The sequence below is a fragment of the Aquihabitans sp. G128 genome, assembly GCF_019048865.1.
In the GTDB taxonomy this organism is placed as follows: domain Bacteria; phylum Actinomycetota; class Acidimicrobiia; order Acidimicrobiales; family Iamiaceae; genus Aquihabitans.
Map to the genome: position 1 here is coordinate 286311 of NZ_CP077604.1, position 57671 is coordinate 343981.

The following is a 57671-nucleotide window of genomic DNA, read 5'->3' on the forward strand; positions in this document are numbered from 1 at the left end:
AGTTCACGAGCTTGCCGGGGACGGCGACGACCTTGCGGACCGTGGCGCCGTCGAGCAGGGCGGCGACCTTCCCATCGGCGCGGGCTGCGGCCTCGATGGCGTCGCGGTCGGCGTCGGCGGGCACGGTGATGCGGCTGCGCACCTTGCCGTTGACCTGGACCGGCAGCTCGACGGTGTCGTCGACCAGCCAGGCCGCTTCGGCCACGGGGAAGTCCTCGTAGGCCAGCGACGCCGGGTGGCCCAGGCGGGACCAGAGCTCCTCGGCGACGTGCGGGGCCAGCGGGGCCAGCAGCAGGGCCAGGGGCTCGGCGACCGCCCGAGGCACGCCGCCGTCGGGGTAGGCGGCGGTCAGGTGGTTGGCCAGCTCGGTGATCCGAGCGATGGAGGTGTTGAAGCGCAGCGTCTCCATGCCGTCGCGCACCGCCGCGGTGGCGCGGTGCAGGCGGCGCCGGTCGTCGTCGGTTGGCTCGCCGGCGCCGACGCGCAGCTCGCCGCTCTGCTCGTCGACGAACAGGCGCCAGATGCGCTGCAGCTGGCGGTACATGCCGACCACCGCGGTGGTGTCCCACGGACGGCTCTGGTCCAGCGGGCCGGTGAACATCTCGTAGAGGCGCAGGGTGTCGGCGCCGTAGCGCTCGCACATCTCGTCCGGCGTCACCGCGTTCTGCAGCGACTTGCCCATCTTCCCGTACTCGCGCGTGACCTCGGCGCCCTGGAAGCGGTAGGTGCCGTCCTGCTCGACGACCTCGCTGGCCTCGACGTAGAAGCCCCGGTCGTCCTTGTAGGCGAAGGCCTGCACCATGCCCTGGTTGAACAGCCGGCGGAACGGCTCCGACGACGACACGTGGCCCAGGTCGAACAGCACCTTGTGCCAGAAGCGGGCGTAGAGCAGGTGCAGCACGGCGTGCTCGACGCCGCCGACGTACAGGTCGACGCCGCCGCAGTCGTCGGCGGAGGTGGGCCCCATCCAGTAGGCCTCGTTGGCGGGGTCGACGAACGCCTCGCGGTTGGTGGGGTCGAGGTAGCGCAGCTCGTACCAACAGGACCCCGCCCAGTTGGGCATGGTGTTGACCTCGCGCCGGTACGGCTGGGGTCCGTCGCCGCGGCCGAGGTCCAGCGTGGCGGTGGTCCACTCGGTCACCCGGCCCAGCGGCGGCTCCGGCTCGGAGTCCTCGCGGTCGGAGGTCTTGGGCGAGAAGTCCTCCATGGGCGGCAGCTCGAGGGGCAGCAGGTCGTCGGGCAGGGCCTGTGGTTCGCCGTCCGCGCCGAACACGATCGGGAACGGCTCGCCCCAGTAGCGCTGGCGGCTGAACAGCCAGTCGCGCAGCTTGTACTGGACCTTGCCCTCGCCGGCGCCCTGCTGCTCCAGCCAGGCGGTGATGGTGGCCTTGGCCTCGGCCAGGGCCAGGCCGTCGAGGCTGACCTCGGCGTTGGCCGACGCAGTGGCCGCGCCGCTGCCGCCGAACGCCTCGGGCCAGGTGCCGGCGGGCGCGTCGGCGGCCAGGTCGTGCTCGGCCAGCCACGCCGGGTCCGGCGCCACCACCGCGGTGACGGGAAGGTCGAAGGCCCGGGCGAACTCGAAGTCGCGCTGGTCGTGGGCGGGCACGGCCATGATCGCCCCGGTGCCGTAGCCCATCAGCACGTAGTCGGCCACGAAGACCGGCACCGACGATCCGTCGACCGGGTTGGTGGCGTGGCTGCCGGTGAACACGCCGGTCTTGTCCTTGCCCTCGGTCTGGCGGTCCAGCTCCGAGCGGCGGCTGGCGGCCTGCGCGTAGGCGGCGACGGCCTCGCCCGGGGTGCGGGCGCCACCGGTCCACGATGCCGGGGTGCCCTCGGGCCAGGCGTCCGCGGTCAGCGCGCCCACCAGGGGGTGCTCGGGGGCGACCACCACGTAGGTGGCGCCGAACAGGGTGTCGGGCCGGGTGGTGAAGACCTCGATCGGCCCGGCCGGCGAGCCGAAGCGGACCTGGGCGCCGGTGGAGCGGCCGATCCAGTTCCGCTGCTGGGACTTGATGGCGTCGGACCAGTCGAGCCCGTCCAGGTCCTGGATCAGCCGGTCGGCGTAGGCGGTGATGCGCAGCATCCACTGCTTCATGGGCCGGCGGTAGACCGGGAAGTTGCCCCGCTCGGAGCGCCCGTCGGCGGTGACCTCCTCGTTGGCCAGCACGGTGCCCAGGCCCGGGCACCAGTTGACCGGCACCTCGGCCAGGTAGGCCAGGCGGTGGCCGTTCAGCACGGCCCGGCGGCCGCTGGCGTCCAGGTCGGCCCACGGCGTGCCGTTGGGGTTGGTGCCCGCTGCGGGCTGGCGGGTGCCGGCGTCGAGCTCGGCCTCCAGCTCGGCGATGGGGCGGGCCCGGTCGGCGTCGACGTCGTACCAGGACCCGAAGATCTGCAGGAAGATCCACTGCGTCCACCGGTAGAAGTCGACGTCGGTGGTGGAAACCGAGCGGCGGGGGTCGTGGCCCAGGCCCAGCCGCCGCAGCTGCCGGCGCATGTTGGCGACGTTGGCCTCGGTGGTGACCCGGGGGTGGGTGTTCGTCTTCAGGGCGAACTGCTCCGCCGGCAGGCCGAACGCGTCGTAGCCCATGGTGTGCACGACGTTGTGGCCGGTCATGCGGAGGTAGCGGGCGTAGACGTCGGTGCCGATGAAGCCCAGGGGGTGGCCCACGTGCAGGCCCACGCCGGACGGGTACGGGAACATGTCGAGCACGTAGTGCTTGGGCCGGTCGGCCATGGCTTCGAAGCCCGTCGACAGCTCGCCCACCGGGTTGGGGGCGTGGAAGGTGCCCTCGGCGTCCCACCGGTCCTGCCAGCGGGCCTCCACCACCTGGGCGAGCGCGGCGTCGTAGCGGTGCACGGGCAGGTCGGACGCCGCGTCGTTGGAGGTCGGATCGGCCATGGCTGGCACGGTACTGCGCCGTCCGGATGGCCCTGAAGGCGAAACGGAGCGCCGTCGGGCGGCGGTCAGGTGACGAAGACGTAACGACCCGCAGGTCACCGGGGTCGAAGCCTCGGTGACCCTCGCCACCCCCGTGCTGCCGCTGACCATCCCCGAGCGCCTCGCCCTCGCCGATCGCCGGGACGGCCTGGTCACCTTCATCGACGGCGACGACGCGCAGCCGGTGCGCTGGTCCGAGCTGCTGCAGGACGCCCGGGGCACCGCCGCCGACCTGGCGGCGCGAGGCGTCGGCCCCGGGTCCCACGTCGCCCTCCTCGGCCCGACCACCCGGGACCTGGTCACCACCATCGCCGCCAGCTGGCTGGCGGGCGCCACGGTCGTGGTGCTGCCGCTCCCCATGCGCATGTCGTCGATCGAGGAGTTCGTCGAGCAGACCCGGCGCCGCATCCTCGGCGCCGACACCGCCCTCCTGGTGGTCGACCCCGAGCTGGCCCCGTTCCTCGAGGCGCAGCCCGGTGACCCGCTGACGCTCGGCTACGACGACCTCCGCGGCGACCCGGCGGCCTACGTGGCCCCGGCCCCGGACCCGGAGGCGCTGGCCATCCTGCAGTTCACCAGCGGGTCCACGTCCGACCCCAAGGGCGTCATGCTCCCGCACCGCACGGTGCTGGCCAACGTCGACGCCATCGCCGAGGCCCTCGTCCTGGACCCCGAGGTCGACGTGGCCGTGTCGTGGCTGCCGCTCTACCACGACATGGGCCTGGTGGGGATCCTCACCTCGGCCATGGTGCGCGGCGTCGACCTGGTGCTCGCCGGTCCGCAGACGTTCATGGCCAGCCCGGCCCGCTGGGTCGGCTGGCTGTCCACCTACGGCGGCACCATCACCGCCGGGCCGAACTTCTCGTGGGTCCTGGCCGCCCGGGCCCTCAAGCGGCTCGACGGCCTCGACCTCTCGCCCCTGCGGGTGGCGCTCAACGGCGCCGAGCCCGTCGACCCGGCCACCGTCGCCAACCTGGTCGAGGCCGGCGCCCGCCACGGGCTGCGCGCCGGTGCGGTGTTCCCGGCCTTCGGCATGGCCGAGGTGGCCATCGCCGGGACCTTCCCGGCGCCCATGTCCGGCCTGCGGGTCGACGCGGTCGACCAGCGGGTGCTGGAGACCGAGCGCTACGCCGCACCGGTCGACCAGGGCGCCGACGGGTCGAAGGCGTTCGCCCGCTTGGGCACCGCGGTGCCCGGGCTGGAGATCCGGGTGGTCGACCCCGACTCCGGCGCCGTGCGCCAGGACCGCGAGGTCGGCGAGCTGCAGATCCGGGGCACCTCGGTGATGACCGGCTACTACCGCCGCCCCGACGCCACCGCGGCGGCCTTCGACGGCGACTGGTTCCGCACCGGTGACCTCGCGTACCTCATCGACGGCGAGCTGGTCCTCTGCGGGCGCATCAAGGACGTGATCATCGTGGCCGGGCGCAACGTCTTCCCCGAGGACGTCGAGCGCAGCGTCGCCGAGGTCGAAGGGGTCCGGGCCGGCAACGTCATCGCCTTCGGCGTCGAGGGTCGGCGCCGCGAGGGCGTGGTGGTGGTGGCCGAGGCCCGCTCCGACGACCTGGCCGCCGTGCGGGGCTTCGTCCACGCCTGCGTGCGCGACGTCACCGGCCTCGCCGCCGACGACGTCGTCCTCGTGCTCCCGGGCACCCTGCCCAAGACCAGCAGCGGCAAGGTGCAGCGCTCGCTGTGCCGGGACCGCTACCTGGGCGAGGAGCTCCAGCCCGCCTGAGCCGCCGGCACGGGGTCCCGTAGCCCGGCACCGTTCTGGCGCCACCGGGGTGGGGGAAGGGGGTGGACCCGCAGGTCGGGGGACGTGGCTAGCGTCCTCCGCCGAGCGAGCTGCTCCCCAGCCGACCACCCGAGGACCACGATGCCCACCCACGCCGAGCTCCGGATCCCCACCGATCCCCGCCTCCTGCGCGTCGCCCGGGTCACCGCGGCCGCGGTGGCGGCCGAGCTGCCCTACACCGTGCAGGACATCGAGGACCTCCGCGTGGCGGTCGACGAGCTGGCCGCTGCGGCCATCGACGGCTGCGGGCCCGACGGCTCCCTCGAGCTGCGCTTCGAGGTCAGCGACGACGAGCTGGTCGTCTCGGGGCGGGTGCCCGGCGCCGGTGCCCCCACCGAGCTGCACCCGGTCGCCGTCGACCTGCTCGGCCTCGTGGCCAACGGCCACTCGCTCGGCGTCGACGGCGACGACCGGGTGTTCTCGTTCACCAAGCGCTCGGGCGCGACCGCCCCGTGACCGGAGAGTCCTCCGAGCTGCTCGACCTGTTCCGCCGCTACCGCGAGACGGGCGACCGCCGGGTCCGCAACGACATCGTGGAGCGCCACCGGCACCTCGCCGACCGCTACGCCCGCCGCTACCGCGCCCGCGGCATCCCGGTCGAGGACCTGCGCCAGACCGCTCTGCTGGCCATGGTGCGCGCCGTCGACCGCTTCGACCCCGACCAGGGCGTCACGTTCGCCACGTTCGCCAGCCGCACCATGGACGGCGAGCTCAAGCGGGCCCTGCGCGACAAGGCGTGGGCCGTCCGCCCGCCGCGCGCCGCCCAGGAGCGCCACCTCGCCCTGCGCAAGCGCGAAGAGGAGCTCACCCACTCGCTGGGCCGGGCGCCCACCGTGACGGAGCTGGCCAAGGCGCTCGACGTCACCATCGACGAGGTCCTCGAGGCCATCGAGGCGGGTGGCGCCCGCACGGCCGGCGGCATCACCCGCACCAACGACGACGGCGCCGTGGTGGAGGCCGACGACCTGCTCTCGGTGGGCGAGACCGGCTACGGCCGCGTCGACGACCGCATGCTCGTGGCCGAGCTGCTGGAGCAGCTCGGCGAGCGCGAGCGCGAGGTGATCCGCCTGCGGTTCTTCGAGCGCCTCGGCCAGGAGGAGATCGCCCAGCGGGTGGGCGTCAGCCAGAGCTACCTGTCTCGCTTGCTGCGGCGGATCCTGCTCGACCTGCGCGAGAAGGTGGGCGAGCTGCCCGAGGGCTTCCTCGACCCCACCCTCAGCGACGACTGAACCTCGGCTCGACCGTCCCGTCCGCTCAGTGGGCGGGGGAGAGGTCCTTGGGCTTCACCGTGCCGTTGCCGACCGGGTAGTACGGGTCGCCGTCGCTCAAGGTGTCGAGGGTGCTGCTCGACACCGACTCCGACGCCTCGAGACCCCGCAGGATCCGCTTCTCGGACACGCTGAGCAGGCCGTCCTCCAGGAAGTGGGCCTTGATGAGCTTGATCTTGCCGGCGGTGATCCCGTCAACGGCGGCGAGGGCCACCTCCTGGGTGCAGTTGCCGCTGTCGGCGTTCACGCCGCAGGCGTCGATCACGTCGACCGCGGTGCCCACGAGCACCACGCCGCCGGCCACCCGCACGATGGTCCCGGGGATCTGGCCACCGGGGACCAACATGGCGCCGGTGCCCACCCAGACGGCGACGTCGGCGGCGTCGTCGACGGCACCCTTGAACTTGTCCCAGCCGGTCATCTGGTAGATCGGCGTGGGCCCGTGGAGCCCGGAGTGGGTGAGCGCCAGCAGCATCGCCTCGTCGAACCGGCTGGAGCTGCCGTCCTCGTAGTCGTCGAGCAGGCGGTCGTAGTAGTCGGCGCTGAAGAAGCCACGCTCGCCCTTCTGGTCGAGCTGGTCCATCAGCGTCTCCGCGGAGTACTCCCGGTACTGGCGCTGGCGGGCGAGCGTCTTCTGCGCCCACTCGTCGGGGTCCATGCCGTCGGGGGCGGGCGGGACCACGCCGAGCACCACGTCCTGGTCGAGCCAGTTCCCGAGCACCTCGGCGGCGTCGTCGTCGAGGGCGTGCTGGATGCCGGCAAGCATCGCCGGGTCCCAGTCGGTCATGCCGAAGCCGTTCAGCCCGCCGTCGTCGCCGATGGACATCTTGGAGGTCTCGAACTCGTCGGCGACGTCGGTGATGCTCTGGCCGCGGCGGATGAGGTAGTCGATGAGCAGCGGGTTCTTCAGGTCGCCCGGGTCGATGAGGCCCTCGTCGAGCAGGCTGGAGAGCTGGTCGCGGATGGTGTCGGGGTCGGCGGCCTGGCCCCGCTGGGTGGCCAGCTCGCTCATGATGTCGGGGAGGTCCCCCACCTCGACCCGGTAGGCCGGGTTGCCCGCCTTGGCCTGGAGGAACATGGCGAGCAGACCGGGATCGATCCCGTCGATGGCGTTCAGCTGGTCGTCACCGTTGGCGTCGAGCTGGTGCAGCGCGGCGGCGAACCCGCGAGCGGCGTTGCACGTGTCCTGCAGCCCCTGGAACGCGGCGCCGATCTCGAAGAGGCGGTTGGGCGGCAGCTCGTAGCTGGGGTCGATGGGCTGGTCGGCCAGCGCCATCAGCGCGGCGTTGTAGCGGGCGATCTCCTGGCTGGCGCCGTGGGCCGACGCCCGCACGTCCTGGGTGAACGCCACCAGGGCGTGGGGGTCGGCGGCGATCAGCGTGGGCCCCGGATCGGTGGGGCTGCCCCCGTCACCGGCCGGTCGGGTCACGACGCCGCCTTCGCGGCCTGGTCCTGGCGGGCCTGCCACGTCGCCAGCTCGGTCGCCCACTCGTCCTTGCGGTCCTGCGCCTTGTAGATCTGGGACCGGAGCAGGGCAAGGTCGGCCGCCAGGCGCGACGAGGGCCCGCGGCCGACGTCGAACAGGTGGTCCCGGGCCTCGGCGTACTGGATGCGCAGCGCCTCGCGGAACTGCCCCGAGAAGGCCGGGGTGAACAGGGCCTCGGCGTAGGCGTCCTGCTGGATCGACACCGTGCCCAGCGCGTCGAGGAGCGCCTCCATGGCCGCCACCGCCGCGTGGGCCTCGGCGAACGGGAAGACCGGCGGGACCGGACGGGGATCGCTCGGGATCGGCTCGGGGACGGGTGGCACGGTGGTGAAGGTACCCACCGCAGCGCCGTCGGAGGATGGGGCACGGTGCCCAACCCTCGGGCTACTCGACGCTGATGAGCTCGCCCAGGCCGGTGATGTCGAGCAGGCGCTGGGTGTTGGCCGATGGGCCACGGAGGGCCAGCTCGCCGCCGCGGTCGGCCAGGGACTGGCGGGCCGTCACGAAGACCCGGAGGCCGGAGGAGTCGAGGAACGTGAGACCCGTGAGGTCGAGGACCACCCGGTCGACCGTCCCGTCGCCGAGCAGGCCGTCGATGGCCTCCTCGAGCTGCGGGGCGGTGGCGGGGTCCAGCTCACCGACCAGGGTGATGGTCGAGGTCGCTCCGGGGGCCACGTCGAGGTCGAGCAGCGCGGTTCGAGGGGCGTCATCAGGCACGAGAGGATCGTAGACGGCCGTCGGCCGCCCCCGACCCAGCCGACGCCCGATCACCCGTTGAGGTGACCTCTGGCGTGCGGGTCGAGGAAGTCGCTCCCGGGTGCACCGGGTGGCAGGGGCGTGGGATACGGTCGGTCCATGGCTGCCCCCGGCCGTCGACCACGGTCGACCCGGGTCCTGACCAGCGCCGCGGCGCTGGGTGGGACCCTGCTCCTCTCGTCCTGCCAGCTGCCCCGCTTCGGTGCGCCCGAGCCGGCGAGCGACCAGGGCGGCCACACGCTCGGGCTCTGGCAGGGGTTCTTCGTCGCCGCCATCGTCGTCACCCTGTTCGTGTGGGTGCCCCTGGCCTTCGTGCTGCTCAAGTACCGCCGCACCCGCCGGGCCCGTCGGGGCGACGCCTCCATGCCGAGCCAGAAGGCCTACAACATCCCGATGGAGATCGGGTACACGGTGGTCCCGGTGCTCATCGTGGCCGTGCTGTTCTTCTTCAGCGTGCGCACCGAGCACGAGGTCACCGCCGTCTCGAAGGCCCCGGCGGTGCGCGTCGAGGTCATCGGCTTCCAGTGGGGCTGGCAGTTCCGCTACCTCGGCGAGGGCTTCACGGTCGACGCCCCGCCCGGCGAGAAGCCGCAGCTGGTGCTGCCCATCGGGGCCTCCACCAACCTCAAGCTGGTGTCGACCGACGTGAACCACTCGTTCTGGGTGCCCGACTTCCTGTCGAAGCGGGACCTGATCCCGGGCGTCGACAACGAGATCACCGTGACGCCCAACCGGGCCGGCACCTTCGAGGGGCGCTGCGCGGAGTTCTGCGGCCTCGACCACTGGAAGATGGGGTTCACCGTGCGCATCGTCCCGCAGGCCCAGTTCGACTCGTGGCTGGCCGAGCAGAAGGCGGCGGGCGGCACCGCCAGCGCCATCCCGCCCACCACCGCCACCACCAGCGACACCAGCGAGGGGAGCGGCGGATGACCGCCCTCGACGACCCGGCCACCCTGCCGATCGACGCCACCTACGACCCCGCCGGCCGCCTCGGCGAGCCCCGGCCGGCGAACGGGCTGCTCGCCTTCCTCACGAGCACCGACCACAAGCGCATCGGCATCTCGTACATGGTGACGGCGTTCGGCTTCTACCTGATCGGCGGGGCCCTGGCCATGGGCATCCGGGCCGAGCTGGCCGAGCCGGGCACCCAGATCGTGGGCGAGGGGCGCTACAACGAGCTGTTCACCATGCACGGCAGCGTGATGCTGTTCCTGTTCCTGGGCCCGTTCGCGTTCGGCCTGGCGAACTACCTGGTGCCGCTGCAGATCGGCGCCAAGGACATGGCGTTCCCCCGGCTGAACGCCCTGAGCTACTGGTTCTACCTGTTCGGCGGCCTCACGATGCTGTCCGGCTTCCTCACCGCCGACGGCGCCGCCGACTTCGGCTGGACGGGCTACACGCCGCTGTCGTCCATCGTGCGGTCGCCGTCGCCCGGCGCCGACCTCTGGCTGCTCGCCATCGTGCTGACCGGCCTCTCGGGCGTGCTGACCGCGGTCAACATCGTGGCCACGGTGATCTCCATGCGAGCACCCGGCATGACCATGTTCCGCATGCCGATCTTCACCTGGAACATGCTGGTCACCAGCCTCCTGGTGCTCATCGCCTTCCCGGTGCTCACCTCGGCTGGCGCCATGCTCTTCGTGGACCGCCACCTCGGCGGCCACATCTTCGACGCCGCCCAGGGCGGGGTGCCGGTGCTGTGGCAGCACCTGTTCTGGTTCTTCGGCCACCCGGAGGTGTACATCCTCGTGCTGCCCTACTTCGGGGTGGTCACCGAGGTCCTGCCGGTGTTCAGTCGGCGGCCGGTCTTCGGCTACGCCGGGCTGGTCTTCGCCACCATCGCCATCGGCGCGCTGTCGGTGGGGGTGTGGGCCCACCACATGTTCGCCACCGGGGCGGTGCTGCTGCCCTTCTTCACCGGCTTCTCCATGCTCATCGCCGTGCCCACCGGCGTGAAGCTGTTCAACTGGATCGGCACGCTCTGGGGCGGTGACATCGAGTTCACGACGCCGCTGCTCTTCGCGGTGGGCTTCATGTTCACCTTCGTGCTGGGCGGCGTCACCGGCGTCATGCTCGCGGCCGCCCCGATCGACTTCCACGTCACCGACAGCTACTTCGTGGTCGCCCACATGCACTACGTGCTCTTCGGCGGCTCGGTGCTGGCCCTCTACGCCGGCATCTACTACTGGTTCCCGAAGTTCACGGGCCGGACGCTGCACGAGGGCTGGGGCAAGCTCCACTTCTGGCTGACCCTGGTGGGCTTCCACCTCACCTTCATGGTCCAGCACGTGCTCGGCCTCGAGGGCATGCCCCGCCGGGTGGCCGACTACTACCCGGGCGACGGGTTCACCTTCCTGAACCAGGTCTCCACCGCCGGCGCCTTCCTGCTCGGGGCCTCCACGTTCCCGTTCCTCTGGAACGTGTGGCGCACGCTCAAGCTGAAGCGGGGCGAGCTGGCGCCGCCGAACCCATGGGAGGGCCACACCCTCGAGTGGGCCGCCACCTCGCCGCCGCACCCGCACAACTTCACCGAGCCGCTGCCGCCCATCCGCTCCAACCGGCCGGTGTGGGACGAGCTGCACCCCGAGCACACCGAAGGCGGCCACCGTGGCTGAGGTGGCCGACAACGCCGCCCCCGGCCCCGACGTCAGCGAGATCGACGACCGCGCCGACTCCCAGGTGCCCTGGCGGATCTTCGCCTTCATCGGGGCGTTCGTCCTGGTGATCTCCATCATCTACGGCGCCACCTCCGGCGAGGAGGCCGGCGCGGTCATGCTCACCGTCGCCGCCATCCTCGGCCTGTGGTGCGCGGTGTTCCTCTGGCGGAACCTGCGCCGCTACGAGGCCGGCACCTCCGGGCATCGAGGCGGCGACCACGAGGCCATGTACCTGCCCGAGGCCAGCCCCTGGCCCTTCGGCATCGGGCTCGGCCTCACCCTCGTGCTCAACGGCCTGCTCATCGGCACCTGGTTCCTGGTGCCGGGCGTGATGGTGCTGGTCCTGTCGCTGGCCGGCTTCGCCCGCCAGTCACGCCACCGGGCCTGACCGGGCCCGGACCCAGAGCTCGCCCACCAGGACCGGGGCGAGCAGGCGGACCTCGAACCAGTAGCCCGTGAGGCCCGCCACCAGCAGGTAGGGGAGGGCGAGCAGCCAGTAGGCGCGCACCGCCGTGCGCGCCTCGCCCGACGTGCCGAGCCCGGCGACCTCGGCGGTGCCTCGCCACCAGACCAGGAGGGCGACGAGGAGCAGGGCGCCGACCCACCCGGTCAGGCGGCCGACGTTGCCGGCGAGGGTCAGGCCGCTCCAGAGCGACGGGCCGGCACCGCCCTGGGCGGCCCCCACCCGCACCGACGCGTAGGCCGCCACACCGGCCAGCGACGAGGTGGCGGCGATCGTGGCCAGGCGGCGGTCGTCGCGCCGGACCCACCACACGGCCCAGAGGGCGGCCACCGCCAGGAGCGCCGACTCGCGGTTGGCCACCCCCACCGCCACGAGCACCGGCGCGGCCAGGTCCCACGGGGGGCGGGCCGTGGCGGCGACCAGGGCCGCCAGGAGGAGCACGTAGGACAGCTGGTCGTAGGGGGTCACCACGTAGCCGGTGGCGGCCACGGCCAGGACGAGGGTGGCGAACACCAGGGTCCGGTGGGGCTCGGGGAGGCCGGCCCGACCGACCACGACGTGGGCGAGGGTGGCGAAGGCCAGGAAGGCCACCAGGTTCACCAGGGTCATGGCGCTGTAGAGGTCGCCGTGGGGGAGCCCCGCCCGCCCGGAGGGGGAGACCCAGCCGGGCAGCGGGTTGCCGATGACGTGGTGCACGGCGCGCACCAGCTCGCGGCCCACCACCCGCGGGCGGTACACGCCGTGGTCGTACTGGCCGTCGAAGGCGGCGCGGTCGTACAGGGCGCGGGAGAACCAGGTGCTGGCGGCGAAGGTCGAGGCCACGCCGGCCACCACGGCCACCGCGCCGTCGCGCCACGCCGCAGTGGCCGCCGGGGTGGCCGCCGCCCGGCGAGGCGGAGGTCCGGCTGTCGATGTCATCGGTTCCCCTCCGCTCGAGCGGGGCGGAGCTTGGCACAACCCTCGCCGCCGGGGCCGCTGGTGCCGGGGGTTATCGTCCGGAGATGGGGAGGCGCTGGGCGGCGGTGGTCGCCGCGACGGCGGCGGCGATGGCGGCCGCCACGATCTGGGACCCGCTGTCGTTCCTGGCCGACGACTCGTGGTTCTACCTCGTCATCGGGCGCAACGTCGCCGACGGCCACGGCATCACGTTCAGCCGGACCATGCCCACCAACGGCTTCCAGCCCTTGTGGCAGGCCGTCGTGTCCGGGGTGCTGGTGGTGGCCCACGCCCTGGGCGCGACGTCGCCCACCGCCGAGGCCCGGGCGGTCCTCGTGGTCGGCTGGGCGGTCCTCGGCGCCGCGCTCTGGCGGCTCGCCGCCCTGCTGGAGCGGCTCGGGGCCGGCCCGGCGGGGATCGGGCTGGGTTGCACGGGGGCGCTGGTGTTCGTCGGCGGCCTCCTCGCCACGGCGGGGAGCGAGGCCAACCTGGTCCTGCTGGCCGTGGTCCTCGCCACCGGCGCCCTGCTGGACGTGCTCGCCCCGCCCGGGCCCACCACCGCTGCCGCCGCCCGCCTCGGGCTGCTGCTCGGCGTGCTGGTGCTCAGCCGGCTCGACACCGGCTTCGTGGCGGTCGCGGCCCTGGCGGCCGTGGTGCTCGCCGGCCACGGCGCGCGCATCGACCGGGTGCGAGCCGCGGTCGTGGCCGGCGGGGGCGCGGTGGTCGCGGTGGGGCCGTACCTGGCCTGGAACCTGGCCAGGTTCGACCACCTGCTGCCGATCGCCGGCGCCATCAAGCTCGACCGCAGCCAGCTGCTGTTCAACCTCCACGCCCTGGGCGTCACCGGCATCGGCCTCTTCGTGGCGATCGCCGCGCTGGCGCTGGTGGCCTTCGCCGGGCGACGCCCCACCCGGGCCCAGGCCGTCGCGTTCGCCGTGCCGCTGGCCGGGGGGCGTCGCGTCGAGCACGATCTACGTCCTGTGGGCGCCGGGCCGCTTCACGGACCTCGACTGGTACCGCATGCCCCACCTGCTGGCGGCCGCGGTGGCCGGCGCGCTGGCGGTCGAGCGGATCGGGGGCCGCTGGCCCCGGCTGCCGCCGCTCGCCCTGCCGGCGGTGGTCGTGCTGCTGGTGCCGGTGCTGGCCTGGGCCTTCACCACCCAGCGGGCCTTCGGCGCCAACCACGACTTCTGGCACCCGATCGCCGACGCGTCCGAGGCCATGGACCGCCAGGTGCCGCCCGACGGCGTCCTCGCCAGCCTCGACTACCCCGGCGTGGTGGCCTCCTTCAGTGGCCGCCGGGTGGTGGCGCTCGACGGCTTGACCGGCGACTACGCCTTCCAGGACGACCTGGTCCGCCGGGGAGGCGAGTGCGCCCTGGCCCGCAAGGGCGTGGGCTGGCTGCTCGTCGACGACCTGGACCGGCTGCGCCCCGTCAGCGGTTCGCCCGGCAGCTACACGGTGCTGGTGACCAGCTGGCTGCACCACGTCGACGTCGGCGAGCTGCGCCTCGATCCCGGCGACCGGGTGGCGCGCTTCGCCGGGACGCGCCTCAGCCTCTGGCGCATCCACCCGACCTGCTCGAGCTGAGCGTCGGTGCCGGTCGGGCTCAGTCGGCGCCGGTGGCGACCGGTTCGTCGACGGCGTCCGCGGCGGGCGGTCCGTCGTCGAGGTGGTCGGCGGGGTCCTTGCCGGGCCCGTGGCGCAGCCGGCCCGGGATCTCCCGCCAGTGCACCTTGCTGGCGATGGGCAAGCCGTCGCGGGCCGACAGCTCCTTGCAGAGCCGGTAGGTCCCCCACGCCGCGATGGGCGGCAGGATGAACAGCGCGAACCGGAACGTCCACAGCACCGAGTTCACCGACAGGCCGAACGTGGTGGAGAGCACGTCGGCGGCGCCGCCCAGGAAGCAGATGCTGTAGAAGGCGATGGTGGCGACGCCCAGGGCGGTGCGCACCGGCCGCTGGCGGGGCCGGTCGTCGAGGTGGTGGATGCCGTGGTCGCGCGTGACGCGCTTCCAGGAACGGCCAGGCGTAGAGCAGGCCGAACGTGGCGCCGGCGAGCAGCACGGCGGGGAAGAACGGGTTGGGCAGCTCGAAGCCGAAGAGCCGCACCTCCCAGCCCGGCATGATCCGCAGGGCGCCGTCGAGCCAGCCCATGTACCAGTCGGGCTGGCTGGCGGCGGACACCTCGGCGGGGTCGAAGGGGCCGTAGATCCAGATCGGGTTGATCTGCACCAGGCCGCCGAGCAGGCACAGCACCGACACGGTCAGGAAGAAGAGGCCGATGGCCTTGGCCGCGTAGGTGGGGAACACCCGCTCGCCCACGACGTTGTCCTCGCGGCGCCCCGGGCCGGGGAACTGGGTGTGCTTCTGGCGCACGATGATGAACAGGTGCACCCCGAGCAGGACCGTGATGGCCGCCGGGATCAGCAGGATGTGGATGACGTAGAGCCGCTCGATGATGTCGGGACCCGGGAACTCCCCGCCGAAGAGCAGCGACGTCACCCAGGTGCCCACCAGCGGGATCGACAGGGCGATGGAGTAGGCGATCCGCAGGCCGGTGCCCGACAGCTGGTCGTCGAGCAGGGAGTAGCCGGCGAACCCGTTGAAGATCGCCAGGATCAGCAGGGTGCAGCCCACCATCCAGTTCAGCTCGCGGGGCTTGCGGAAGGCGCCGGTGAAGAACACCCGGGCGAGGTGCACGACCATGGTGGCCAGGAACAGCAGCGCGGCCCAGTGGTGGATCTGGCGCATGAGCAGGCCGGCGCGCACGTCGAAGGAGAGGTCGAGCGACGACTTGTAGGCGTGGGTCATCTCCACGCCGCGCAGCGCGGCGTACGAGCCGTCGTAGATGACCTTCTCGCTCGACGCATCGAAGAAGAACGTCAGGTACACGCCGGTGAGCAGCAGCACCACGAACGAGTAGAGCGACAGCTCCCCGATCATGAACGACCAGTGGTCCGGGAACACCTTGTTCAGCGCGGTGCGGGCGAACTTGGCGCCGCCGAGGCGGTCGTCCACCCAGCGAGCGCCCTTGAACGTGGCGGTCCGCGAGGACGCCGCCTTGGCCTTGGCGCTGGGCGTGACCTTCGGCAGCGGCGGGGTCTGCTTGCTCACGATCGCACCGCCTTCACCGGTCTCGGTCCCAGAAGCCGGGCCCGACGGGCGAGGAGAAGTCGTCGGTGGCGATGAGGTAGCCGTCGTCGTCGACGCCCAGCGGGAGCTGGGGGAGCGGCCGGGCCGCCGGCCCGAAGATGGGCTTGGCACCCTCGAGCACGTTGAAGGTGCTCTGGTGGCACGGGCAGAGCAGCTTGCCCTCGCCGGCCTGGTAGAGCCCGACCGGGCAGCCCACGTGGGTGCACAGCTTGGAGTAGGCGATGATCCCGTCGACCACCCAGGCGTCACGGCCCTCGGCCAGGTCGAGCTTCTGGTTCGAGCGGGTGCGGATGACCAGCGTGGGCGAGTCGGCGTCGTCGGTGTGGTCCTCGGGGAACACGGTGAGCACGCCGTCGACGGCCAGGTCCTCCGGCTTGAGCGGGCTGTTGTCGGCCCGGACGAGGCGCACGCCGCCGGCGCGGCCCTTGGCCCGGGAGTACGCCGTCTCCTTGAGGCCCTTGCCGGGTCGGGGGCCGAGCGAGCGGATGGGGAAGAGGAGGGCGGCACCGAGCGCCGTGAGGGCGGCCCCGGCCGAGCCCAGCAGCAGGCGACGGCCCACCACGCTCTGCTCGCCGTGCTCGAAGGCGCTGCGGAAGTCGTCGATCTCCTCCTGGGTGGAGGCCAGCGACTCGCGCTCCTCGGTGACCTCGTCGTGGGGCATGAAGCGCTTGGCCCACACCACGATCCCGACGCCGATGCCGCCGGTGGCGACGGCGAGCATGAGCCCCTCGAGCTGGGTCTGGCCGCCCTGCCAGTAGACGACGCCGAGCCCGATGGCGGCCAGCGCGGCCACCAGGAAGCAGGCCGCGGCCAGCACCTCGGCCGAGGCGGTGGGCGGCGGGCCGGAGCGCTCCTGCTCGTCGTGCTCGGGCTCGTCGTGCTCCAGGTCGCTCACGAGCGCTTCCTCCGTCGGATGGGGCTGCGGGTGCCGATCCAGAACACGCAGGCGAGCAGGGCGGTCACGCCGACGAACCAGGCCACGAAGCCCTCGGGCACGGGGCCGATGCGGCCCAGCGGCACGCCGCCGGGGTCCTCGGGCGCCTTGAGGTACTCGACGTAGGTGACGAGGTCGTCGAGCTGCTCGTCGCTGATGGTCGACGGTCCGAACACGGGCATCTGGCCCGGCCCGGCCCGCACCGCGCCGGCGACCTGCTCGGGCTCGGCCTTCGACAGGGCCGGAGCGGCCCGGCCGTAGGACAGGGCGCCGCCGCTGCCCGAGGCCGAGTGGCAGGCCTGGCAGTTGGCCCGGAACACCTTGCCACCGCGGGAGAGCGAGGCGCCGTCGAGGTCGACGGCGGGGAGGGCGGGCCCGTCGCCGAGGCTGCCGACGTAGGCCACCAGTGCGGCGATGTCGTGCTCGTCGTAGGCCGGGTCCTTGCGGTGGGGCTGCTCGTCGGGGTTGCCCAGGGGCATGCGCCCGGTGGAGAGGTAGTAGTAGGCCGCGGCCTCGCCGGCCTCTTCCAGCGACGGGCCCCGCTCGTTGTCGCCGGCGTCCTTGACGCCCTGGCCCTGGGTGCCGTGGCAGCTGACGCAGCCCACCAGGTAGAGCTGGCGCCCTTCGGCCACCAGGTCGCCATCGGCCTGGGCGGGGGAGCGGCCGGTGAGCAGGAACGTGACCACCAGGGTCAGCCCCAGGGCGGCGCCGACGGTCCAGCGGGCGAGGTGCCGTGTGGCGGGCGCGCCGCCGGCGGGCTCGGCCTCGGCTCCGGTCTCCGCGGCCGCCTCGGTCACTTGACCAGGTACACGACGGTGAACATGGCCACCCAGACCACGTCCACGAAGTGCCAGTAGTAGGCGGCCATCTCGACGGTGCGCTCGGCCGGGGCCTTGGACCGCCCGCCGATCACGCCGGCGATCGACAGCAGGAAGATCAGGCCGCCGATGACGTGGAGGCCGTGGAAGCCGGTCATCAGGTAGAAGATCGACCCGTAGGCGTGGCTGCCGATGTGGAACGGCGCCTCGGCGTACTCCCAGGCCTGGTTGCCGATGAACACCGCGCCCATGGCGACGGTGGCCACCAGCCAGCGCACCGACCCGGCCCGGTCCTCGCGGCGGGCGGCCAGCACGGCCAGGTGCATGGTGGCGCTCGAGGCCAGCAGCACGACGGTGGCGGCTGCGGTGCGGGCGGTGGCCAGTTCGACGCCCTCGGGGGGGCCAGATGCCGCCCTCGGCGTTGGCCCGGAGGGTGAACCAGGCCGCGAACAGCCCGGAGAAGAACATCAGCTCCGACGCGAGCCACACGACCATCCCCACCTGGAGCGGGTCGGGCGTGCGGGTCGAGGGGGGCTCGGCGGTCACCGTCGGTTCGGCCACTGCCGTCGTTTCTACCAGGTCCCCTGGCGGCGACCCTCCCCCCGGAGGGCCAAGTCGTACCTTTGGTGGCGTGCCATCCATCACGCTCGGTGACGTCGTGCTCGGGTGGCGTCTCGATCCTGCCGCTGCGCTCGTCGCCGTGGCCGGGAGCGTCGCCTACGGGCGCGGCGTCCGCGACCTCGCCCGCCGGGGCCACCGGTGGCCCCGGCTGCGCACGACGGCCTTCGCGGTCGCCGTCGTCGCACTGGCGGTGGCCACCCAGTCGGGCATCGGCCGCTACGACGACCAGCGCCTCACCATCCACATGGTCCAGCACCTGCTGCTCGGCATGGTGGTGCCCTTCGCCCTGGTGTGCTCGGCCCCGCTGACCCTCGCCCTGCAGACCGGCCGGTCGGGTACCCGCCGGCTGGTGCGCAAGGCCCTGCACCACCCCGTGGCCCGCCTGGTCACCAACCCCATCGCCACGTGGGTGCTCTTCGGCGGCGGCATCGTCGCCATCTACCTGACCCCCCTGCTCGACCTGAGCGCCCGCAACGGCCTGGTCCACCTGGCCGTGCACGTGCACCTGGTCACCACCGGCAGCCTGTTCCTGGCCGGCCTGGTGGGCGCCGACCCGTCCCCCCGGCCCCTCCCGCACGGCGCCCGGCTGCTCTCGGCGCTCACCGCGGTGCCGTTCCACGCCTTCCTCGGCCTGGCCATGCTGTCGGCCGACGCCCCGCTGGCGCCCCGGGCCTACCCGTCGCTGCCGGACCAGCGGACGGCCGCCGGGCTGCTGTGGGGGATGGGCGAGCTGTTCACCCTGGCCGTGGCCGCCGTGGTGGTCCGCCGCTGGTACGTCACCGACCAGCGCGCCGCCGCCCGCTTCGACCGCCAGGACGACGCCCGCCGCCTCGCCGCCGCCACCGAGCCCGAGTAGCCGGCGGGCCCTGGCCGGGACCGGTGCTCGGGCGCTCGTTGTCACCGGGGCTGCGTAGGTTGGCGGGGTGCCCGTCCCCGGACCGGCCGCGCTCGGGCGCGGCGTCGTCGTCAACGCAGGTGGCGCCATCCCGGCGCCGTGGATCACCGCGCCGGTGGTCACCGTCGACGACGCGGTCCTGAAGGCGCCGGCGGCCGTGGTCGCCGCCCTCCACGCGGCGTGGGCCGAGCGGGAGCCGGTGGTGGTGGAGCTGGCGGTGGACCCGGCCCGCTTCCGGGCACCGCAGGACGTGACCGATGCGCCGTGGCGGCTCGATCCGGACTTCGAGCCGTGGTTCGACCGGCTGCACTTCCTGGTCTGGGCCAACACCTACGACGCCCGGGCCGGTGACCCGATCTGGTGGTGGGGCCGCAAGGCGGCCCGCCTCGGGGCCACGCCCACGCCGGACGGCGCCACCGACGTCGCGCTGCCGGACGGCACCGAGGCGTGGGTCGACGGCGGCCCGCGGCGGCCCTGGTCGGCGGCCGACCTCGCCGGTGCGCCCGTCGTCCACAGCGAGTCGGTCGAGCTGGGCCGCCTGGCGGTCGGGCCCGAGCCGGTGGCGCCCGCTGCGGACCTGGCGCCGGACCAGTTGGCCGCGGTGGCCCACCAGAGCGGCGCGGCCCGGGTGATCGCGCCGGCCGGCTCCGGCAAGACGCGCGTGCTCACCGAGCGGCTGCGCCACCTCCTGGCCGACTGCGGCCTGGAGCCCGAGTCGCTCCTGGCGGTGGCCTACAACAAGGAGGCCCAGCTCGAGCTGGAGCGGCGCACCACCGGCTTCCGCCCCCGGGTCCGCACCCTGAACGCCCTCGGGTACTGGGTGCTGGCCGAGCACCGGGGTGGGGCGCCTTCGCTGCTCGACGAGCGCGACACCCGGCGCCTGGTCGAGTCGCTGCTGCCCGGCCGCCGCCAGCGTCGGGCCAACACCGACCCCATCGGTCCGTACCTCGAGGCCCTGGGCACCGTGCGCCTCGGCCTGCGGGACCCGGCCGAGGTCGAGGGCGAGCGGGACGACGTCGACGGCCTGGCCGACCTCTTCCGCCCGTACCGCATCCACCTGGCCGACCGGGGCGTGGTCGACTTCGACGAGCAGATCTACGGCGCCATCGAGGTCCTCCTCGCCGACGGGGAGTTCCGGCGCTCCATGCAGGGGCGCTGCCGGCACCTGCTCGTCGACGAGTTCCAGGACCTGACCCCCGCCCACGTGCTGCTCATCCGGCTCCTCGCCCTCCCGACGCTCGACGTGTTCGGCGTCGGCGACGACGACCAGGTGATCTACGGCCACAACTCCGCCGACCCGGCCTTCCTCATCGACTACGGCGCCCTGTTCCCGGGAGCCACGCCCCACCCGCTCACGGTGAACTACCGCTGCCCGGTCGAGGTGGTCGACGGCGCCCGCACCCTGCTGGCCTACAACCACCGGCGCGTCCCCAAGGAGATCACCGCCGGCCCCGACGCCGACCCCGCCACCGGCGCGCTGCGCGTGGTCCACCACGGCCCGGACGATGCCGCGCAGTCGATGGTCGACGTGGTCCAGGGCTGGCTGGCCGAGGACGGCGTGCTCCCGAGCTCGCTGGCGGTGCTGGCGCGGGTGAACTCGCTGCTGCTGGCCCCGCAGGTGGCGCTGGCCGAGGCCGGCCTCCCGCTGCAGTCCGTGCTGCGGCCCGAGGTGCTGGAGCGCACCGGCATGCGCGCCGCGCTGGCCTACCTGCGCCTCGGCGTGGCGGGCGACGCCATGAGCCCGCGGGACATCGTCGAGGTCATGCGGCGCCCCACCCGCGGCCTGCCGCAGTGGTTCCCCGATCGCCTGGAGCGGCGCAGCACGTGGAGCGTGGCCCAGCTCAAGGGCATCGCCGACCAGGTGCCGGACAAGGAGGCCGCCAAGGTGCTGCGCCTGGCCGACGACCTCGCCGCCGTGGTGGCCGCCGCCCGGGGCGGCACCACCCGCTCGGTGCTGGAGGTGGTGCGGGACGACATCGGCCTGGGCACCGCCATGGGCATGCTCGACCGCACCGGCGGCGGCCAGGGCTCCAGCCACCTCGACGACCTCGAGGGCCTGCTCGGCGTGGCCGACCTCCACCCGGACCCTGCCGGCTTCGAGCCGTGGCTGCGCCGGGTGTTCGGGCGCGAGGCCGACCCCGAGGGCATCACCCTGTCCACCATCCATCGGGTCAAGGGCCGCGAGTGGGACCGGGTGCTCATCTTCGGCGTGGCCGACGGCGTGCTGCCGCACCGCCTCAGCACCGACGTCGAGGAGGAGCGCCGCGTGCTCCACGTGGGCATCACCCGTGGCCGCCACCGCGTGGCGGTGCTGGCCGACCGCACCCGTCGGTCGCCGTTCCTGGCCGAGCTGGCCGGCACCGCGCCGAAGCGGCCCGCCCCCCGCCCGGGCGAGGAGGCCGCGGCTCGCAAGGCCGAGGCCGTGCAGCCCCAGTTCAAGAAGGCGGCCAAGGGCAAGGGCGCCGCCGCCGCCGTCGACGGCATCGAGGTGCGCGAGGGCATGGTGCTCAAGGTCCTCGGTGGCTACGAGGGGGCGGTCGAGGAGGTCGACGGGCGCAGCGCCCGCCTGCGCCTGCCCACCGGCGGCACCCTGACCGTCCGCTACGGCGAGCGCGTGGAGCACGACGGGCGCACGGCGCCGCTCGCCCCGCCCACCGAGCTGTGGGGCGCCGCCGGCGTCGCCGAAGCGGCGCTGCGGGCCTGGCGCACCGCCCGCGCCAAGGCCGACGGCATGCCCGCCTACATCGTCCTCACCGACGCCAGCCTCCGTGGCATCGCCCTCTCGCGCCCCACCGACGCCGCCGGGCTCCTGGCCTGCGACGGCATCGGCCCCACCAAGCTCGAGCGCTACGGCGACGACGTCCTTGCCGCCCTCGACGAGGCGACCGGCTAGCGAGCGCTCAGCCGGCGCGGAGCTGCTCGACGGTGCCGCGCAGGAGCTCCGGCGAGCTCTTGTAGGGCGTGTAGAAGCTGAGCCGGTCGACCACGTCGCCGAAGCGGGCCAGCAGCTCGCCGGCCACCGCGTCGGGCTCGGCCACCACGGCGAAGGTGTGCAGCACGTCGTCGTCGATGCGCTCGCCCATCTCGGCCCACTTCCCCTCCTTGGAGAGGCCCTTGAGCTCGGTCTGCAGGTCGCCCCAGCCGTGGTGCTCGAGCACGCCGCGGTAGGCGGGGGTGGACGCGTAGAACGCGATCTGCTCCCGGGTGCCCTTGGCGGCGGCCGCCAGCTCCTCCTCGGTGGTGCCGGTGACGATGAAGGAGGGGAGCGAGAGCTGGAGGTCGGCGCGGGTGCGGCCGCTGGCGTCGAGGCCGGCGGCGATGGCCGGCAGCGTGACCTCCCGCAGGTAGGACTCGGTGGTGAAGCCGTGGACCAGCAGGCCGTCGGCCACCTCGCCCGCCACCTTCGTCATGAGCTCGCCCACCGCGGCCAGGAACACCTTGGGGGCGCCGTGGGCGTTGGGCCCCGGGTCGAAGAACGGCGTCATCAGCGTGTGCTGGTAGAAGTCGCCCTGGAAGTCCAGCTTGGTGCCGTCGGACCAGCTGGCCCAGATGGCCTGCATGGCCTGGATGAACTCCTTCATCCGCGCCGCCGGGCTGCTCCACGGCATGGAGAAGCGCCGGGTGATGTGGGGCTTGATCTGCGAGCCGAGGCCCAGCAGGAAGCGGCCCTCGGCGAAGGCGTTGAGGTTGTAGGCCGTGGTGGCCAGCGTCATGGGGCTGCGGGCGAAGGCCACGGCGATGCCGGTGCCGAGCTGGATGCGCTCGGTGTGCTCGGCGGCCAGCGTCAGCGCGAGGAACGGGTCGTGGTTCGTCTCCGCGGCCCACAGGCCGTCGAAGCCGAGGTCCTCCTGCCCCTTCGCCCCGGCTGCCGCCTTGGCCAGGTCCGATCCGATGCCTCCGTCGACCAACATGGCCGGCACCGTAGCCAACCCTCGGCTGCGTGGTCGGGGATCAGCGGCCGACGATCAGGAGTCGCCCTGGTCGCGCAGGAAGCGCTCGACCTCTTCGGCCAGCTCGTCGGCCGACGGCAGCGCGTCGGACGGCGCCGGCCCGGCCTCGGCCACCTGCTGGTCGTGGCGGGCCTCGAGGGCGTGGAGCATCCCGAGGTGGTCGCTGTTGGTGGACATGGCGGTGTCGATCCGGTTCCGGGTGCGCTCGGCGTCGCCCACCAGCTCGCCCTTGGGCAGGCGCAGGCCGGCGGTGCGCTCGAGCTGGTCGAGGAGGGCCAGGGCGGCGGCCGGGTACGGCGTGGGCTCGCCGCTCACGTAGTGGGGGACCTGGGCCCAGAGGCCGACGGCGGGGAGGTCGAGCTCGGCGCAGCGGAACTCCAGCGCCGCCTGCACGCCGGCGGGGACCTCGAGCGACCCGCGCAGGAGGCCCGACACCGACGCCAGCTCGGCGCTCGACGCGGTGACCGACATGGTGACCGGACGGGTGTGGGGCACGGTGGCCGGATAGGCGCCGAGGCCGACCACGAGGCGGGTGCCGAAGTCCTGGGCCAGCTCGATGGTGGCCTCGGTGAAGCCACGCCACGCGTGGTCGGGTTCGGCGCCCAGCAGCAGGAGCACGTCGTTGCCGTCGAGGTCGGTGCCAGCGCGCAGCTCGATGCCGGGCCACGAGAGGCCGGTGTTGACGCCGTCGACCAGGTGCATGATCGGGCGCCGGGCCCGGTGGTCGAGCAGCTGGTCGGCGTCGAAGGTGGCCACCGGGTACGTGTCGAGGCCCTGGAGCAGGGTCTGCACCGCGGTGCCGGCCGAGTAGCCGGCGTCGATCCAGCCCTCCAGCACCATGATCAGCACGGGGGAGTCGAGCGAGGGCTGCTCGTGGAGGTCGTAGAGCGCCACGTCAGGTGCCGATCTTGTCGAGGGAGGCCAGGGAGGCCTGGCCCAGCAGGTTGACCATGTCGCCGAAGGCGTCGCCGCTGGCGCCGTCGTCGCCCATGGCGCCGGCCTGGTAGCGCACGGCCACACCCTGGAGGATGCACGCCAGCTTCCAGTAGCCGAAGGCCACGTAGTAGTCGAGGTCGCCGACCGAGCGGCCGCCGGCCGCCTCGTAGGCGGCCACCAGCTCGGCCCGGCTCGGGAAGCCGTCGAGGACGGTGGCGGCGCCGGGAAGGGCGGCGTAGGGGTCGCCGGGCTCGGTCCAGTAGACCATCAGCACCCCGAGGTCGGCGAGCGGGTCGCCGAGGGTGCAGATCTCCCAGTCGAGCACGGCGATGACCTCGCCGGCGTCGTCGACCATGCAGTTGTCGAGCCGGTAGTCGCCGTGGACGATGGCGGCCGGGCCCTGCTCGGGGATGTTCTGGAGGAGGCGGTCGTAGGCCTCGGTGACGGGGCCGGTCTGGCCCTCGCTGTTCTCGAACTGGCCGTTCCACCGCTTGAGCTGGCGGGCGACGTAGCCCTCCTTGCGGCCGAGGTCGCCCAGGCCGACGGCGTCGGGGTCGATGGCGTGGATCTTGGCCAGGGTCTCGGCGATGGAGAGCCCGGCGCGCCGGCGCACCTCGGGCGACACGTCCTCCGCGGCCCGGGCGTCGCGCAGCACGAGGCCGTCGACGAAGGACATGACGTAGAACGGCGCCCCGTCGTTGACCTCGGGGTCGGTGCACAGGCCGACCACCGGCGCGACGGGCACGTCGGTGGGGGCGAGGGCGGAGATGATGCGGTGCTCGCGCCCCATGTCGTGGGCGGTGGCCAGCACGTGGCCGCGCGGCGGGCGGCGCAGCACCCAGGCGCCGTCGGCCTGGTCGGTGACCCGGAAGGTGAGGTTCGAGCGTCCGCCGGCGATGAGCTCGAAGGCCAGCGGGGGGACGGCCTCCGGCGCGTGCTCCGCGAACCAGGCCGTCACGTGGTCGACGTCGATGCCGGGGACCGGCGAGGTGGCAGTCATCAGCGGTCAAGCTACCCGGCCCGGTGGGCGGACCCGGTGGGGCCCGCCGATAGCGTGCGAGCCATGGTCGATGTCACCGATGCCACCTTCGAGCAAGAGATCTTGGAGCGCTCCGACTCCGTCCCGGTGGTGGTGGACCTGTGGGCACCGTGGTGCGGCCCGTGCCGCACGCTCGGCCCGATCATCGAGAAGGTGGTCGACGAGGCCGACGGCGACGTCGTGCTGGTCAAGGTCAACACCGACGAGAACCCGGGCCTGACCCAGGCCTTCCAGGTGCAGGGCATCCCGGCGGTCCACGCCGTGTACCAGCGCAAGGTCGTGAACAGCTTCGTGGGGGCCCAGCCCGAGGCCAAGGTCCGCGAGTTCATCGACTCGCTGCGCCCCTCGGAGCAGCAGCGCGAGATCCAGGCGCTGCTCGACGCCGGTGACGAGGCCTCGCTGCTGCAGGTGCTCGAGCTGGACCCCGGCCACCCCGTCGCGGTGGTGGGCCTGGCCGAGCTGTACGTGGCCGACGAGCGGCCCGAGGACGCCCTCGCCATGTTGGCCAAGGTGCCGGAGTCGGCCGAGACCCGCCGCGTGGCCGCCCTGGCCCGCACCGGCGCCCCCGAGGCCACCGACGAGGACGGCGCCCCGGTGCTGCTCGACGTCGAGGACAAGCTCAACGACCTGCTGACCCGGGTGAAGGGCGACGACGACGCCCGCCAGGAGTACCTCGACCTGCTCGAGCTCATGGGCCCCACCGACCCCCGCACGGTCGAGTTCCGCCGGGCGCTGAGCAAGCAGCTGTTCTGAGCGCTCCCGGCCGTCGCCTCGCCGCCGCTGACCGGTCGACCATCCGCGCCGGCCGTCGTCGGAGGGGCAACGCTTCGGGGCCATGGGGACGTCGCTCCGGATCGGTCGGATCGAGCAGCGGCCGGGCTACCGCCTGTGGGTGGGTGGTCCGGTGCCGCACGGGGCCGACGCGTGGACGCTCGGCTCGCTCGTCATCGTCCGTGCTCGCTTCGCCGATCGCACGCACCTGCTGACCCACGAGCTCGAGCACGTGCGCCAGTGGCGCGAGCAGGGCCCCCTGGGGTTCCTGCGGGCCTACCTGGCCGCCTACGTGGGCTGGCGGCTGCGGCTCTACCCCCACGCCGCGGCCTACCGCCGGATCCCCGCCGAGGTGGCGGCGGAGTGGCGGGCCCGACGGCGCCTGCACCTCGGATGCGACGGACCGGCCTAGCGTCGACCCGGTGAGCGGCGACGAACGGACGGCCCCGGGCGGCGCCGCGGTGGAGGTCCGGGGCCTCTGGAAGCGCTACGACCAGCACGTCGCCGTGGGCGGCATCGACCTCCGCGTGCCGCACGGCTGCTTCTACGGCCTGGTCGGCCCGAACGGCGCCGGCAAGACCACCACCATCCGCATGATGACCGGCCTCCTGCGCCCCGACGCCGGGCTGGTCTGGGTGGCCGGCCACGACGTGTGGGCCGACCCGCCGGCGGCCAAGGCCCGCATCGGCGTGCTGCCGGACGACGTGAAGCTCTACGACCGCCTGTCGGGCCTCGAGCTGCTCACCTACACCGGCCTCCTGCGGGGCCTGGACCCGGGCCTGGTGGCCGATCGCACCCGCGACCTGCTCGAGGTCCTCGACCTGGTCGGCGCCCAGGACACCTTGGTCGTCGACTACAGCACCGGCATGCGCAAGAAGGTCGCCCTCGCGGCGGCCCTGCTGCACGGGCCCCAGGTCCTGTTCCTGGACGAGCCGTTCGAGTCGGTCGACCCGGTCTCCACCCGCACCATCCGCGAGGTGCTCGAGCGCTTCGCCGGCGCCGGTGGGACCGTCGTGTTCTCCAGCCACGTGATGGAGGTGGTCGAGCGGGTGTGCGACCGCGTGGCCATCGTCGCCCGCGGCCGGATCATCACCGAGGGGGAGGTGGACGACGTCCGCGGCGGTCGCCGGCTGGAGGACGTGTTCATCGAGCTGGTCGGCGGCCGTGAGGCCGGGGCCGGCGCCCTGGGCTGGCTCGACGGCGGCACCCCCGTGGTCGACGCGCCGCCGGACCCCGACCGGCCGCCCCGCCCGTTCGACGGCTCGGCCCCGCCGCCGCCGACGGCGTTCCCCCCGCCCCCGGGCCCTCCGCCGCCGCCGCTCCCGCCGCCCGCCCCGGCGCCGCCCCCGGGCGCGGCGCCGCCGGCTTCGCGGTGAGCGCGGTCGCGCCCCTCGCGGTCGATCGGGCTCGGCCGCCCGGGCTCACCCGCGTGCTGGTCCGGCTCAAGCTGCGACTGGTGGTCAACCGGGCCCGCAGCACGCGCAACGGCAGCTTCGGGCTGGCGATGAGCGTCCTCTTCGGCGTGGCCGCGGCCGGCGCCGGGCTCCTGTTCGGCCTGGTGGCCGGCCCCACCCTGGAGCCGCACGATCGCGACGCCATCCTGGTCCTGGCACCCAACCTGCTCGTCCTGGCGTGGGCGGTGCTGCCCCTGGCGACGTTCGGCAACGACGAGACGCTGGACCCGGGCCGGCTGGTGCTGTTCCCGCTGCGGCGGGGACCGCTGCTGCGCGGCCTCCTCGCCGCCTCGTTCGTCGGCCCGGTGCCGGTGGCTGCGGTGACGACCACGGTCGGCGTGGCCATCGGCTTCGGCGGTGCTTCCGGGGTGCTCGTCGCCCTGCCCGCCGGCGCCCTCGCCCTCGTGATGGCGGTGGCCGCGTCCCGAGCGCTCTCCACCACCCTGGCCGCCGCCCTGTCGAGCCGACGGTCACGCGACGCCGCCATCGTCATCGGCTCGCTCATCGCCGTCAGCTTCCAGTTCCTGCGCTTCGTGCGGTTGCCGTCGGTCTCCGCCTCGGTGCTCGACCACATCGTCGCCGTGGCGCGGTGGACCCCGCCGGGGCTGCTCGGACGGTCGGTCGTGGAGGCGCGTGGCGGCCACTGGCTGGTCGCGCTGGCCGCCCTGGTCCCGGCGCTCGTCGTGGTGCCGCTGCTGCTCCTCTGGTGGGGCAGGGCCCTCGACCGGGCGCTCACCGTCGTGGTCAGCGGGTCGACCCCGTCGCGCCGTCGACGCGACGCCGCAGCCGCTGCGGCAGCGGCTGGTCCGGCGGGGCCTGCCCCTGGCGGCTCGCCGCCTAGGCCGGCGCTGGCCCTGCTCCCGGCGTGGCTGCCGTTCGTACCGGCCTCACCGGTGGGCGCGGTGGCCGCCCGTGACCTGCGGTACTCGTGGCGCGACCCGCGCCGGAAGTCGGCCCTGCTGGTGCGCACCCTGCTGGCCGTGGGCGGCCCGATCTGGCTGCTGGTGCAGGCGGGCGACCCCCCACCAGAGGTGGTGCTGCTCGCCGCCGGCGTCGCCTACGTCGCCGTGCTCGGGTCCTTCAACCAGTTCGGCCTCGACGGCGGGGCGCTCTGGAGCGACCTCGCCTCGGGGGACCGCCTGCGCACGCTGCTGGTGGGCAAGAACCTCTCGGCCCTGCTGCAGGTGGTGCCGGCCGTAGCCGTGTCCAGCGCGGTCCTCGCCGTCGCCACCGGTGGCTGGGTCTACGTGCCGGCGGCGCTGCTGCTCGGCGCAGGAGCGGTGGGCGTCGGCCTCGGTGTCGCCGACGTCGTGTCGATCAAGGTGCCGTTCAAGGTGCCCGAGAGCCGTGGCCCGTTCGGCGGCGGTGCGTTCGGCGCCGGAGGCGGCGGGCAGGGCTTCGTCACGGGGCTGACCCTGTTCGCGGCGTCGTTGGTGCAGAACCTCGTCCTCGCCCCGATCGCCGTCGCCTCGGGGCTGGCGGTGGCCTTCGCCCCCGCCGCCCTGCTCGTGGTGGCGCCGGTCGGCGCCGCCTACGGCTACGGCATCTGGCGTGCCGGCCTGGGCATGGCCGTGCGCCAGGGCTGGTGGCGCGAGCCCGAGCTGCTCGCCGCCGTCGACCCCGCCCGCTCCGGCTAGCCGCAGGCTGCAGGTGGTCGACGGTGGCCCGACGCACCGGTACCCTCGACCCCGAGCCTTCCCCTCCCCGCACCACCGCGCCTGGAGGAGCCATGGCTCACCCGTCCCCCTCGTCCACCGTCTCCACCGACGGTGCCCCGGACCCCCTCGACCCGTTCGGCGGCCCGGATCCGCTGCAGGGGTTGCGGCCGCTCGCGCCGGAGTCGCCTCGCGAGCGGTGGGAGCGCTGGTGGGCTCGGGCCCGGCGTTCGCCGCTGCGCCTCGTCGGTGCCGCGCTCGGCGTCCTGGTGGTGGCGGCGGTGGCCTGGTGGCTCCTCCGTCCGCCGGCCCCGCCCATCGAGTCGGCGCTGCCGCTGGCCTCGTCGTCGGGCTCGTCGGGCTCGTCCGGCGACGGGTCGGGCGGCGGTTCGGGCGCGAGCACCGGCGCAGGTGCCGGGACCGCGGGCGACGTCGGGGTGGGCTCGGCCAGCAGCACCACGGCGGCGCCGGACCTGGTGGTGCAGGCATCGGGAGCCGTGGCGCACCCCGGCGTCTACCGGCTGGCTGCCGGGGCCCGGGTCGACGACGTGGTCCGGGCCGCAGGTGGGCTCGGTCCCCAGGCCGACGCCGACCGGGTGAACCTCGCCGCCCCCGTGGCCGACGGCGAGCGGGTCTGGATCCCGCGCACCGGCGAGGACGCCCCGCCGGACGTGGTGGCCGGGGGCGGCGGCGGGACGTCGACCGGGTCGGGGGCAGGGACCGGCGGGGCGGGCAGCGGAGGAGCGGGGTCGACGGCCCCCGCTGGTCCCGTCGACCTGAACCAGGCCACCGCCGAGCAGCTCGACACCCTGCCCGGGGTCGGTCCCGCCACCGCCACGGCGATCCTGGCCTACCGCGACGAGCATGGCCCGTTCACCTCGGTCGACGACCTGCTCGAGGTGCGGGGGATCGGCGATGCCAAGCTCGAGCAGCTCCGCCCGTTGGTCACGGTGTGAGCGCCCCCACCGAGCGCCCGCCGGCGGTGGCCTCCGGTCTCCCGCCGGCGCCGGCGGCACCGCCTCGGCAGCTGACCGACCGGGGCGCGGTGGCCCTCGCCGTCGCGGTCGCGCTCGGTGCGTGGTGGTCCCGCCCCCTGCCGTTGCTGCCGTGCGCCTTCGTGGTCGTGGCCTCGCTGCTGGCCCGACGACCCTGGCTGCTGGTGCTGGGCGGGCTGGTGCTGGCGTCGTCGCTGGGCGCTCGCTCGATGGCCGGCCTCGACCCGGTCGAGGCCGGGCCGTACGAGGGGCGGGTCACGCTGCTGGCCGACCCGACGCCCACCCCCTTCGGCACCCGCGTCGACGTGCGGGTGGGCCAGCAGCGGCTGGAGCTCCAAGCGGAGGGTGCGGCGGCCGGCTCGGTGGGCTCGGCCCTGGCGGGGGAGCGGCTGCTGGTGACGGGCCGGCTGCGACCGCCGCCACCTCGCTCGCCGTGGCTGGTGCCGCGCCACGTCGTCGGGCGGCTGGCCGTCGAGCACGCCGAGCGGGTCGACGGCGGATCGGCGCCGTGGCAGGCCGCCAACCGGTTCCGCCGCCTCCTCGGCCGGGGCGCCGAGGTGCTGCCCGAGACGGCTCGCTCCCTCTACGGCGGCTTCGTCCTCGGCGACGACCGTGACCAGCGCCCCGAGGTGGTCGACGACTTCCGTGGCGCCGGCCTCACCCACCTCCTGGTCGTCTCGGGCCAGAACCTCGCGTTCGTCCTGGTCCTGCTGTCGCCGGTGACGAACCGGTTGGGCCTGCGCTGGCGGTGGGTGGTGACGCTCGGCGTGATCGGCGCCTTCGGCGTGGTCACCCGGTTCGAGCCGTCGGTGCTGCGCGCCTCGGCCATGGCGGCGCTCGCCGTGAGCGCATCGACGGCCGGGCGGCCCGCCGCCTCGCTGCGGATCCTGGCCCTGGCCGTGTCGGGGCTCCTGCTGGTCGACCCCCTGCTGGTGCGGTCGGTGGGCTTCGAGCTGTCGGTGGGCGCCTCGGCCGGGATCGCCGTGCTGGCGGCCCCGATCGAGGCCCACCTCCGTGGCCCGGCGTGGCTGCGCGAGGCGCTGGCCGTCACCATCGCCGCCCAGCTCGGCGTGGCCCCGGTCCTGGTGCCCCGGTTCGGCGGCGTGCCCGTGGTGTCGATCGTGGCCAACGTGCTGGCCGTGCCGGTGGCGGGCCTCGTCACCACGTGGGGCCTCCCGGCCGGGGTGGTGGCCGGGCTCCTCGGCCCAAACGTGGCTCGCGTGGTGCACCTGCCCACCCAGCTGGCCATCTGGTGGGTGGCGGCCGTGGCGCGGGTCTCGGCGTCGCTGCCCCTCGGCGAGGTCGGCGGCGAAGGCCTGCTGGTGATCGTCACCGCCGGCGCCGTGGCCGTGCGGCTCGGCCGGCGGCGCCCCACCTGGCACTGGCCTCGCCGGGCGGCCACCGCCGTGGTCCTCGCCGCCCTCCTGGCCCCGGCGGTCGCCCTGCGCCACCCGCCGCCACAGCAGCAGGCCGCCGGCTTGACCATCGTCCGCCAGCAGGGCACGACCGTGGTGGTCCTCTCCGGCCGCGTGTCGCCCGCCGACGCCATGGAGGCGCTGCGCCTCGCCGGCGTCCGCCGCATCGACCTCCTCCAGGCCCCGTCCGAGCCCGACCCCGACCTCCTCCGCGCCCTCCGCCACCGCTGGCCCGTCACCCACATCCAGGTCCTCGAGCCGACCGACGAGCCGACCGACGGACCCGCTCCCTGAGCGCGGGCCCCTGGTGCGTGAGCAGGTTTCGGGCCGCGGGGGACCCGGCGGCGGAGGCGGAAGCCGGTGACCCCGGGCGCGGTCGAGGAGCCTCTGTGGAGCGCCCCGTGGCCGTGGCAGCAGACCACGGAAGGTTGGCGAGGTCGGTGAGGCCGCCGTGCTCGGAGGTGGAGCAGGTGGACGACCTGGGATCAGCAGGCTTCGGGGAGGCGGGGGGAGCCGGGTGCGGAACGGGGCCGGGACCAGGGTGCCGTCGGGGCGGCGGAGGCGGAGGCTGGTCGCCTCGGGAGCGGTCGAGAAGCCGTGGTGCAGGGCCTTGTGGTGGTGGCGGCAGACGAGCGCGAGGTTGGGCAGGTCCGTCGGACCGCCGTGCTCCCAGGGGAGGAGGTGGTGGATCTGACACCGCCACGCAGGCGCGTCGCAGCCCTCGATCTCGCACGTCCCGCCGGATCGGGCCACCAGGGCGCGGTGCTGGGCGGGGCCGGCCACCCGTCGACGACGGCCGAGGTCGATGGGCACGGCGGGGGCGCGGGCTAGCGCCCGAGACAGGTCCGCAGGATCGTCCACCCGCACCCGCTGGCTGACCTCGACGACCGTGCCGTCTCGGGCCAGCACCACCCGGCACACGTCGGCCCCTCGCTCGGCGAGGCGGGCGACGGTGGTGGGCGGGATCGGTCCGACCCCGCCGATCTCGCACACCGGCACGGTGGCCGGTCCGTTCGACGGCTGCGGACGGCCTGGCTCCGACCCGAGGTCGACCTCGGGCGGCAGGTTGCGGAGCCCGAGCCGCCGGTCGTCCACTGGCGGCCGTCGCCCGGGACGGTCGTCGTCCCCGGGCCCTCCACCGCCGGTCAGCGGTGTGTCTGCTGCTGCGGCGGCCTCGGACGGTGCAGGAGCGACCGCCTGCCCCGGGTCGCCATCGCCCGACCGGCACGGGTCGTCAGCACCACCGACGCCGGGGCGCAACCCGTCCTCGTCCTCGACCGGGCCGCCGCCCAGGGGGCCGCACGGCTCATCGTTCTCGTCGACGCCCCGATCGTCGGGCGCCGAGTCGTCGCTGCCGCCCGGATCGTCTTCACCCGGACGGCCACCACCCGTGCTCGCGCTCGGTCCGTCGGACCTACGGGCGCCCTGACCGCCGTCGTCGTCCCGGTGATCGTCATCGGGGCCCGGGCCTTCGCCAGCCCAACCGTCGTCGTCGCTCGGAGCCGGAGCGCGACGGCTACCGCCACGCCCGCCCGGCCCGCCGTCATCGCTCGGACCCGGAGCGCCGCCGCCGCCGCCGCCATCCCCGCCGCCGTCGCCGAAGCGGGAGCGGAGGGCGGCGAGGGTGGCGGGGTCGAGGATGGCGGTGAGCAGGGGGCGGGGGCCGCCGTGGGCGCTGCCGGCCTGGCAGCCGCGCTCGACGATGGCGAGCAGGGCGGCGGCGTAGAGCTCCCCGACGGAGCGGGCATCGTCGGCCTCGAGCTGGCCGGTGCGGCGCCAGGCGGCCAGCTCGGCGGTGAGGGCGCCGAGCAGCGTGGCCAGCGACTCGGGGCTGAGCTCGCCCTCCAGGTCCCCGCGGCCCTGGAAGCCCCGGAGGAGGCTGATGCGGTCGGCGATGGTCTCGGGGATGGGCGGATCGCCATCGGGCGCGTTGCGCCCCAGCCGCTCCAGCGCGCCGAGCCGCCACGCCTCCAGTGCCTGGCGGAGCGCATCGACCGTGAGCTCCTCGGCCAGCGCCACCAGCTCGGCCTCCTCCCGGTCGAACTCCTCGGCCACCACCTCGGTGCGGGCCCGGGTCAGCCACTGCAGCTTCTCGGCGCACAGCGTGCCGGCCGCCGCTGCTGCGCTGACGTGGGCCATGGTGCGGGCCAGGCGGGCCGTCTTCAGCGCCGAGCCCGCCGCGCTCCGCGAGCACCCCGTCTGGTTGGCCAGCCAGGTGGTCGAGGAGCGGGTGCCGTCGGCCGCCCATGCCAGCGAGGCGTCGAAGGCGCTGCGGATGCGCAGCGCGCTGCCGTCGAGCCGGCGCTGGACCCGGGCGTGGTCGCGGAGCCAGCAGGCCATGGCCGGCCCGTTGGCCGGGTCCGGGCGGGTGGCCAGGAGGCGAGCGACGGCGAAGCCGATGGCTTCGGGCGCTCCGTCCCGTTCCTGGTCCTCCGCTGCATCGAACATGTGTTCGATGGTACTTCACCTCCTTCGCAACAGCAACCGGAAGGGCGGAAAAGCACGAGAACCGCGACACCGGCGATTCCCGTCGCCGAGGGGCGCCTACCGACCCCGAGCGACAGGAATCCCGCTCGGCGCAACCAGCGAAGCCGACCGCTCTCGCCGAATCGCCCAGCCCCGCCTCCGTCGCGCCCTTCGTGCCGCAGCGCGGCCAGCGGCCCCCGTCCCGAGCACCCGAGCAACAGCTGGTGACGCCTCGCGCCGCCAGAGGACGCGGCGGCCCTCTGGCACCGCCGATGGTCGGAGCGATCGTCCACGGGCGGGCCGGTAGGGTCCGGGGGTGGCCGAGCAGCACCCCCTTCGAGCGCCCGCGAAGCCGGTGCCGCTGCTGCTCGGGCCGGGTGGCGACCTGGCCCTGATCGACCTCGCAGGGGCCGATGCCGCCGAGGCCCGGCGCCGCGTGGAGGCGTCGGCCGTCGCCGCCAGCGGCTCCCCGTCGGTCGCCGTCCTCGGCGCTCGCCCTGAGGCGGCCGCCGCCGTGGCGACCAGCGGTGCGCTGGTGGTCGTCGCCGTCGAAGGGGGGGCGACCCGCCATCGAGCGCGCCCGGGCCCTGGTGGGAGCGGGGGTCGCCGCCGATCAGGTCGTGGTCGAGGTGCCGTTCGCCGCCGGCCCGGTGCCGGTGGCCGCCGTCCGGGCGGTGGCCACCGCAGGCTTCGCCGCCGGGGCCTCCCTGGCAGCGCCGGCCGACCTGGCCGAAGCGTTCGACCGACGGACCGGTCCGGCTGACCGCCGCACCGTGGACGAGGAGCCCGCCGAACCCGGCACCCCGAACGCCACCACCGAAGCGCACGAACCGGCCACGCCGAAGCCTCCCGCGCCGGCCACGGTCGACGGGTGGGAGATCGGCGCCCTCCTCGGCGCCATCGGCCTCGGCGTGCGCACCGTGCGGGGCGTGGCGCCCGAGCGGTTCCGCCGCGTGGCCACCGTCCTGGAGCGGCTCGACGCCGCAGCCAGCGCCCGGGACGCTGCAACCAGCGCCCGGGCCGCCGCCACCACCAGCGAGGTGCGCTCGTGACCGCGCCCGTCTACCTGGTGAAGGGCTCCGACGACGTGCTGCGGGGCGAGGCGCTGTCGAAGCTGCTCGACGAGCTGGTGGGCACCGAGGACCGCTCGCTGGTGCTCGACGAGTTCGACCTGGACCTGCTGGACGTCGGCGGCGCCGACAGCCTCAGCGGGCCACAGGTCGACCAGGCCAAGCTGGCCGTCGCCATCGGCGGCGCCCAGACCCTGCCGTTCCTGACCGAGCGCCGCATCGTGGTGGTGCGCCGGGCCGCCCGCTTCACCAAGGCCGGCGAGATCACCGCCCTGCTCCAGTACCTCGAGGACCCGCTGCCCACCACGGTGCTGGTGGTGGTGTGGGAGGGCTCCTCGAAGCCGGGCTCCACCTTCGCAAAGCTGCCGCCCACCCTCACCAAGGCCATCACGGCCGCCGGTGGCGAGGTGGTCGACGGGGACCCGCAGGGCCGCAACATCGGTGGTTGGGTCAACGACCAGTTCGCGGAGGCCGGCCTCGACGTCGACCCCCGGGTGCGGGACAAGGTCGCCGGCTCGCTGGGCGAGGACGCCGGCGCCCTCATCGGGCTCATCGAGCGGCTCAAGGGCGCCTTCGCCCCCGGTACCCGGCTGACCGCCGATGACGTCGAGCCGTTCCTGGGGCCCGCCGGCGGCGTGCCGCCGTGGGAGCTCACCGACGCCATCGACAGCGGCGACGTGCCCACCGCCCTCGACCGCCTCCAGCGCATGATGCGCGGCGGCGACCGCCACCCGCTGGCGATCATGGCCACCCTGCAGGGCCACTACGTGCGCATGCTCCGCCTCGACGGGTCCGGCGTGCGCAGCGAGAAGGAGGCCGCCCAGCTCCTGGGCATGAAGGGCTCGACCTTCCCGGCCAAGAAGGCGCTGAACCAGTCCCGCAAGCTCGGCGGGCCGGGCATCCGCCGGGCCGTCGGCCTGCTGGCCACCGCCGACATCGACCTCAAGGGCAACAGCGCCTGGCCCGGCGAGCTGGTGATGGAGGTCCTGGTGGCCCGCCTCGCCCGGCTCTCGCGCTCGTCCCGCTGAGCCGTCCCCCGGGCCCAAAACGGCGAGACGCCCCGGCACCGAGGTGCGCGGGGCGTGGTGGCCGTGACCGGGCAGGCCCGGTCAGCGAGGGGTGCGGGTCAGGCGTCGGCGGCGGCGGAAGCCGCGGCGAGGCGCTTGGCCAGGCGGGACTTGCGCCGGGCGGCGGCGTTCTTGTGGATGACGCCCTTGTTGGCGGCCTTGTCGATGCGCTTCATGGCGATCGACTGGGCGACCTCGGCGTTCTCGGCGCCGGTCTCGGCGGCCACGACGGCGCCCTTGACGCGGGTCCGCAGCTCGGAGCGGACGGCCTTGTTGGCGAGGCGTCGCTTCTCGTTCTGGCGGTTGCGCTTGATCTGGCTCTTGATGTTGGCCACGGTGTTGCAGGCTCCATGCGGGTTCGTTTGAAAGCTTGGCAAACCTACTGGCCCGGAGGCCCCCGTGTCACACCCGGGCCCGGCGGCCGGGCGGGTGCGGGGCCCGGAAGGGTCGGTTGGTAGCCTCGTCACTCACCCTGGCGCCGCTGCCGCGCCCCGAGCCCGAGGCCCCATGGACCGTTCCAAGATCCGTTCGCTGAGCGTCATCGCCCACATCGACCACGGCAAGACCACCCTCAGCGATCGCATCCTCGAGGTCACCGGCGCCGTGAGCGCCCGGGACATGCGGGCCCAGTACCTCGACTCCATGGACATCGAGCGGGAGCGGGGCATCACCATCAAGCTCCAGTCCGTCCGGCTCGACTGGCGCGACCACGTGCTGAACCTGATCGACACCCCCGGCCACGTCGACTTCGGCTACGAGGTCAGCCGCAGCCTGGCCGCCTGCGAGGGCGTCATCCTGCTGGTCGACGCCGCCCAGGGCATCGAGGCCCAGACGCTGGCCAACTGCTACCTCGCCCTCGAGAACGACCTCGAGATCGTGGCCTGCCTGAACAAGATCGACCTCCCGGCCGCCGACCCCGACCTGTACGCCTCGGAGATCGAGAACATCCTCGGCATCCCGGCCGACGAGATCCTGCGCATCAGCGCCAAGACCGGTGAGGGCGTCCCCGAGCTGCTCGATGCGGTGATCGACCGCATCCCCGCTCCCAAGGGCGACCCGGACGAGCCGCTGCAGGCGCTGATCTTCGACTCGCACTTCGACCAGTACCGCGGCGTCGTGTCGTCGGTGCGGGTCATGAACGGCACCATGAAGACCGGCGAGAAGCTCCGGTTCATGCAGGCCGGCGCCACCTACGAGGCCGACGAGATCGGCGTGCGCAACCCGGTCCCCACCCCGGTCGCCGAGCTCGGTCCCGGTGAGACCGGCTACCTCATCGCCGGCATCAAGGACGTGGCCGAGGCCCGTTCCGGCGAGACCGTCACCACCGCCCGCAACCCCGCCCCCGAGCCGCTCGACGGCTACCGCGACCCCAAGCCCATGGTGTTCTGCGGCATCTACCCCATCGACGGGGACCAGTTCCCGGAGCTGCGCGAGGCGCTCGACAAGATGCGCCTCAGCGACGCCAGCGTCACCTTCGAGCCCGAGACCTCCGGTGCCCTGGGCTTCGGGTTCCGCTGCGGGTTCCTGGGCCTGCTGCACATGGAGATCGTGCGGGAGCGCCTGGAGCGCGAGTTCGACCTCAGCCTCATCGCCACCGCCCCCAGCGTGGCCTACGTGGTGAACAAGACCGACGGCTCGGTGCTGGAGGTCGACAACCCCTCGGAGATGCCGCCCACCACCGAGATCGAGAACATCGAGGAGCCCTGGTTCGACGTCACGATCCTGACGCCGTCGGACTACACGGGCACGATCATGGACCTGTGCCAGACCCGGCGCGGCGAGATGGACAAGCTCGAGTACCTCTCGCCGGAGCGGGTGGAGCTCAAGTACAAGGTGCCGCTGGCCGAGGTGGTCACCGACTTCTTCGACCAGCTCAAGAGCCGCACCCAGGGCTACGCCTCGCTCGACTACGAGGCCGCCGGCTACAAGGTCTCCAACCTGGTCCGGGTGGACGTGCTGCTGAACTCCACCCCGGTCGACGCCTTCTCCATGGTCATCCACCGGGACAAGGCCGACGACTACGGCCGCAAGATGTGCGAGAAGCTCAAGGAGCTCATCCCGCGCCAGATGTTCGACGTGCCGATCCAGGCGGCCATCGGCGGCCGGATCATCGCCCGCCAGACGGTGAAGGCGAAGCGCAAGGACGTGCTGGCCAAGTGCTACGGCGGTGACATCACCCGCAAGCGCAAGCTCCTCGAGAAGCAGAAGGAGGGCAAGAAGAAGATGAAGAACATCGGCCGCGCCGAGGTTCCGCAGGAAGCCTTCGTCTCCGCCCTCAAGCTCGACGACTGAGGGAGCCCCGCCTCAGGCGCCGGGATCCAGCTCGGTCGCCGGTGTGGGCGCGTCGGCGTCGAGGACCATCCAGGCCGTGAGCACCAGCATCACCGCGGCGCAGCCCCCGGCGGTCTCGACCACGCCGGCGGTGGCGCCCAGGACCAGCATCAGGACGGCGCCGACGATCTTGGGCCAGACGCGGATCTGGCCGAGGCGCAGGCCGTTCACCAGCATCACGAGCACCAGGCCGAGCAGGTAGGTCGCCGCCGGGACCGCCACGGCGAGGGCGGCGATGCGGGGGCTGCTGTGGTGGCCGCCGGGCAGCAGGTTCTCGGCGTCGAGCGCCACGCCCGACCCCATGGCGGCCAGCGATGCGAACACCACCACGTGGGCGTAGCCCCACCGGAACGACCGGCCCGGCGCCGGAGCCAGGTGGCCGGGGTGGTCGAAGTAGAGCCACCACGCCCCGAACGCGAGCACCAGGCCCCCGACGGCGATCACGGCGAGGTCGAGGGTCAGGCCGCCGGCGTCGAAGGCCTCCTGGAAGCCGGCGGTGGCCGAGAGGATGGTCTCGCCGAGGAGGATGATCACGAAGAGGCCGTAGCGCTCCTCGATGTGGCCGGCGTGGAACCGGGCCCGGCCCTCGCCGGCGGCCCGCTCGGCGTAGACGGGGATGGCCAGCTCGGCCACGGCCAGGACCACGAAGCTGGCGAGGGCGAGGCCGTCCGGGACCAGCAGGCGCAGCAGCCACAGGGCCTGCAGGCCGACCAGCGGCAGGGCGTAGCGCAGCGCTCGGGGTCGCTCGTCGGGGTGGTCGCGGGCCACGCGCAGCCAGCTGGACACCAGGCCCACGCGGGCGATGGCGTAGCCCACGGTCACGATCACGAAGTCGCCGTGCTCGGCCGCCTTGGTGACGCCGGCCGCCAGCACCAGTGCGCCCGCCATCTGCAGCAGCGTGAGCAGCCGGTGGGTGACGTCGTCGGAGTCGTGCGCCGAGGCGAACCAGGTGAAGTTCATCCACGACCACCAGAGCGCGAAGAACATGGTGGCGAACCCCACGAGCGCGTCGCCCACGTGCTCGGCGCCGAGCTGGTGGTGCAGCGCGGCGGCGGCCCGCCCGACGGCGACCACGAAGACCAGGTCGAAGAACAGCTCGAGGTTGGTGGCGGCGCGGTGGCCCTCGTCGGGGTCGCGCAGCACCGCTCGGCCGCGCAGGCGGCTGGTGTCCAGGGTGGGCATGGCGCCCGACGGTACTCGGCCCCTGTCACCCGATCAGGCGGCGGGACTGGCGCCGCTGCCAACGGGAAGGTGGGGCGGCCATGATGCGGCGATGACCCTCGAACCCGGCCGGCAGCGGTGAGCGACAGCACCGGCGTGGTGTGGTTCCGGCGCGACCTGCGCCTGGCCGACAACCCGGCGCTGCGCGCCGCCGTCGACGCCCACGACCGGCTCGTCGCCCTCTTCGTGCACGACCCGGCCCTCGCCAAGCCCTCCGGCGCCAACCGCCTCGTGTTCCTCCACCGGTGCCTCGACGCCCTCGACGAGGACCTCGACGGCCTGCTGGTGGAGCGCCACGGCGACCCCGCTGCGGTGGTGGCCGCCGTCGCCGCCGAGGTCGACGCCGAGGCCGTGTACGTGGCCGAGGACTTCGGCCCGTACGGCAAGCAGCGCGACGACGCCGTGGAGGAGGCGCTCCTCGCCGCCGGTCGCACGCTGGAGCGGGTGGGCAGCCCGTACGCCATCCCCCCCGACACCCTCTTCACCGGTGGCGGCACGCCGTTCAAGGTCTTCACCCCGTTCTCGCGCGCCTGGCGGGCCCACGGCTGGGACGCGCCGGTGGCGGCACCACGCTCGGCCGTCTGGCTCGAGGGCGTCGACGGCGGACGGGGCCACGGCGAGCGACCCGCCACCCCGGACCCCGACGCCACCGACGGCCTGCCCGACGGCGGCGAGGCCGCGGCCCACCGGCTGGCCGACGCCTTCCTGGCCGACCGGGTCGACGACTACACCGACGACCGCAACCGGCCGGACCTCGACCGCACCAGCCGGCTGTCGCCCCACCTCAAGTACGGGACGGTGCACCCCCGCCAGCTCCTGGCCCGGCTCGGAGGGAGCGGCGGGGCCACGACCTGGGCCGGCGAGCTGTGCTGGCGCGACTTCTACGCCGACGTGCTCCACCACCGCCCCGAGACCGCTCGCCGCAACTACGCCGCCGCCATGGACGGCCTCGAGTGGGACACCGGGAAGCGGGCCGACCAGCGCTTCGAGGCCTGGTGCCGGGGCGAGACCGGCTATCCGATCGTCGACGCCGGGATGCGCCAGCTCCTGGCCGAGGGGTGGATCCACAACCGGGTCCGCATGATCACGGCCTCGTTCCTGGTGAAGGACCTGCACGTCGACTGGACCCGGGGCGCTCGCTGGTTCCTCCAGCACCTCGTCGACGGCGACCTCGCTTCCAACAACCACGGCTGGCAGTGGACCGCGGGCACCGGCACCGATGCCGCTCCGTTCTTCCGGATCTTCAACCCGACGGCCCAGGGCCTGCGGTTCGACCCGTCGGGCGACTACGTCCGCCGGTACGTGCCCGAGCTCCGCGGCATCGAGGGCAAGGCGGTGCACGAGCCGGCCAAGGCCGGCGGCGACGACCTGTTCGGCGGGGGCGCAGGCGGCTACCCGGAACCGATCGTGGACCACAAGGCCGAGCGCGAAGAGGCCCTGGCCCGCTACCAGCGCCGCTGAACCGACGGCGGCCGCCGCCGAGGGAGGGATCGCGTGCTGGCACTCGGTAGGATCGAGTGCCAACGAACCCGAGAGGTCGCCATGCTCGACGAGCGCAAGGCATCCATCCTCCGTGCCGTGGTGGAGGAGTACATCAAGACCGCCCAACCCGTTGGCTCGGGCCACGTGGTCGACGCGCCCGGCGTGAGCGTGTCGTCGGCCACCGTGCGCAACGAGATGGCGGCGCTCGAGACCGAGGGCTTCCTCGCCCAGCCGCACACCTCGGCCGGCCGCATCCCCACCGAGAAGGGCTACCGCTACTTCGTCGACGCCCTCGCCCAGCCGTCGCTCGACCGGGGCTCGGCCCAGCAGGTCCGAGCCTTCTTCGATCGGGCCCACGGCGAGATCGAGCAGATGCTCGCCGACACCACCCGCCTCCTGACCGGCCTCACCGACTACGCAGCGGTGGTCGTGGGCCCGCCCAACGACGCCGGCAAGGTGCGGTCGGTCCAGCTCGTCAGCCTCACGCCGCGGGTCGCTCTCCTCGTGGCCGTGCTGGCCAACGGCGTGGTCGAGAAGCGCACCGTCGAGCTGGCCGAGGACACCGACGAAGCCGTGCTGCTCCGTGCGGTGAACGCGCTCTCGCCCGCCGCCATCGGCGAGCCGTTCGCCGTGCTCTCCCTGGTCGCACCGTCGCACGACCCGGCGGTCGAGGCCGTGCTGGGCCGGGTTCGCTCGGTCGTCGGCCAGGGCGGCGCGGATGAGGGCGACCACGTCTTCGTCAACGGCGCCTCCCGCATCTCCGCCTCGTTCGAGGCCGTCGAGACCGTGCGCTCCGTGCTCACCATCCTCGAGCAGCAGCTCGTGGTGGTGTCGCTGCTGCGCGACGTCGTCGACCGGGGCCTCAACGTGGCCATCGGCTCCGAGACCGGGATGCAGCCGCTGGCCGACTGCGCCCTCGTGGTCGCCCCCTACACCGTCGACGGCGAGCGGGTCGGCACCGTCGGCGTGCTCGGCCCCACCCGCATGAACTATCCCCAGGCGCTCGCCGCGGTGGCCGTGGTCGGCCAGCGCCTCGGGCACCGGCTGAGCGAAGGCTGAAGCGAACCAGGTGTCCACCGACTACTACGAGCTGCTCGAGGTCGAGCGCAACGCGTCCGGCGACGAGATCAAGCGGGCGTACCGCGTGGTCGCCCGCAAGTACCACCCCGACGCCAACCCCGGCGACGCCACGGCCGAAGCCCGGTTCAAGGAGATCTCGGTCGCCTACGAGGTCCTGAGCGACCCGTCGAAGCGCGAGCACTACGACCGGTTCGGTGCCGACGGTCCGCGGGGCGGCGGCGGTGACCCGTTCGCCGGCTTCGGTGGCGGCGGCGGCCTGGGCGACATCTTCGACGCCTTCTTCGGCGGGGGAGGCGGCGGCGGTGGCGGCCGCACCGGCCCGGCGTCGGGGCCCGACCTGGAGGTCGCGGTCGAGATCGACTTCGAAGGCGCGGTGTTCGGCACCACCCAGGAGGTCTCGGTGCGCACCGCCGTGCCGTGCGAGGCGTGCGAGGCCAGCGGGGCCAAGCCCGGCACCCACGCGGCGCGCTGCGACCAGTGCGGCGGCGCCGGCCAGGTCCGCCAGGTGCGCCAGAGCATCCTCGGCCAGATGGTCACCGCCGTGCCCTGCCCGGTGTGCCGTGGCGCCGGCGAGGTCATCGCCGACCCCTGCGACGTGTGCAACGGCGAGGGCCGGGAGGTCACCGACAAGACCTACACCGTCGACATCCCCGCCGGCGTCGACACCGGCTCCACCCTCCGGCTGAGCGGCTTCGGCGCCGTCGGCCCGCGCGGCGGCGGCCGAGGCGACCTCTACGTCCAGGTCCGGGTCCGCCCCCACGCCCGGTTCCGTCGCGAGGGCGACGACCTGGTGCACGAGCTGCACCTGCCCATCACCCAGGCGGCGCTCGGTGCGGTCATCGGCTTCGACACGCTCGACGGGGCCGAGGACCTCGTGGTCTCCCGGGGGACCCAGACCGGCAAGGTGTTCCGCCTGCGGGGCCGGGGCGTGCACCACGTGCGCGGCCGCGGTCGCGGCGACATCCTCGTCCAGGTCGTCGTCGACACGCCCACCGACCTCGAGCCCGAGGTCGAGGAGGCGCTGCGGGCCATGGCGGCGCACCGCGGCGACGACGTCGCGCCGGCGGAGAAGGGCTTCCTCTCCCGCATCAAGTCGGCCTTCTCCTGAGCACCGAGCCGGTCCCGTCCGGCGGGGGACCGCTGGTCTTCGTGGTCGACCTGGCCCGGCCCACGCTCGACGACGGCGACCTGCACCACCTGTCGCGGGCGCTGCGCCTGCGGCCGGGCGACCCGCTGGTGCTCAGCGACGGCGTGGGCGGCTGGCGCCGGGCCCGGTTCGCCGGGGCCGAGCCCGAGGTCGACGGCGAGCCCGTCGCGGCGCCGCGACCGGCGCCACCGGTGGAGGTCGCCTTCGCCCTGGTGAAGGGGACCAAGCCCGAGCTGGCCGTCCAGAAGCTCACCGAGCTCGGCGTCGACGCGGTCCGGCCGTTCGTGGCGGCGCGGTCCGTGGTGCGCTGGGACGCCGCCCGCTCCGAGAGCGCCCTGGCCCGCCTCCGCCGCGTGGCCCGCGAGGCCGCCATGCAGAGCCGCCGGGCCTGGCTGCCCGAGGTGCACCCGGTGGCTTCGTTCGCCGAGGTCGCCGCCGACCCCCGTGCCTGTCGCGCCGATCGAGGTGGCGCCGCACCCTCGCTCGACCGCCCCCTGGTGCTCACCGGCCCCGAGGGCGGTTGGGATGACGCCGAGCGGGCGTTCGACCTGCCCACCGTGGCCCTCGCCGACGGCGTCCTCCGCGCCGAGACCGCCGCCATCACCGCGGGCGCCCTCCTCGTCGCCCTGCGGGCAGCCCTGGTCCTCCCCGCCTAGGAAGGTCGGGGAGACGCCCTCGACGGCGTTCGCCGGAGGCCGCCAGCCGGCGACTCAGCGAGAGGCGTCGAGGACCGGCGTGCCGCGGAACAGGATCCCCAGCTCGTCGAGGCGCTCGGTGGTGAGCTCGCTCGGGGTGTCCAGCACGCAGGCGATGGCCCGGAGGTCGTCGCGGCGGATGGTGAGCACCCGGCCGTTGAAGTCCTGGCGCTGCACCTGGATCATGGCCAGGTAGCGGCGCAGCATCTCGCCGGTGGGCCCGCTGATGTCCTCGACCCGGGCGAGGTCGATGACGATCTTGCGGGGGGCGGGGCTGGCGGGCTGGGTGAGGTCGAGGTAGGTCCCGTCGGCGCGGCCGTCGGCGGCGTCACGGGGCAGGAGCTGGTCGACCGGGACCTGGTACACCCGGGCGAGGCGGTGGAGGCGGGGGACCGAGATGGCCCGCTCGCCCCGCTCGTAGGCGCCGAGCACGGAGGCCTTGAACTCCTGCTCGGAGAGCTCCTCGGCCTCTTGCAGCGAGAGGCGCTTCTGGCGCCGGATGGCCCGCAGGCGCTCGCCGACGAGGCGGGCGTAGCCGGCGGACTCCGGGTCGAGGTCGTTCTCAGCCGATGGCATGGCGGGGTGCTCCTGGGTGAACGGGGGCTGCGCACGCAGCGCGCTGGCTGTCCAGGTTACATCACGGAGCGCGGTAATGCCACGATGCGTGAACCCTCGACCGGGGCGCCGTCCCGCTCCGCGGTCGCCTTCGCCCGACCGGGTGACCAGCCGGGCGCGACCGCCCGGCGGGTGGCCCGGACCTGGTCGGTACGCTCCTCGCCATGGCGTTCGGGCTCTACCTCCACGTGCCCTTCTGCCGGCACCGGTGCGACTACTGCGCCTTCGCCACCTGGACCGATCGCCACCACCTGGCCGAGCAGTACCTGGCGGCCTGTCGGGCCCAGATCGTGGCCGCCGCACCGGACCTGCCTCCGGTGACCAGCGTGTTCGTGGGCGGCGGGACCCCGACCCTGGTCGATCCCCACGCCCTGGTCGACGTGCTGGCGGCCGTGCCTCTGGCGCCCGGTGCCGAGGTGTCCGTGGAGTGCAACCCCGACGACCTCACCGCCGACATGGCGGCCACCTACGCCGCAGGCGGGGTGAACCGGCTCTCCATCGGCGTGCAGTCGATGGTGCCCGAGGTGCTGGCCACGCTGGGCCGGGACCACGACCCCGCCAACGTCCGCCGCGCCGCCGAGGCCGCCCACGCCGCGGGCCTGGCCTTCAACCTCGACCTGGTCTACGGCGCCGCCGGCGAGACCCTGGCGCAGTGGCGGCGCTCGCTCGACGAGGTGGTGGCGCTCGACCCCACCCACGTCAGTGCGTACGCCCTGACCGTCGAGGCCGGCACGCCGCTGGCCGCCGATCCGGCCCGCCACCCCGACGACGACACCCAGGCCGACCAGTACCAGCTGGCCACCGACGTGCTCGGCGCCGCGGGCTACGAGTGGTACGAGATCTCCAACTGGGCCAAGCCGGGCCACGAGTGCCGCCACAACCTCCTGTACTGGACCGAGGGCGAGTACCTGGCGGTCGGGTGCGCCGCGCACGGCCACCGCGACGGTCGGCGCTCCTGGAACTACCGCACCCCCGAGCGCTACGTGGCCGCCATCGAGTCGGGCCGGTCGCCGGAAGCCGGCGCCGAGGAGCTCGAGGCCGACGACCGGCGGCTCGAGGGGCTGCAGCTGGCCATCCGGACCCGGGACGGCATCGCCGCCGAGGAGGTGGCCGCCGAGGTCCTCGTCGAGCTGGAGGGCCTGGTCGTCCGGCGGGACGACCGCGTGGTGCTCACCCCGCACGGTCGCCTCCTGGCCAACGAGGTGGCCATCCGGCTCACCTGAGGGGCCGGGTCGCCCGAGCGATCAGGCCAGGAGCGGGAGCAGGTCCAGCAGGGTGGCGATGCGGTCGCAGTCGACGGCTTCGCGCACCCCGAGCGGGTCGACGAGGACCGGGTGGACGCCGGCGGCCCGGGCGCCGCGCACGTCGTACTGGTAGGCGTCGCCCACGTGGACGGCGCGATCGGCGGTGGCGCCGACGAGGTCGAGGGCCAGCTCGAAGATGGCGGGATCGGGCTTGGCCACGCCCACCGCGCCGGAGTCGACGATCGCGGCGACCTCGACGCCCGGGCCGGGGCCCACCTGGAGCAGGCCCGAGGCGGTGAGCAGGTCGGCCACGGTGCCGTCGGCGTTCGACACCACCACGATGGGGATGCCGGTGGCCGCGAGGGCGGCGAGCGCCTCGGCGGCCCAGGGGAGCGGCTGGGTCCAGAGGCCGCTCTGCTCCCAGAGCCCTTCGAGCACCGCGGTGGCCGCGGCCTGGCGGTCTCCGACGAGGCCGAGGTGGGTGGCGTAGGCCTGGTGGTAGTCGCCGAACACCTCGGGCTCGGCCTCGGCCGCATCGATGGCGAGGACGCCTCGGTAGTGCGCCTCGAACAGCCGGTCGGGGTCGACGTCGAAGCCTGCGGCGGCGAACCGCTCGACGATGCGCTCGGGCTGCGGGCACACGAGCACCCCGCCGGCGTCGAGGAAGATGGCGTCGAACCGCGGCACGGGGCGACCGTACTGCGGCGCCCGCTGCTGCCGACCCCACGGGCGGGGTACGTTCCCGCGGTGACCGATGCCGCTGCCGTGACCGCTCCTGCCGGGTCGGAGGCACCGTCCCGGGCGGCGTGGGCGCTGGTTGCCGCACCCGTGGTGTTCGTGGGCGGGTGGGCGGTGATGGGCGCCACGTGGTCGACCTACTCGCCCCGCCGCCAGGCCATCAGCGACCTCGCCGCCGTCGACAGCCCCCGGCGCTGGCCGATGTTCGTGGTGTTCGTGGCCTACGGCGTGCTGATGGTGATCGGCTCCCAGGCCCTGCGCCGCTCGTCGGTCCGGCTGGCCTGGCCGGCGGCGGCCGTCAACGGCCTGGCGCTCATCGGCGTGGCCCTGTTCCCGATCCACCGGTCGACGTTCATCGACGACCGCCACGGGAACGCCGCCCTGATCGCCTACCTCAGCATCGCCGCCCTGCCCGTCCTGGCGGCTCGGGGCCTGACCCGCACCGGGCACGGGTGGGCGGCCATCGCCTCGATCGTGGCCGGGGTGGCGTCGATCCTCTTCCTCGCCTCGGCCTACGGCAACGACTACGTGGGCGCCCTCCAGCGCACCGGCGCCGGGATCGGCGACATGTGGACCTTCGTCGCCGGCGTCGTGCTGCTCCGCCGCCGCTCAGCCTGAGGGCGCCCGGGCGGTCATCATCCGCTCGGCCACCAGGTCGTGGACCCCGGCCCAGGCTTCGAGCGCACCGCTCGGGTGGCCGCGGGCCAGCTCCGGGCCGCCGACCTCGCTGAGCGCGGCGAGCAGGGCGTCGCGGCTCGCTCGGTAGTGGGCGGCTCGCACCCCGTAGGCGGCGTGGCTGCCGCCCAGGTCGGCCGTGCGGTCGAGGAAGGTGCCGAAGTCGCCGAGCACCGAGACCAGGACCTCGAGCTCGGCGGTGAACTTGTCCTGCTGGTCGCCGAGGTCGTCCGGGAACAGCTCCCGCACCTCGGGGTGCAGCCGGAACAGGTGCCGGTAGAAGGCCTCGCCCAGCGCTGCAGCGCGCGGCGAGAGGTCGGCCCACGTGGCCCCCACCACCACGAGCTCCTCGGGGGTCACGACGGCAGGCGATCGTTCGACGACATGCCCCCACCCAACACCAGACCACGGCCGACCACATGGGTAGCCCCTGCTCATTCGCTGAACGAGCCGCGGTGAGCAGAGATCGGGTCAACCACCGTTCGAGTTCGGCGGACCGGCACCGAGGCGGTGGTTCGCACCCAGCGAACGAGCAGGGACGGGCGGCGTTCGCCGAAGGCGACAGGGCCCGAGCGGCCCGGGACGACGCGAAGCGAGTCCCGAGAGCGGAAGGAAGAGCGAACGGCCGCCGTTCCCGAAGCGCGAGGAACGAGCCCCCAGGAGCGGCAACCGAGCGCCAGCGAGGTCCGCCGGAGGCCACCGACCCGCGAAGAGGTCGGCCCGTCTACGAGAGGCAGGTCACCGAGCGAGCGGCTTGTACTTGATGCGGTGGGGTTGGTCGGCCTCGGCGCCGAGCTCCTTCTTGCGGAAGGCCTCGTACTCGGAGAAGTTGCCCTCGAACCAGCGCACCTGGCTGTCGCCCTCGAAGGCGAGCATGTGGGTGGCGATGCGGTCGAGGAACCAGCGGTCGTGGGAGATGACCACGGCGCAGCCGGCGTAGGCCTCGAGGGCGTCCTCCAGGGCGCGGAGGGTGTCGACGTCGAGGTCGTTGGTGGGCTCGTCGAGCAGCAGCACGTTGCCGCCCTCCTTGAGGAGCTTGGCCAGGTGGACCCGGTTGCGCTCGCCGCCGGAGAGCACCCCCACGGCCTTCTGCTGGTCGGAGCCCTTGAAGTTGAAGGAGGCGACGTAGGCCCGGCCGTGGATCTCGCGGCCGCCGACCACCAGGTCGTCCTTGCCGCCGGTGATCTCCTCGTACACGGTCTTGGTGTCGTCGAGGCTGTCGCGGCTCTGGTCGACGTAGGCCAGCTGCACCGTCGAGCCGATGGTGATCGAGCCGCTGTCGGGCTGCTCCTGGCCGGTGAGCATCTTGAACAGGGTGGTCTTGCCGGCGCCGTTGGGCCCGATGATGCCGACGATGCCGGCCTTGGGCAGCGAGAACGACAGGTCCTCGACGAGGAGCTTGTCGCCGAAGCCCTTGGCTACGTGGTCGACCTCGATCACCTGGTCCCCGAGGCGGTCGCCGGAGGGGATGAAGATCTGGAGCTTGGCGTCGCGGCCTTCGGCCTGCTTGGACTCCTCGAGCAGCTTGTCGTAGGCCGCGAGGCGGGCCTTGCCCTTGCTCTGGCGGGCCTTGGGCGACATGCGCACCCACTCGAGCTCCTGGTTGAGGGTCCGCTGGCGCGACGACGCCTGCTTCTCCTCGAGGGCGAGGCGCTCGGACTTCTGCTCCAGCCAGCTGGAGTAGTTGCCCTCGAAGGGGTGGCCCTTGCCCTGGTCGAGCTCGAGGATCCAGCCGGCCACGTTGTCGAGGAAGTAGCGGTCGTGGGTGATGGCCACGATGGTGCCGGCGTAGTCCCGGAGGAAGCGCTCCAGCCAGGCGACCGACTCGGCATCGAGGTGGTTGGTGGGCTCGTCGAGCAGGAGCAGGTCCGGTGCCGAGAGCAGGAGCCGGCACAGGGCGACGCGGCGGCGCTCGCCGCCGGAGAGGTTGGCGACCTCGGCGTCACCGGGCGGGAGGCGCAGGGCGTCCATGGCGATCTCGAGCTTGCGGTCGAGGTCGTTGGCGCCCTTGGCGGCGATCTCGGCCTCGAGGCGGGCCTGCTCCTCGCCGATCTTCTCGTAGTCGGCGTCGGGGTCGGCGTACTTGGCCAGGCAGGCGTCGTACTTGGTGAGCAGCCCGGCCACCTCGGCCACGCCGTCGAGCACGTTGTCCTTGACGTTCTTGGTCTCGTCGAGGTGGGGCTCCTGCTCGAGCATCCCGACGGAGAAGCCCTGCGTGAGGCGGGCCTCGCCGGTGAAGCCGTCGTCGCGCCCCGCCATGATCTTGAGCAGCGAGGACTTGCCGGCGCCGTTGGAGCCGAGGACGCCGATCTTGGCCCCCGGGTAGAACTGGAGGTTGATGTTCTTCAGCACCTCGCGGTCCGGCGGGTAGAACCGGGTGAGCTTGTGCATCGAGTAGATGAACTGCGCCGCCATGAGAGCGGTACCTCCGAGGTCGCGATGGTGCGCCGGGCTGCCGGCGCGAGGTGACCAACCTAGTGGGGGTGGCGGCGGCGCCCTCAGTGCATCCCGACGTGCGTGGGGTCGGGGAGGTCGAGCTTGGCCAGCGCCTTGGCCAGGTGGCGCAGGTCCGAGACCGGGAGGTCGGCGAGCTGGGTGGGGGGGCGGGAGAAGCCGTCCATGCCCGCGGTGCGGGTCTTCTCGCCGGCGGGGGTGAGCCAGACCTCCTTCACCCGCCGGTCGGCGGCCGAGAGCCGGCGCTCCACGAGGCCGAGCTGCTCGAGGCGGTCGATCCGGTTGGTCACCCAGGACGGGTCGCAGGCCCAGTGCTCGGCCAGAGCCCGCTGGGTCACGCCGGCGTCGGGCTGCATGTGGAACAGCGAGATCATGTCGCTGATGTGCAGGCCCAGCTCCTGGGCCACCTCTTCCCGCCGCGCCTGCTGCGACAGGAACAGGCGGGCGATCTGGCCCCAGGCGTCGTGGGCCAGGACCGTGCGCTCGTCGGCGCCCGCGGCGGCGCTCGGCATCGAGAAGTCCGGGGGGGAGGCCCATGCCCCGACGATAGCGACCGTTGTCAAGGCCCAACCATTGGGAGGTCCAAACCTTTGATGCAGATCAATCCTTGACAATGCTCAAAGGTTTCGCGACGGTGGTCGACATGCCGAACCAACCAGCCATCGAGGTCGCGGGCCTCACGAAGCGCTTCGGGGACGTCGTCGCCCTCGACGGCGTCGACCTGTCGGTGCCCGCCGGCACCGTCTACGGCCTGCTCGGGCCCAACGGCGCCGGCAAGACCACCACGGTGCGCGTCCTCACCACCATCATCAAGCCAGATGCCGGCTCCGCCCGGGTGCTGGGGCTCGACGTCGCCGAGCACGCCCAGCGGGTGCGGGCCAACATCGGCCTCGCCGGCCAGTACGCCGCCGTCGACGAGCAGCTCACCGGCCGGGAGAACCTCGAGCTCGTCGGCCAGCTCACCCACCAGCCGCGGGCGCAGGTCCGGGCCCGGGCCACCGAGCTCCTCGATCGGTTCACGCTGGCCCACGCCGCCGACCGCCCGCTCAAGACCTTCTCCGGGGGCATGCGGCGTCGCCTGGACCTGGCGGCCTCGCTGGTCCACCGGCCGCCGGTGCTGTTCCTCGACGAGCCCACCACCGGCCTCGACCCGAAGTCCCGCAACGACCTGTGGGACCTCATCCGGGAGCTGGTGGCCGAGGGCACCACGCTGCTCCTCACCACCCAGTACCTCGAAGAGGCCGACCAGCTCGCCGACCGGATCGCGGTCATCGACCGCGGCACCGTGATCGCCGACGGCACGGCGTCGCAGCTCAAGGCCCAGATGGGCGCCACCGTGCTGGAGGTCTCGTTCGCCGACGCCGGCGCCGCCCACGCCGCGCTGTCGACGGTCGCCGGCGTGGCACCGGGGGCCGAGGTCGAGGGCACGACGGTCCGGGCCCCCGTCGACGACGGCGCCCGCACCGCCATGGAGGTGCTCCGGGCCATCGACGGCGCCGGCCTCGAGGTGGGCGGCCTGACCGTGCGCGAGCCCAGCCTCGACGACGTCTTCCTGAAGCTCACCGGTCGGCGGGCCGAGGACGTCGAGGGCGTCGAGGCCGGCGACGACCTCGACGGCGGCGACCCGACCGAGCCCACCACCGACCAGGACCGGCGTGGGCCGGTCACCACCGCGGGAGCGAACCGATGACCACGATCGACACGACGGCCACCACCCCCTCGCCGGCCGCAGCGGCCGAGCTGCCCGCCGGCTCCACGCTGGGCTGGGCGGTCCGCGACACGCTGGCGCTCGCCAAGCGGAACCTCCTCCACTACACCCGGGTGCCGCAGCTGCTGGTGTTCACCTTCATCCAGCCGATCATGTTCGTGCTGCTGTTCCGCTACGTGTTCGGCGGGACCATCCGCATCCCGAACGTGCGCTACGTCGACTACCTGATCCCCGGCATCTTCGGCCAGATCGTCGTGTTCGGGGCCACCTCGACCGCCATCGGCCTGGCCGAGGACATGGGCAGCGGCATCATCGAGCGGTTCCGCTCGCTGCCCATGGTGCGCATGTCGGTGCTGGCCGGGCGCACGGGCGCCGACCTGCTGCGCAACGCCGGCGTGGTCGTCGTCATGCTCCTCGTGGGCATGGCCGTGGGGTTCCGGCCCCACGGCGTGGGCGGCGTGGTGGCGGCCTCGCTGCTGGTGCTGGCGTTCGCCTTCGCCCTGTCGTGGATCATGGCGCTCGTCGGGCTCAAGGTCGCCAACGCCGAGGCGGCTCAGGCCGTGGCGTTCCCGCTCCTGTTCCCGCTCACGTTCGCCTCGGCGGCCTTCGTCCCGGTGAACTCCATGCCCGGTTGGCTCCAGGTCTTCGCCGCCCACCAGCCGGTCACGGTGGTGGTCAGCGCCGCCCGGGGCCTCATGCTCGGTCCGGACGCCTCGGCCGACCTCCAGCGCTTCGGGGTGTTCAACACCTCCACCGGGGGGCTACGTCCTGCAGAGCATCGCCTGGATCGTCGGGATCCTGGTGGTGTTCGTGCCCCTCGCCGTCCGCCAGTTCAACAAGAGCTAGCCGGCGAGGAGGCGCAGCGACACCACGGCGTTGGCGCCCAGGAACAGGACGGCGCCCGCGCCGCACGCCCGTCGCACCGTCGGCGAGAGGCGGGCTGCGTCGACCTGGGAGGCAGCGGCGGCGAGCACCACCACCAGCGGGACGATGGCCACCAGCCAGTACCGGGCGAGGATGTGGTAGCCGATCGAGAACCGCCAGGCCGCGAGGATGGCGATCGAGGCCAGCGCGTAGTGGACGGCGAGGAGCCGCCCCTCGTCTCGCTGGGTCCGGATCGTGCGGGCCACCGCGGCCTTGCCGCCCCGACTGGTCCGCACGACCCACCACCCCGCGGCCGCCACGATGAGCAGGCCCACCGCGGCCAGCGCCGCACGGACCAGGCCGTCGACCTTGGCCAGGACGATCTGGTTGTTCTCGCTGTAGGGGAGCCCCCCGCCGAAGACCGAGCCCAGGGCACCCAGCGAGTGGAAGACGTCTCCCGGGGCGAAGGACCGGTCGGCGATCGGGGCGACGTCGGCGCCGTGGAGGCCCCGGTACCGCAGGTACCAGAGGCCGACCGGCAGGACCGTGCTGCCCACCAGGGCCAGGGCGGCGATCGTCGCTCGCGCCGGGCGCCGCTGGTGCAGGACGCGGAGGGCCAAGGCCACCACGAGCGCCACGCCGATGTAGCGGAAGGCCACGGTGGCCACGCAGCACGCCCAGGTGGCGGCGGCGTTGGCCACCGTGGGCTTCCGGGCCCAGCGCTCCCCGGCGACGATGGCCAGCAGCGCCGCGGCGAGGAAGGGCCCCTCCGAGAGCACCGACCCGAACAGGAGGGTGAACGTGCCGCCACCGGCCAGCCACAGGACCACCACCCAGGCCACCGGCCCGGTCCGGCCGCCCGCCGAGCGGTAGAGCGCGAAGCCGGCCACCACGGTGGTGGCCCACGCCAGGCCGTTCACCACGAGGGCGGCGCTCGTGGTCGACACCCCGGTGACGGCCACCGCGGCGATGGCGAGCGCCGTCCCCGGCGGGAAGTGGGTGGCGTCCTCGTGGTCGGGATCGCGGAAGCCGCGCCCGTCGCGGAGGTCGTCGGCCACGTCGAGGTAGCTCTTGGAGTCCCGTCCGACGTCGATCCCGACGCGAGCGGTGAGCCCCAGGGCCACCCCCACCACCAGCAAGCCGGCCACCACCGGAAGCAGCAGCCGTCGATCGTTCGCCATGTCGCCCCCCTCTGCCCCGGAGGGGCCGGCCGAGGTTAGCGAAGCCGTGCTCGGTGGACGGCCAGCAGCACTCGGAGCACCGGGGCCGGTCGGTAGGCTCGACGCCGATGGCCGAAAACCCCAGCCCCACCGACGCCCTCGGACCCAACGCGTGGCTCGTCGACGAGATGTACGAGCAGTTCCTCGAGGACCCGAAGTCCGTCAGCGACAGCTGGCAGGACTTCTTCGCCGACTACCAGCGCGACAGCGACGTCACCGCCACGGTCACCGACAAGGCGCTGCCCGCCACGGGTCGCACGGGTGACACCGCCCAGGTCGCCGCCGTGAAGGCGGGGTCGCCGCCGCCCGCCGTCGCTCCGGCCCCGGCTGCCAAGCCGGCCGCGCCCAAGGGCACGGGCATCTCCGCCGACGGCACCGCCGAAGTGCCCGGCGAGGTCCTCCGCGGGGCTTCGGCCGCCATCGTCCGCAACATGACCGCCAGCCTCGAGGTGCCCACGGCCACCTCGTTCCGCGAGGTGCCGGCCAAGCTGCTCGAGGTCAACCGCCGCATCATCAACGGCTACCTGACCCGGACCCGCGGCGGGAAGATCAGCTTCACCCACCTCATCGGGTACGCCATCGTCCGCGCCGTCGCCGACAACGTCCCCAACATGAACAACTCCTTCCTGGAGGGGCCCGACGGCAAGCCGCGCGTGGTGCGCCACGACACCGTGGGCCTGGGCCTGGCGGTCGACGTCGAGAAGAAGGACGGCAGCCGCACGCTGTTCGTGCCGGTCATCAAGGACGCCGACACCCTCGACTTCCGCGGCTTCTGGGGGGCCTACGAGGACCTCATCCGCAAGGTGCGCTCCAACAAGCTCACGCCCGACGACTTCGCCGGCGCCAGCATCACCCTCACCAACCCCGGCACCATCGGCACCGTGCAGTCGGTGCCGCGGCTGATGCCCGGCCAGGGCGTCATCGTGGGCGTCGGCCGCCTCGACTACCCGGCGGCCTTCGGCGGCTCCGACCCGCAGGCGCTCGCCGAGATGGGCCTCTCGAAGGTCATGACGGTCACCTCGACCTACGACCACCGCATCATCCAGGGCGCCGAGTCGGGCCTGTTCCTGAAGCGCATCCAAGAGCTGCTGATGGGCGAGGACGACTTCTACGGCAAGGTCTTCCGCTCGCTGGGCGTCCCCTACACCGCGGTCAAGTGGCTGTCGGACGACAACCCGAACGACAAGGAGCAGGCCCGCCTCGAGAAGCAGATGCACGTGCAGACGCTGATCAACCAGCACCGCGTGCGGGGCCACTTCATCGCCGACCTGGACCCCCTGGCGTGGAAGGAGCCGCACATGCACAGCGAGCTCGACCCCGCCACCTACGGCCTCACCATCTGGGACCTCGAAGCGCGAGTTCCTCACCACCGGCGTCGGCGGCCAGAAGCGCATGAAGCTGGGCGACATCCTCCACGTGCTGCGCAACGCCTACTGCCGCACCATCGGCATCGAGTACATGCACATCTCGGACCCGGTGCAGAAGCGCTGGATCCAGCGCCACGTCGAGAACGTCGACGACAAGCTCACCCCGGAGGAGCAGCGCCACGTCCTCGGCCGGCTCAACGCCGCCGAGGCGTTCGAGAAGTTCCTGGCCACCAAGTACGTGGGGCAGAAGCGCTTCGGCATCGAGGGCGCCGAGTCGGCGATCCCGATCATCGACGCCGTCCTTGAGGCCGCCGCCGCCGAGGGCCTCGACAGCGCCGTGCTCGGCATGTCCCACCGAGGCCGGTTGAACGTGCTCACCAACATCGTGGGCAAGAGCTACGACCAGCTGTTCAAGGAGTTCGAGGGCTTCATCGACCCCGACTCCACCCAGGGCTCGGGCGACGTGAAGTACCACCTGGGCCAGACCGGCACCTTCACCAGCCGCCTCGGCGACACCCTGCCGATCGAGCTGGCCGCCAACCCCAGCCACCTCGAGACCGTCGACCCCGTCGTCGAGGGCATGGTGCGGGCCAAGCAGGACCTCATCAACGACCCCGAGGCGTTCTCGGTGCTGCCGATCCTGCTGCACGGCGACGCCGCCTTCGCCGGCCAGGGCGTGGTGGCCGAGACGCTCAACTGCTCCACCATCAAGGGCTACCGGGTGGGCGGCACCATCCACCTGATCATCAACAACCAGCTGGGCTTCACCACCTCGCCGGAGTCGGCCCGCTCCTCGGAGTACTGCACCGACGTCGCCAAGATGATCGAGGCACCGATCTTCCACGTGAACGGCGACGACCCCGAGGCCTGCGTCCGGGTGGCTCGCCTGGCCTACGCGTTCCGCCAGGAGTTCCACAAGGACGTCGTCATCGACATGGTCTGCTACCGGCGCCACGGCCACAACGAGGGTGACGACCCGAGCTACACCCAGCCGCTCATGTACAAGCGCATCGACGCCCGCCGGTCGGTCCGCAAGCTCTTCACCGAGTCGCTCGTGAAGCGGGGCGACATCTCCATGGAGGAGGCCGAGCAGGCCCTCGACGACTTCAGCGCCCGGCTGGGCACCGCCCTCACCGAGACCCGCGACGCCAAGCCGGCCGACGAGGTCATCGCCCTGCCGGTGCCGCCGGCGGTGGGCGTGCTGCCCCACGTCGAGACCGGGGTGGCCAAGGCCGTGCTGGACAAGATCTACGCCACGATGTCCTCGGTCCCCGAGGGCTTCGAGATCCACCCCAAGCTGGCCAAGCAGTTCGAGACCCGCACCAAGATGGTCACCGAGGGCCAGGTCGACTGGGCCACCGCCGAGGCCATGGCCTTCGGCTCGCTGCTGCTGGAGGGGACCGACATCCGCTTCGCCGGCCAGGACTCCCGGCGCGGCACCTTCTCCCAGCGCCACTCGGTCCTGTCGGACTACGGCACGGGCGCCGAGTACGCCCCGCTGGCCAACCTCGACGCCGAGCAGGGCAAGTTCTGGATCTACGACTCGCTGCTCAGCGAGTACGCCGCCATGGGCTTCGAGTACGGCTACTCCGTCGTGCACAAGGACGCCCTGGTGTGCTGGGAGGCCCAGTTCGGCGACTTCGTCAACGGCGCCATGATCGTGATCGACCAGTACCTGGTGGCCGCCGAGGACAAGTGGGGCCAGACGTCGGGTCTGGTGCTGCTGCTGCCCCACGGCCTCGAGGGCCAGGGCCCCGAGCACTCGTCGGGCCGCGTCGAGCGGTTCCTCACCCTCTGCGCCGAGGACAACATCCAGGTGGCCAACGCCACCACGTCCGCCCAGTACTTCCACCTCCTGCGCCGCCAGATGCAGCGCGAGGTGCGCAAGCCGCTGGTGGTCATGACGCCGAAGTCGCTGCTGCGGGCCAAGACCGCCCGCTCGCCCATCAGCGAGCTGGAGCAAGGCTCGTTCCAGGAGCTGCTCGACGACGCCGCGGTCACCGATCGGGAGAGCGTGCAGCGCGTGGTCTTCTGCTCCGGCAAGGTGGCCTACGACGCCATCGCCCGGCGCGACGAGCGCAGCCACCCCGCTGCCGTCGTCCGCATCGAGCAGCTGTACCCGTTCCCGTACAAGCAGGTCACCGACCTGCTGGCCTCGTACCCGAACACCCAGGAGGTCGTCTGGCTCCAGGAGGAGCCCGACAACATGGGCCCCCGGGCGTTCGTCAACGAGCGCCTGTGGCCGCTGGTGCCCGAGGGCATCAAGTACCGCCAGGTGTCGCGCACCGGCTCCGGCAGCCCCGCCACGGGCAGCCACGGCATCCACGTCCAGGAGCAGGCCCAGATCCTCGACCAGACCTTCGAGGGCCTCTGAGCCCGTCAGGCCGGTGGGCCGGGGGGGCGCCGGGAGCGGCGCGGGATCGTCGTCGCGGCCACGTGGAGCGATTCGCCGGTGTCGCTCATGGCGCGCGGCCTGGGGACCGAGCTGGCTCGCCGGGGCCGTCCCGCGACGTTCCTCGCCGCCCGCCACCCCGGCCTGCCGCCGGGCACCGAAGGGCTGGACGAGGTCCTGGCCTGGCCGGGGCCGTTCCGGTCCGTGCGCTCGTGGTGGTTCGGCTGGCGCGTGGTGGGCCGGGTGCGGCCCCAGGCGATCGTGGCCCACTTCGGCGCCGCCACCCTGCTCCTGGTGGTCGGGTGGCTCCGTCGGGTCCCGGTGCGGATCGTGTGGTACCACACGCTCGCGGCGGGCATCGACCTCGACACCGGCCGGCTGTCGTGGTGGCGACGCCAGGCCCGCACCCGCAAGGCGTGGTCCTACCGGCTCGCCACGACGGTCGTGGCCATCGGCGAAGCCGGTCGCCAGGAGCTCCTCGACACCTTCGGGGTGCCGGCGGCCAAGGTCGTGGTGCAGCCGAACCTCGTGCCGGACGTCGCCGCCGGCCTGGCCCCGGCGGAGCCGGTGGCGGTCCCCACCTTCGCCTGCGTGGCCCGCTTGTTCCCGGTCAAGGACCACGCCACGGTGCTCGACGCCGTGAGCCGGACCCGGGCGCCGGTGCGGCTGGTGCTGCTCGGCGAGGGGCCCCTCCGGGCCGAGCTCGAGCAGCGAGCCGAGGCGCTGGGCATCGCCGACCGGGTGACCTTCACCGGGGTGGTCACCCACCACGCCGTGCTCGAGCAGGTGCAGGGCTGCACAGCCACGATCCTGGCCAGCATCGTGGAGAACTTCGGCATCGCCGTGGTGGAGTCCATGGCCCTCTCGGTGCCGGTCGTCGCCACCGACACCTGCG

Annotated in this window: 47 protein-coding genes and 4 pseudogenes (2 of these 51 cut by a window edge); 28 read left to right on the forward strand and 23 right to left on the reverse strand. The window is 73.5% G+C overall.

The genetic code is table 11. The annotated features are described in order from the left end of the window. On the reverse strand, window positions 1-2902 hold the 5' portion of the coding sequence (gene leuS, locus KSP35_RS01325) for a leucine--tRNA ligase (RefSeq protein WP_216998451.1). Its footprint begins 14 nt before the window's first position; only the first 2902 of its 2916 coding nucleotides appear in the window; its start codon is at window positions 2900-2902; its stop codon lies beyond the left edge, outside the window. A 115-nt stretch (window positions 2903-3017) separates the two neighbouring features. On the opposite strand from leuS, the gene KSP35_RS01330 reads away from it, so the two are divergent. The 3 genes from KSP35_RS01330 to KSP35_RS01340 all read left to right on the forward strand — a co-directional run bounded on the left by KSP35_RS01330 (window position 3018) and on the right by KSP35_RS01340 (window position 5965). After that, complete coding sequence (locus tag KSP35_RS01330) at window positions 3018-4676, forward strand: fatty acyl-AMP ligase (protein ID WP_216998452.1); 1659 nt, start codon at window positions 3018-3020, stop codon at window positions 4674-4676. A 141-nt stretch (window positions 4677-4817) separates the two neighbouring features. After that, window positions 4818-5192, forward strand: a complete 375-nt coding sequence (locus KSP35_RS01335; protein WP_216998453.1) for a hypothetical protein — start codon at window positions 4818-4820, stop codon at window positions 5190-5192. Next, window positions 5189-5965: a sigma-70 family RNA polymerase sigma factor gene (locus KSP35_RS01340; RefSeq protein WP_216998454.1), complete on the forward strand. Its 777-nt coding sequence runs from the start codon at window positions 5189-5191 to the stop codon at window positions 5963-5965. The genes KSP35_RS01335 and KSP35_RS01340 overlap by 4 nt, the downstream gene beginning before the upstream one ends. 25 nt (window positions 5966-5990) lie before the next feature. Here KSP35_RS01340 and KSP35_RS01345 read toward each other — a convergent pair whose 3' ends face one another. The 3 genes from KSP35_RS01345 to KSP35_RS01355 all read right to left on the reverse strand — a co-directional run bounded on the left by KSP35_RS01345 (window position 5991) and on the right by KSP35_RS01355 (window position 8207). After that, window positions 5991-7433: a hypothetical protein gene (locus tag KSP35_RS01345; RefSeq protein ID WP_216998455.1), complete on the reverse strand. Its 1443-nt coding sequence runs from the start codon at window positions 7431-7433 to the stop codon at window positions 5991-5993. Then, the gene (locus KSP35_RS01350; protein WP_216998456.1) at window positions 7430-7813 is read right to left on the reverse strand and encodes a hypothetical protein; all 384 of its coding nucleotides are present in this window, start codon (window positions 7811-7813) and stop codon (window positions 7430-7432) included. Before KSP35_RS01350 ends, KSP35_RS01345 begins: the two co-directional genes overlap by 4 nt. A gap of 61 nt (window positions 7814-7874) precedes the next feature. Next, a complete protein-coding gene (locus KSP35_RS01355) occupies window positions 7875-8207 on the reverse strand; it encodes an STAS domain-containing protein (RefSeq protein WP_216998457.1) in 333 nt (110 codons plus the stop codon). 138 nt (window positions 8208-8345) lie between these two features. On the opposite strand from KSP35_RS01355, the gene coxB reads away from it, so the two are divergent. The 3 genes from coxB to KSP35_RS01370 are packed head-to-tail and all read left to right on the forward strand — an operon-like array spanning window position 8346 to window position 11291. After that, window positions 8346-9176, forward strand: coding sequence for a cytochrome c oxidase subunit II (gene coxB / locus KSP35_RS01360; RefSeq protein ID WP_216998458.1), 831 nt, complete (start codon window positions 8346-8348; stop codon window positions 9174-9176). Continuing rightward, window positions 9173-10861, forward strand: a complete 1689-nt coding sequence (gene ctaD / locus KSP35_RS01365; RefSeq protein ID WP_216998459.1) for a cytochrome c oxidase subunit I — start codon at window positions 9173-9175, stop codon at window positions 10859-10861. The genes coxB and ctaD overlap by 4 nt, the downstream gene beginning before the upstream one ends. Next, window positions 10854-11291: a cytochrome c oxidase subunit 4 gene (locus KSP35_RS01370; RefSeq protein ID WP_216998460.1), complete on the forward strand. Its 438-nt coding sequence runs from the start codon at window positions 10854-10856 to the stop codon at window positions 11289-11291. Before ctaD ends, KSP35_RS01370 begins: the two co-directional genes overlap by 8 nt. Here KSP35_RS01370 and KSP35_RS01375 read toward each other — a convergent pair. The 6 genes from KSP35_RS01375 to KSP35_RS01400 form a co-directional block, all read right to left on the reverse strand. Beyond that, the gene (locus tag KSP35_RS01375; RefSeq protein ID WP_216998461.1) at window positions 11274-12284 is read right to left on the reverse strand and encodes a hypothetical protein; all 1011 of its coding nucleotides are present in this window, start codon (window positions 12282-12284) and stop codon (window positions 11274-11276) included. The two genes, KSP35_RS01370 and KSP35_RS01375, sit on opposite strands and share 18 nt — an antisense overlap. Then, complete coding sequence (locus KSP35_RS01380; RefSeq protein WP_216998462.1) at window positions 12281-13270, reverse strand: hypothetical protein; 990 nt, start codon at window positions 13268-13270, stop codon at window positions 12281-12283. Before KSP35_RS01380 ends, KSP35_RS01375 begins: the two co-directional genes overlap by 4 nt. A 486-nt stretch (window positions 13271-13756) precedes the next feature. Continuing rightward, the gene (locus KSP35_RS01385; protein ID WP_216998463.1) at window positions 13757-15418 is read right to left on the reverse strand and encodes a cytochrome b; all 1662 of its coding nucleotides are present in this window, start codon (window positions 15416-15418) and stop codon (window positions 13757-13759) included. Window positions 15419-15431: 13 nt separating this feature from the next. Then, window positions 15432-16352, reverse strand: a complete 921-nt coding sequence (locus KSP35_RS01390) for a ubiquinol-cytochrome c reductase iron-sulfur subunit (protein WP_216998464.1) — start codon at window positions 16350-16352, stop codon at window positions 15432-15434. Then, on the reverse strand, window positions 16349-17188 hold the full coding sequence (locus KSP35_RS01395; RefSeq protein WP_216998465.1) for a c-type cytochrome: 840 nt from the start codon (window positions 17186-17188) through the stop codon (window positions 16349-16351). The genes KSP35_RS01390 and KSP35_RS01395 overlap by 4 nt, the downstream gene beginning before the upstream one ends. Then, entirely contained in the window at window positions 17185-17559 is a 375-nt protein-coding gene (locus KSP35_RS01400; protein WP_216998466.1) for a cytochrome c oxidase subunit 3, read from the reverse strand. Before KSP35_RS01400 ends, KSP35_RS01395 begins: the two co-directional genes overlap by 4 nt. Window positions 17560-17840: 281 nt before the next feature. Here KSP35_RS01400 and KSP35_RS01405 point away from each other — a divergent pair, with 281 nt between their 5' ends. Continuing rightward, entirely contained in the window at window positions 17841-18686 is an 846-nt protein-coding gene (locus KSP35_RS01405) for a cytochrome c oxidase assembly protein (protein ID WP_216998467.1), read from the forward strand. A 67-nt stretch (window positions 18687-18753) separates the two neighbouring features. Beyond that, on the forward strand, window positions 18754-21618 hold the full coding sequence (locus tag KSP35_RS01410; RefSeq protein WP_216998468.1) for an ATP-dependent DNA helicase UvrD2: 2865 nt from the start codon (window positions 18754-18756) through the stop codon (window positions 21616-21618). Between the two features lie 7 nt (window positions 21619-21625). Here the strand turns inward: KSP35_RS01410 and KSP35_RS01415 are convergent, their stop codons facing one another. The 3 genes from KSP35_RS01415 to KSP35_RS01425 are packed head-to-tail and all read right to left on the reverse strand — an operon-like array spanning window position 21626 to window position 24611. After that, window positions 21626-22636 carry an LLM class F420-dependent oxidoreductase gene (locus KSP35_RS01415; protein WP_216998469.1) on the reverse strand — a complete coding sequence of 337 codons (1011 nt, stop codon included), beginning with the start codon at window positions 22634-22636 and terminating at the stop codon, window positions 21626-21628. Between the two features lie 54 nt (window positions 22637-22690). Continuing rightward, the gene (locus KSP35_RS01420) at window positions 22691-23569 is read right to left on the reverse strand and encodes a proteasome assembly chaperone family protein (RefSeq protein WP_216998470.1); all 879 of its coding nucleotides are present in this window, start codon (window positions 23567-23569) and stop codon (window positions 22691-22693) included. Window position 23570: 1 nt separating this feature from the next. Then, entirely contained in the window at window positions 23571-24611 is a 1041-nt protein-coding gene (locus KSP35_RS01425) for a phosphotransferase family protein (RefSeq protein ID WP_216998471.1), read from the reverse strand. A 63-nt stretch (window positions 24612-24674) separates the two neighbouring features. On the opposite strand from KSP35_RS01425, the gene KSP35_RS01430 reads away from it, so the two are divergent. The 6 genes and pseudogenes from KSP35_RS01430 (at window position 24675) to KSP35_RS01455 (ending at window position 31234) form a co-directional block, all read left to right on the forward strand. Continuing rightward, the gene (locus tag KSP35_RS01430) at window positions 24675-25403 is read left to right on the forward strand and encodes a tetratricopeptide repeat protein (RefSeq protein ID WP_216998472.1); all 729 of its coding nucleotides are present in this window, start codon (window positions 24675-24677) and stop codon (window positions 25401-25403) included. Between the two features lie 82 nt (window positions 25404-25485). Further along, window positions 25486-25833, forward strand: a complete 348-nt coding sequence (locus KSP35_RS01435) for a DUF4157 domain-containing protein (protein WP_216998473.1) — start codon at window positions 25486-25488, stop codon at window positions 25831-25833. 10 nt (window positions 25834-25843) lie between these two features. After that, a pseudogene (locus tag KSP35_RS01440) lies at window positions 25844-26626 on the forward strand (ABC transporter ATP-binding protein); the annotation flags it as partial. A gap of 167 nt (window positions 26627-26793) precedes the next feature. Further along, window positions 26794-28512, forward strand: coding sequence for a hypothetical protein (locus tag KSP35_RS01445; RefSeq protein WP_216998474.1), 1719 nt, complete (start codon window positions 26794-26796; stop codon window positions 28510-28512). 92 nt (window positions 28513-28604) lie between these two features. Beyond that, complete coding sequence (locus tag KSP35_RS01450; protein ID WP_216998475.1) at window positions 28605-29486, forward strand: ComEA family DNA-binding protein; 882 nt, start codon at window positions 28605-28607, stop codon at window positions 29484-29486. Beyond that, a complete protein-coding gene (locus KSP35_RS01455) occupies window positions 29483-31234 on the forward strand; it encodes a ComEC/Rec2 family competence protein (protein ID WP_216998476.1) in 1752 nt (583 codons plus the stop codon). Before KSP35_RS01450 ends, KSP35_RS01455 begins: the two co-directional genes overlap by 4 nt. Window positions 31235-31549: 315 nt before the next feature. Here KSP35_RS01455 and KSP35_RS01460 read toward each other — a convergent pair. Then, window positions 31550-33388, reverse strand: a pseudogene (locus tag KSP35_RS01460) (DUF222 domain-containing protein); the annotation flags it as partial. Window positions 33389-33933: 545 nt separating this feature from the next. Here KSP35_RS01460 and KSP35_RS01465 point away from each other — a divergent pair. Continuing rightward, window positions 33934-34458, forward strand: a complete 525-nt coding sequence (locus KSP35_RS01465) for a hypothetical protein (RefSeq protein ID WP_216998477.1) — start codon at window positions 33934-33936, stop codon at window positions 34456-34458. After that, a complete protein-coding gene (gene holA, locus KSP35_RS01470) occupies window positions 34455-35504 on the forward strand; it encodes a DNA polymerase III subunit delta (RefSeq protein ID WP_216998478.1) in 1050 nt (349 codons plus the stop codon). The genes KSP35_RS01465 and holA overlap by 4 nt, the downstream gene beginning before the upstream one ends. 98 nt (window positions 35505-35602) lie before the next feature. On the opposite strand, the gene rpsT is transcribed toward holA, so the two are convergent. Further along, window positions 35603-35878, reverse strand: a complete 276-nt coding sequence (rpsT, locus tag KSP35_RS01475) for a 30S ribosomal protein S20 (RefSeq protein WP_216998479.1) — start codon at window positions 35876-35878, stop codon at window positions 35603-35605. 172 nt (window positions 35879-36050) lie between these two features. Between rpsT and lepA the strand changes: the two genes are divergently transcribed. After that, a complete protein-coding gene (gene lepA / locus KSP35_RS01480; RefSeq protein WP_216998480.1) occupies window positions 36051-37835 on the forward strand; it encodes a translation elongation factor 4 in 1785 nt (594 codons plus the stop codon). 12 nt (window positions 37836-37847) lie between these two features. On the opposite strand, the gene KSP35_RS01485 is transcribed toward lepA, so the two are convergent. Further along, entirely contained in the window at window positions 37848-39056 is a 1209-nt protein-coding gene (locus KSP35_RS01485) for a low temperature requirement protein A (RefSeq protein ID WP_216998481.1), read from the reverse strand. Window positions 39057-39173: 117 nt separating this feature from the next. Here KSP35_RS01485 and KSP35_RS01490 point away from each other — a divergent pair, with 117 nt between their 5' ends. The 4 genes from KSP35_RS01490 to KSP35_RS01505 all read left to right on the forward strand — a co-directional run bounded on the left by KSP35_RS01490 (window position 39174) and on the right by KSP35_RS01505 (window position 43460). Then, window positions 39174-40556, forward strand: coding sequence for a deoxyribodipyrimidine photo-lyase (locus tag KSP35_RS01490; protein ID WP_216998482.1), 1383 nt, complete (start codon window positions 39174-39176; stop codon window positions 40554-40556). A gap of 81 nt (window positions 40557-40637) precedes the next feature. Then, entirely contained in the window at window positions 40638-41636 is a 999-nt protein-coding gene (hrcA, locus tag KSP35_RS01495) for a heat-inducible transcriptional repressor HrcA (RefSeq protein ID WP_216998483.1), read from the forward strand. 10 nt (window positions 41637-41646) lie between these two features. Beyond that, entirely contained in the window at window positions 41647-42765 is a 1119-nt protein-coding gene (gene dnaJ / locus KSP35_RS01500) for a molecular chaperone DnaJ (protein WP_216998484.1), read from the forward strand. Between the two features lie 41 nt (window positions 42766-42806). Then, the gene (locus KSP35_RS01505; RefSeq protein WP_216998485.1) at window positions 42807-43460 is read left to right on the forward strand and encodes a 16S rRNA (uracil(1498)-N(3))-methyltransferase; all 654 of its coding nucleotides are present in this window, start codon (window positions 42807-42809) and stop codon (window positions 43458-43460) included. 54 nt (window positions 43461-43514) lie between these two features. Here the strand turns inward: KSP35_RS01505 and KSP35_RS01510 are convergent, their stop codons facing one another. Next, on the reverse strand, window positions 43515-44075 hold the full coding sequence (locus KSP35_RS01510) for a transcriptional regulator (protein ID WP_216998486.1): 561 nt from the start codon (window positions 44073-44075) through the stop codon (window positions 43515-43517). 203 nt (window positions 44076-44278) lie between these two features. Between KSP35_RS01510 and hemW the strand changes: the two genes are divergently transcribed. Then, window positions 44279-45337: a radical SAM family heme chaperone HemW gene (hemW, locus tag KSP35_RS01515; protein ID WP_216998487.1), complete on the forward strand. Its 1059-nt coding sequence runs from the start codon at window positions 44279-44281 to the stop codon at window positions 45335-45337. Between the two features lie 21 nt (window positions 45338-45358). Here hemW and KSP35_RS01520 read toward each other — a convergent pair whose 3' ends face one another. After that, window positions 45359-46045 (reverse strand): HAD family hydrolase, encoded by a 687-nt coding sequence (locus KSP35_RS01520; protein WP_216998488.1) that lies wholly within the window; start codon window positions 46043-46045, stop codon window positions 45359-45361. A gap of 60 nt (window positions 46046-46105) precedes the next feature. Here KSP35_RS01520 and KSP35_RS01525 point away from each other — a divergent pair, with 60 nt between their 5' ends. Continuing rightward, window positions 46106-46714, forward strand: coding sequence for a DUF998 domain-containing protein (locus KSP35_RS01525; RefSeq protein WP_216998489.1), 609 nt, complete (start codon window positions 46106-46108; stop codon window positions 46712-46714). Here the strand turns inward: KSP35_RS01525 and KSP35_RS01530 are convergent. From KSP35_RS01530 to KSP35_RS01540, 3 genes are all read right to left on the reverse strand, one after another. After that, on the reverse strand, window positions 46706-47131 hold the full coding sequence (locus tag KSP35_RS01530; protein WP_216998490.1) for a globin domain-containing protein: 426 nt from the start codon (window positions 47129-47131) through the stop codon (window positions 46706-46708). The genes KSP35_RS01525 and KSP35_RS01530 overlap by 9 nt on opposite strands. Window positions 47132-47509: 378 nt before the next feature. Next, the gene (ettA, locus tag KSP35_RS01535) at window positions 47510-49186 is read right to left on the reverse strand and encodes an energy-dependent translational throttle protein EttA (RefSeq protein WP_216998491.1); all 1677 of its coding nucleotides are present in this window, start codon (window positions 49184-49186) and stop codon (window positions 47510-47512) included. A gap of 83 nt (window positions 49187-49269) precedes the next feature. Beyond that, the gene (locus KSP35_RS01540) at window positions 49270-49737 is read right to left on the reverse strand and encodes a MarR family winged helix-turn-helix transcriptional regulator (protein ID WP_216998492.1); all 468 of its coding nucleotides are present in this window, start codon (window positions 49735-49737) and stop codon (window positions 49270-49272) included. A 131-nt stretch (window positions 49738-49868) separates the two neighbouring features. Between KSP35_RS01540 and KSP35_RS01545 the strand changes: the two genes are divergently transcribed. Then, window positions 49869-50915, forward strand: a complete 1047-nt coding sequence (locus tag KSP35_RS01545) for an ATP-binding cassette domain-containing protein (protein WP_216998493.1) — start codon at window positions 49869-49871, stop codon at window positions 50913-50915. Here KSP35_RS01545 and KSP35_RS25015 read toward each other — a convergent pair. Beyond that, entirely contained in the window at window positions 50890-51021 is a 132-nt protein-coding gene (locus KSP35_RS25015) for a hypothetical protein (RefSeq protein ID WP_256444519.1), read from the reverse strand. The genes KSP35_RS01545 and KSP35_RS25015 overlap by 26 nt on opposite strands. Window positions 51022-51061: 40 nt before the next feature. Here KSP35_RS25015 and KSP35_RS25435 point away from each other — a divergent pair. Further along, window positions 51062-51571, forward strand: a pseudogene (locus KSP35_RS25435) (ABC transporter permease); the annotation flags it as partial. A gap of 204 nt (window positions 51572-51775) precedes the next feature. Here the strand turns inward: KSP35_RS25435 and KSP35_RS23835 are convergent. Continuing rightward, entirely contained in the window at window positions 51776-52978 is a 1203-nt protein-coding gene (locus tag KSP35_RS23835; protein WP_254126928.1) for a hypothetical protein, read from the reverse strand. Window positions 52979-53145: 167 nt separating this feature from the next. Between KSP35_RS23835 and KSP35_RS23840 the strand changes: the two are divergent. The 3 genes and pseudogenes from KSP35_RS23840 to KSP35_RS01560 all read left to right on the forward strand — a co-directional run. Further along, window positions 53146-54048 (forward strand): annotated as a pseudogene (locus KSP35_RS23840) (2-oxo acid dehydrogenase subunit E2); the annotation flags it as partial. 361 nt (window positions 54049-54409) lie between these two features. Then, window positions 54410-56758 carry a multifunctional oxoglutarate decarboxylase/oxoglutarate dehydrogenase thiamine pyrophosphate-binding subunit/dihydrolipoyllysine-residue succinyltransferase subunit gene (locus KSP35_RS23845; RefSeq protein WP_254126929.1) on the forward strand — a complete coding sequence of 783 codons (2349 nt, stop codon included), beginning with the start codon at window positions 54410-54412 and terminating at the stop codon, window positions 56756-56758. Window positions 56759-56845: 87 nt separating this feature from the next. Next, window positions 56846-57671 carry the 5' portion of a glycosyltransferase family 4 protein gene (locus tag KSP35_RS01560; RefSeq protein ID WP_216998494.1) on the forward strand. Its footprint extends 233 nt past the window's final position, so 826 of the gene's 1059 nt are visible here — the first part of the coding sequence; the start codon lies at window positions 56846-56848; the stop codon falls past the right edge of the window.

Excerpts from the sequence above, each read along its gene's own strand:
- KSP35_RS01335 (WP_216998453.1), top strand. The coding sequence starts at position 4,818 with ATGCCCACCCACGCCGAGCTCCGGATCCCCACCGATCCCCGCCTCCTG.
- coxB (WP_216998458.1), top strand. The coding sequence starts at position 8,346 with ATGGCTGCCCCCGGCCGTCGACCACGGTCGACCCGGGTCCTGACCAGC.
- ctaD (WP_216998459.1), top strand. The coding sequence starts at position 9,173 with ATGACCGCCCTCGACGACCCGGCCACCCTGCCGATCGACGCCACCTAC.
- KSP35_RS01375 (WP_216998461.1), bottom strand. The coding sequence starts at position 12,284 with ATGACATCGACAGCCGGACCTCCGCCTCGCCGGGCGGCGGCCACCCCG.
- KSP35_RS01415 (WP_216998469.1), bottom strand. The coding sequence starts at position 22,636 with ATGTTGGTCGACGGAGGCATCGGATCGGACCTGGCCAAGGCGGCAGCC.
- KSP35_RS01425 (WP_216998471.1), bottom strand. The coding sequence starts at position 24,611 with ATGACTGCCACCTCGCCGGTCCCCGGCATCGACGTCGACCACGTGACG.
- KSP35_RS01430 (WP_216998472.1), top strand. The coding sequence starts at position 24,675 with ATGGTCGATGTCACCGATGCCACCTTCGAGCAAGAGATCTTGGAGCGC.
- KSP35_RS01435 (WP_216998473.1), top strand. The coding sequence starts at position 25,486 with ATGGGGACGTCGCTCCGGATCGGTCGGATCGAGCAGCGGCCGGGCTAC.
- KSP35_RS01450 (WP_216998475.1), top strand. The coding sequence starts at position 28,605 with ATGGCTCACCCGTCCCCCTCGTCCACCGTCTCCACCGACGGTGCCCCG.
- lepA (WP_216998480.1), top strand. The coding sequence starts at position 36,051 with ATGGACCGTTCCAAGATCCGTTCGCTGAGCGTCATCGCCCACATCGAC.
- KSP35_RS01485 (WP_216998481.1), bottom strand. The coding sequence starts at position 39,056 with ATGCCCACCCTGGACACCAGCCGCCTGCGCGGCCGAGCGGTGCTGCGC.
- hrcA (WP_216998483.1), top strand. The coding sequence starts at position 40,638 with ATGCTCGACGAGCGCAAGGCATCCATCCTCCGTGCCGTGGTGGAGGAG.
- KSP35_RS01510 (WP_216998486.1), bottom strand. The coding sequence starts at position 44,075 with ATGCCATCGGCTGAGAACGACCTCGACCCGGAGTCCGCCGGCTACGCC.
- hemW (WP_216998487.1), top strand. The coding sequence starts at position 44,279 with ATGGCGTTCGGGCTCTACCTCCACGTGCCCTTCTGCCGGCACCGGTGC.
- ettA (WP_216998491.1), bottom strand. The coding sequence starts at position 49,186 with ATGGCGGCGCAGTTCATCTACTCGATGCACAAGCTCACCCGGTTCTAC.
- KSP35_RS01540 (WP_216998492.1), bottom strand. The coding sequence starts at position 49,737 with ATGCCGAGCGCCGCCGCGGGCGCCGACGAGCGCACGGTCCTGGCCCAC.
- KSP35_RS01545 (WP_216998493.1), top strand. The coding sequence starts at position 49,869 with ATGCCGAACCAACCAGCCATCGAGGTCGCGGGCCTCACGAAGCGCTTC.
- KSP35_RS23835 (WP_254126928.1), bottom strand. The coding sequence starts at position 52,978 with ATGGCGAACGATCGACGGCTGCTGCTTCCGGTGGTGGCCGGCTTGCTG.
- KSP35_RS23845 (WP_254126929.1), top strand. The coding sequence starts at position 54,410 with ATGAAGCTGGGCGACATCCTCCACGTGCTGCGCAACGCCTACTGCCGC.